Here is a 55919-nt window from a genome sequence, read left to right on the forward strand (position 1 = left end):
GGCGCGCAGACGGTGCAGCACGTCGGGGTTGCGCAGCATGGTCAGCATGCCGTTGGTGATGAGGTTGACGGTGGTCTCGTGGCCGGCGATGAGCAGCAGGTTCGCGGTGCTGACGATTTCCTCGTCGGTCATGCGCCCGTCGGGCCCGTCGTCGTTGGCCAGCCGTGTCAGCAGATCCCCGCCCGGCCGGCCGTGGCGCTGCTCCAGAAGCCCGCCAAGGTACTGGCGCAGGTCCTTGGTGGCCCGCAGTCCGTTGTCCAGTTTCTCCTTCGGGTCGGTCTCCGGGTCGTAGTTGATCGAGCCGATGATGGCGTCCACCCATACGTGGAAGCGCGGTTCGTCCTCACGCGGTACGCCGAGCAGGTGGCAGATCACGGTGACGGGGAACGGGTAGGCGAAGTCGTCGACGATGTCGATCCGCTCTTTGTCCGAGAAGTCGTCGATCAGGCCGGTGACGGTGGCGGTCAGGTCGCCTTCCATGCCGGTGACCAGTCCCGGAGTGTGCGGTGGGCCGAAGTGACGCATGGCCAGGCGCCGCAGGCGGTCGTGTTCGGGCGGATCGAGGTTGAGGAACGCCGGCGCGGCGCGTTCCTCGGCGCCGGGCATCGGCCGTGACAGATTGCGGGTGTCGGAACTCAGGTGTGGATTGTGCAGTATGCCGGCCAGCTCGCGATAGGTGCTGATGACGTAACTGCCGTCCGCCTGCGGGGCCACCGGTGTCTTGCGCAGCTCCGCGTACAGCGGATACGGGTCGGCCCGGGAGGCGTAGTCGAGGATCCGGGGCAGGATGTCGGACGTCTCGGTCGCGGTCATCTCGCTTTCCTTCCTGCTTCCTCTCCTACCGGTGCTGCCGCATCGCCGTGACGCGCCGTTCGCCCGGGTCGTGGCCGGTGACGACCACCGTGGCGCCCTGCGCGAGCAGAGTGGGGCCGGGGAAGTCGACGGGGACCGGTTCGGCGTCGACGGGCTGGTCGGGCGTGGGGCAGGGGGGCGGGAAGGGCGCGGCGGTCTCGATCAACTGCCGGTAGTGGTCCAGCCACTTCGCGTTGTCGAAGCTGACCGCCGCGGTCACACGGCCCTGGTACCCGTAGGCGGCGACGAAGCGCCGGTCGGCCACGGACCCCTGGGTCACGACGACTTGGTCGGCATAGGTCGGTACGCCGACGGACTTGATGTTGACACCGAACTGGATCGACCAGAACGCCGGGATGGACAGGTGCGGCCAGCGGTCCGCCTGGGCGCTGACCATGTTGTGCGCCGCGATCCCGGCCTGTTCCACCGCGTTGGCCCAGTGCTCCAGCGAGATGAACCGGTACTCGTAGACGGGGTTCGGGCAGCGTGCCACGTCACCGGCGACGAAGATGTCGTCGGTCACCAGGCCGTTGAGGTCGAAGGCACGGCACCCCGAGTCGCAGGCGACTCCCCACACGCCCACCGCCAGCCCCGAGTCGCGTAGCCACTCGGTGTTGCGGATGCCTCCGAGCGCCACCACCACGACGTCCGCGTCGACGGTGCTGCCGTCCTCGAAGTGGGCACGGCGGAACCGTCCCTGCGCGTCGCCCTCCAGCCGGGTGACTTTGACACCGCAGCGCAGGTCCACACCGTGGGCGCGCTGCATGTCCGCCGCGATGTCGCCGATCATGGCACCGAGCCCCCCGACCAGCGGGGCCGGCGCGAGTTCGGCGACGGTCACCGGAAGGTCGCGCTCCCGGCAGATGGAGGCGATCTCGGAGCCGGTGAAGCCCGCGCCGATGACCAGGACGCGGGAGGGGCCGGCGGCGAGCGCTCGCTGCAGGCCGTCGGCGTCCTCGCGGGTGCGGACCACGAACACGCCGTCCAGGGCCGCCTCGGCCTCGACGAACCAGGGCCGCGCTCGTACGCCGGTGGAGATCAGCATGCGGTCGAAGGGTATGCGGCGACCGTCGGCGAGATGCACGTGGTTGGTCGCCAGATCCAGTCCGTCGGCGGGCACGCCCAGCAGCCACTCCGCATCGATGTCACGGCGTCGCGGCAGCGCGGTGCCCCCGGCGGGCACCCATCCGGTGAGCACCTGCTTGGACAGCGGGGGACGGTCGTAGGGCTCGGCCGCCTCGTCACCGATCATGGTCAGCGTCCCGGTGAACCCTTCGTCGCGCAGGGCCTCCGCGGCCCGCAGTCCCGCCAGCGACGCTCCGACGATCACGACGCGGCCGTCGCGCTTGAACCTCTGCAGGGTGTCGGCACTGCTCATGACCGCGGCACCCCCGCCGACACGTCCGGCTCCTCCAACCGGTCCACCAGAATGGCCTGGAGCGGGCAGGCAGCCGCGGCGCGCAGCACCCGCTCCCGCTGGACGTCGTCGGGCTGCGGGTCGTACATCAGGGCTTCCTCGCCGTGCAGCCGGAAAGCGTCCGGAGCCAGGAACGCGCATTGCGCATATCCTTCGCAACGGGAAAGATCCACGACAACTCTCATCCTGACCGACCTCCGCCTGAACACTGGAGAACCGCAGGTTCCGCGGGCAGCACCGTCCGGCGCGCCACACCCGAGGGGCGAACAGGCGAATGCGGGAAGAAAACGGCGGAGCGTCGTCACCTCGCTCGCGGACAGAAGACAACCGCGCTCGTCAAAGGTCTCCGCAGGTGTTTCCGCTCTCCGGATGCAAGGGATCTGCTTTTGTCGCTCCGCGCCTGAGAACCTGACTTGACCCTCACCAGCCTAGGTCGTGTGAAGGTCCCCCGCACCCGGGGAACGGCACCGAGGACACACCCATCGGCGCCGGATGCATGACCCTGTCACGCCTGCTCACGGTCGAGGGCGTCGTCGAGAGTGGTGGCCGCCATAATGAGGGAAAGGTGGGTGAACGCCTGCGGGAAGTTCCCGAGTTGTTCGCCGCTCGGGCCGATTTCTTCGGCGAACAAGCCCACATGGTTGGCGTACGTCTGCATCTTCTCGAACGCGTAGCGCGCCTGCCGGACCCGGCCGGCCCGGGCGAGTGCGTCGACGTAGAGAAAGGTGCAGAGGCTGAAGGTGCCCTCGGAGCCGCGCAGGCCGTCCGGGGACGCCGTCGGGTCGTAGCGGTAGACGAGACTGTCCGAGACGAGGGTGCGGTCCATCGCATCGAGCGTCGAGAGCCAGCCGGGACTCCTGGGGGCCAGAAAGCCGACACGGGGAATGAGCAGCAGGGACGCGTCGAGGACATGGCCGCCGTACTGCTGGACCAGGGCCTGCTCCCGGTCGCTCCATCCGCGTTCCATCACCTGTTCCAGGATGGCGTCGCGCGCGGCGGTCCAGCCGGAGATGTCGGCAGGGCGGCTGAACTCCTGCGCCAGGCGCAGCCCTCGGTCGAAGGCGACCCAGCACATCACCCGGCTGTACGTGAAGTCCTTGCGGCCGCCGCGGGTCTCCCAGATACCCTCGTCCGGCCGGTCCCAGGTGACGGCGAGCCAGTCCAGGATCGCAGCGAGCCCCTTCCAGCCGTGATACCCGGTCTGCACTCCTACTCCCCGGCTCTCGGACAGGGCATAGAGCGCCTCGCCGTAGATGTCGAGCTGCAGTTGGTCCATCGCCGCGTTCCCGGCCCGCACCGGCGCGGAACCGCGGTACCCCTCGAAGTGGTCGAGGGTCTCCTCCGGGATGTCGGGGTCTCCGTCGACCCGGTACATGATCTGCAGGCGTTCGCCCGGTACGCCGGCGCGATCACGCATACGGTCGCCCAGCCAGCGGGTGAACCGGGCCGCTTCGTCGACGAATCCCAGATCCAGCAGCGCCCTTACGGACAGGGCTCCGTCGCGCACCCACGTGTACCGGTAGTCCCAGTTGCGCTCGCCGCCGACCTGTTCGGGAAGTCCCATCGTGGCCGCGGCGACCGGTGCGCCCGTCGGGGCGTAGGTGAGGAGCTTCAAGGTGATGGCCGAGCGGTTCACCACGGCCGACCACCGACCGCGATAGCGGGAGGTGCGAAGCCAGTTCTGCCAGAACTCGCCGATGACGACGAACTGATCGGTCAGCTCTTCCAGGGTGACGGGGGCCGGCGTCGGCCCGCCGGTGTCGCAGACGGTGAAGACGGCTGCGGCCGTCTGCCCGGCCGTGAGCGTGATCTCGCTCCGGACGTCCCGCCCGTCGCGCTGCACGGGGAACGTGGTCTGGAGGTGACCGGTCTGCGCCGGCGCCCGGAACACCGCGGTGTCATGGGTCAGATCGAGGTCGTGGACGGCCCGGCCGTAGTCGAACCGGGGCCGGCATTCCAAGGAGAAGCGCACGGTGCCGCGTACGGCGCGTACGAGACGCACCACGGCGTGCCGGTCCGTCGGGACGAGGGCCTCGTCCGGTGGCATGCAGTCGACGACCTCGCCGACGCCGGCCGGTGACATGAACCGCGTGACCAGCACGGCTGTGTCCGGATAGTAGAGCTGTTTGCAGACGGCCTCGGGGTCCTGCGGGGCGAACATGAAGTATCCGCCCCGGTCGTAATCGAGCAGGGAGGCGAAGACGCTCGGCGAGTCGAACCGGGGAGCGGCGAACCAGTCGATCACGCCACGGGAGGAGACCAGAGCAGCGGTCTGCAGGTCACCGATCAGACCATGGTCGGCGATGGGCGGATAGCGGTCCATGGCGGCTCCCGTACGTTCATCCGGTTCGTCGGGCCGGCTCCTCGGAGAGAAGCGTGAGAACGACGCCACCTCCGGACAAGCGCCCTGCCGGGCTCGGCGGCAGTTCCTCGCTGCCCGACGGAACCCGTCACCGGCTGGCCGCTACGCGCCATGCTGCGAGCCCTCACGGCGAAGGGCGCCCACATGATCCCTGGCGGTCCGAGGGCGAGCACAAGGGCCGTTGACGTCGCGCATCCGCCGCGGGGCTGGAGGATCACCCAGGCATCCGGCGGTTCTCACACCGCCGAGTCCATTGCATCACCCCGGCAGACCAGACGCACCTCGTGCCCGGCGTGCGCTCGGTGACCCGCCGGGGTCAGGGGTGACGGCTCATCTCCAGCGCAGCCCCGTCGTCAGGGGCTGCGCCGGCGACCTGCCGCGGCCGGTCGGGGTGCTGCCCTCAGTTCTTCGGCGGGACGATGAACGCCCGCCGCGGCTGCGGCTCGGGGTCACGCGACTGCGGCTGCTGCGCGCGCTTCCATGCAGCCACCAGGTCCGCGTACCGCGGGTCGATCCACTCGGACATGCGACCTCCTCTCCCTTCTCGGGAGGCTAGACCACGCCTTTCGGCTTTGGTTTGGGAATGGTCACGATCGGTCCCGAGTCGTCCGAGTGCCGGCACTTCGCCGCGACCGACACCAGCGACTCGTCGGACGGCTCGGCCCACAGCTCCGCATCCGTGGCCCAGCCGAGGGCGTTGATGGCCTCGGTGGTCCGTTCCAGGACCACCGGGTCGTCATGCGTCGGGGCGTAGCCCGGGGTGTGGTGGACGAATCGGCCGCCGAGCCGGTGACACAGGTCGGCGTACATCGCGGTGTGCACGATGAGTGCGTGCCAGCCCTCGTCCACGATCCGCGACGGGACCAGTCCAGCGCCCGGGCTCGTCGCGCAGGCGGCCACGAACTTGAGGCCCTCCTCCACGATCCGGCCGGCCATCTTCGCGTCCATGCTGGGGTTGGCGTCCATCACCGTGCGGCGGCAGCTCTCGGACTGCTCGTCGGTGATGAGCATGCGGGCCAGTGGCGGCGGCTTGGGACCGGGAGGACCACCGTCCGGCGTAGGTCCGGGAGACATGGTCACGAGTGATCTCCTTCTCTGGATGACAGCCAGCGGCTGCGGCGGGGCCGCTTTCTTGCCGTTCCAGTACGTAAGGGGGCGGAGGGGGCTGGTCATCGGCTGCCCGGCCTTTCGGTCAGGCACCGGACGTGGGCGTAGCCGAGGCGGGGTGCGAAGGTCGTCGGGCTGTGCCAGAGCAGCGGCGCGACCCTCTCCACTGGAAGCAGCGGGCCCCGGCAGGGGGAGCACTTCGGCTGCGGTTTGTCGGCCGGCCCGGCGGTCTGTTCGTGCAGGATGCGGCGGCCGTGGCCGACGTGGCAGGTCCGTTGCTGTTGGCAGGGGATGCAGCTTTCGTGGTGGTCGTGCCAGTCGTACCAGGTGACGTGCCAGGCAAGCCGGGCCGAGTAGCAGGGCAGGCAGCCCCACCAGGGAAGAGCAGCCGACAGCTCTACGGCGGTGGCGTCGGCCGGGCTTGTGCACCAGACGCACGCTTCGCCGGCCAGGGCCGCCGGGGACAGGGTCTGCGGGAACTCGTGTACGGCGATGAGCTGGTGCAGGCGTAACAGCTCACCGGCGTCCTGCACGGTCACCGGCCCAGCTCCAGCAGAAGGTCGTGCAGGGCACGGCGGGTCGGGCACAGGACGCTTTTGCAGTCCGGGCAGTCGCCCGGGTGCCGGCCGCGGGCGGCGTGTACGGCGCTGCGCAGGCAGCGTCGGCAAGCACGCGGGAACCAGTGCGCCCCGCTCTCGGTGACACGCTCGTTCAAGTCGATGGCCGTATCGGTGGTCAGCACCTCCCCGCCCCACACGCACTCCGCGCCGCGGGTCCGGGCGTCGGACAGCAGGTCCAGATGGGGCAACGGGACGTGCGGCACGAAGCCGACCGGGAGGACCAGCACAGGGGGCGTGATGCGGGCAGGCCTCATGCCAGTACCTCCGCCGCATCACGGCCCCGCCGGATGAGGTCGGCGACGTCCGGCAGCGCGCAGAGATGGCCACGGCCGTACGGCTGCACCACCCAGTAAGCACCGGGCGGAGCGGTGATGCCGAGGTCCGGTACGCCGAGGTAGGTCCCGGGACCGAGCAGCGGCGTATCCGTGCCCCCGTCCCAGTCGGCGTCTGGGCGGTAGGACACCAAAGCCCAGTAGGTCGGCCCCAGAGCGGTGCGCACGTCCTGGATCACCGGACCGCACAACTGGTCCCGCACAACCTCGGCGACCGCACGGGGCTCATCGGTACCGACAGCCGCGTGCACGATGCCACCCGGCATCCGCACGGCACCGAGCCCGATGCGGAGCGGCAGCACCGCCAGACGCTGCATCGACCACTCCAGACGCACCTGACCGGTCGTCCCGTGCGCACCGGCCAGCCAGGCCCGGACCGTCTCGGGTGGGTCGGACCGCATGCCACGCGGCGGGAGGGGATCTGTCGTAGGCGGCCGGGCGGTTGTACCTTGCTCCATGTCGGCGCTCCTCGGGCGTCGGCCATGCCCCGGGAGATGACCGTCTCGCCGGGGCTTCTCTAACGTCCAGGATCTTGTGAAGGCATGTGGCAGGTCGATACCGTCCCGGTAATCTCACCGTGGGATGGAATCCCATCCCTCCGTGGATAACGGGGGTCGCCACCGTGGGAACCGCACTGGAGCCGATCGACTTGCCCAGGTCAGCCTGGGAGCGCGCAGAGATGCGTCAGGCCCTGCGCAGCAGGAGCATCGGTGCAGTGTTCCGGTGCGTACAGAAGTCCGCCGGGGCGAGCCAGTCGCGCATTGCCACGGCAGTCGGAATGACCCAGGCCCGGGTCAACGAGATCATCAACGGGCGCCGCGAGGTGTCGAAGCTCGACGTGTACGAGCGCATCGCGGACGGCCTGGGTATGCCCGATGACGCCCGGCACCTGCTCGGTCTGGCCTCGAGCCGGGAGAAGCGGAGCGGCGGCGTCGCCTTCGATCTGGCCGCGTTCCCCGAAGTCGTCCGCGTCTATTCCGCCCAACGGTCGGCGGCGCAGGAGATCAAGCAGCAGGCCCGCGACGCGCAGGAACTGGACGTCTTGGCCGTGCGCGGGCTCGGCTTGATCGGGCTCAACGACAGCCTGCTGCGGGCCTGCCTGCCCAGGGACCAAGGCGGCAGGGGCCTCCGCGTCCGCGTCGCACTGCTCGACCCGGACTCGCCGGCGCTCGCCCGCCGCGCGGCCGAGATCGGCGAGTCCACCGAGTCCCTGGCCAGCGGCGTGCGTCTGGCCGAAGCGCGCCTGCGGGAGTTGGCGGGGAAGTGCGACATCAGCGTGTACCGCTACCGCATGCTGCCCACTTGGCGGGTGATCCGCACGGACGCCACGATGTTCGTCGGCGCCTTTGATTCCGGCTGGGAGGGGCATGAATCGGCCACCTACAAGGTAATGGAGACGCCACACGGGCCTCTGTTCCGAGGGTTCCGCAGGATGTTCGAGGCGGTCATCGACGGGGCTGAGCGTACGGTCTGACGGGAGAGGGGAACGGGACGTGATCGAAGCGGAATTGAAGGCGCGCGTCCACACGCCGGAGGCGGTCATGCGGCAGCTCGACCAGCGTGCCCCGGCCCGAGTCGAGGTATACCGCGATACGTACTACGACCGGCCCGACGGGTCACTGGACAAGTCAGACCAGGAACTCCGAGTCCGCACCGTGCACGGCGCGGACAGCACGCGGACGGTGCTCACCTTCAAGGGAGCGGCGGTTGACGAGGCATCCGGGTCCAAGCCAGAGCACGAGACGGTAGTGGAAGACGCCGACGAGGCACACGCGATCCTGCGTGGGCTTGGCCACGCACCCGTCATCGCCTTCGAGAAGCGGTGCCGTAACTACTCGTTCGACGCCCGTGGTCGGCAGCTACTCGCCACGCTCGTGCGTGTCCCGGAGATCGACGGCACCTTCTTGGAGATCGAGACGCTCGTGCCCGAGGGGGAAGTCGCTGCGGCCCTGGCCGACATCCGCGCGGTACTCGAAGAGCTGGGCATTGGGCCGGACGACCTCACGCGAGAGACCTATACGAGCGCCGTTGCAGCTCAGCGGCGTCGCTGACACGGATACGACGAAAGGGCCCTGGCCCCGCCCGAAGGCGAGAGCGGACCCACGATCGCGGCGTATCCGTGTCCCCGTCCCAGCAGGCGTCGGCGCGGTAGGACACCAGCGCCCAGTAAGTCGGACCCAGAGCGGTGCGCACGTCCTGGATGACCGGGCCGTTCAACTGGTCCCGGACGGTCGCGGCGACCGCACGGGGCTGATCCGTACCCACTGCCGCGTGCACGATGCCACCCGGGATTCGTACGGCGCCGAGTTCGGGGCGGAGCGGCAGCACCGCCAAGCGCTGCATCGACCACTCCAGACGCACCTGACCGGTCGAGCCGTGCGCGCCGGCCAACCACGCACGGATCACCTCGGGTGGATCCGGCCGCCGATCGCGCGAGACAGGCGAGGCATGCGGCAGGCGGAGCCCGGTCACCGTACGACCTCCGGGCAGGTGGTCGGCTGCTCGGGGATGCCCGCGCGGGGCAGCCCGAGCAGGTGGGCGACGCGGTCCGCGGTGGCCGGCTCGTCTCCGTGCCGTCCGATCTCGTAGCCGTAGCCGTAGTCGGTGAGGTGGAAGTAGCGGGCAGGGCCGTCGAGCGCGCTGAGTACCTCACCGGTACGCGGGTGCAGCGGGTGGGGCGCGCTCACAGTGCCGTCGTCCAGATCCGTCACGGACAGACCGCGCGCGGTGAGTTGGTCGGCCAGAATGGGCGGGGAGATCATCGCGTCCATGGCTCTGATCTCATCGCAGCGCGTGTTCGCACGGGATCTGACAACCTATGACATGGAGTTGATCATGGCTCTGTCTGCGGCGATCACTGGCACACGGAAGACCGATCACCGGGGTTTCGGCTGGTACGGGGATCTGTTCGCGACGTACCTCGCGCCGTGGGCGAGCGATGACGCGTCGCACTTCTATGTCGGCGGCGCGCGGGGCATCGACAGCCTCGCGCTGCTGTGGCTCGCCGACTACGCGAAGAGCCGGGTCACGATCGTGGTGCCGGGCACCGTGGCGCAGCAACCGACCGAGGCGCGGCAGGCGATCGAGCGGTGCCGTGACCGGATCGCCGAGGTCGTCGAACTCGGCGCCGCCGAGCTGCGCACCCCGGCGTATCACGCGCGGAACCGGTACATGGTCGACCGGGCGCAGATGGTGCTCGGATTCCCGCTCGCGGGAGCCGAGAGCACGTCGGGGACGTGGCAGACGATCGACTATGCAGCCTCACAGGGGAAACCGCGACTGATCGTGCCCGTGTGACATACACAGCGTGCATCATGGAGGCATGAGCGCGGACGACGGACTCGTCGGCGCCGCCACACTCAAACGCCTGCGGCTCGCCCGCGGATGGTCCCTCGCCGGCCTCGCCCGGGCCGTCATCGGCAAGGCCGGTGCCCTCGGGCAACCGCTCGACGCCGGCGTCTTGAGTGTGCAGCGGACCGTCGCACGGTGGGAATCCAGCAAGGCGCCGATCCTGCCCGGCGATCGATATCAACTGCTGCTCGCTCACCTGTACGCCTGCGGCGCAGACGGGCAGGTGTCGCTCGGCGCCGGCTCCGACTTCAGCGAGCTGCTCGACGCGCTCGCCCACCTCGGTGAGAGCGAACGCCACCTTGACGAACTGCGCACGCTGCTCGTGCGAACGGTGACCGACAGCGGCGGCGCGTTACTCGCACTGCTCGGCCCGTCCACACGGCACGCCCTCTCCGCTGCTCTCACCGACCCGGCGCGCTTCGACGAGGCCCTGCTCGCCGACATGCGGCACGCCGTCGGTGACGTGAACGGGCACATCGGCAGCATGCCGTTCGTGCGGGTGCAACTCCTGCTCGCGCCGATCGTGGAGTCGTGCCGCCGGCTGCTCGGCGCGGCCGTCCCCGAGCCGCTGCTGCCGGGTCTGCACGCGGTCGCCGCCCAGGCTTTCACGGTCGCCGGCCGAGCCGCCTTCGAGACGCGCGACGACGCCGCGGCGCGGGCGCTGTACGCCGAAGCGACCGCCGCAGCGGGAGGTACCGGCTCGTCATGGCGCCGGGCCGTCGTCCACATGAGTCACGCACTGGTCACCCTGTACTCGACGCCCGGGATCGAGTCGGCGCAGCAGTTGGTCGACGCCGCGGTGCGGGACGCCGGAGCGGGCGAGAGCGTGACGGTCCGGGCCCGAGCGCACGCCCTACAGGCGGAGATCGCGGCCCGCGCGGGCGCCGAGCGGAACGCGCGGTCCGCGCTCACGCTCTCCTGGTACGACCTGGACAGCGACGGCGACGGCGATCCGGCGCCGAGCAGCTTCTCATCGGCACACCTGCGTGGGTTCGAGGGTGTCACCTCGCTGTACGTCGGCGATCCCGCCGCGGCGCACGACTACTTCGCTCGGTCGGCCCGGGCGTTGCAGGGTCCGCGTGAGCAGGTGCAGCGGGCGATCGTGACCATCGATCAGGCGCTTGCCCGCATCCGGCTGGGCGAGCCCGAGTCGGCGGCCGAGCTGCTGCACGGCTGCATCCACACCGCCTCGGCGACCGGCGGCCGGGTCGCGGCGATCCGGCTGCGCCGCGCCCGCAGTGACCTGCGCCCGTGGCGCCGGGAACCATGGTTCGCCGACCTCGACGACCATCTGATCGAGTCACTCGGTGCGTAGCACCAGGACGCACGTAAGCGTCCCTGCCGTCGTACGCGATCCGCCTCGCCGAGGCGCGAAAGGGGACACCTGTGGGTGATCAGGATCTGGCGGACGTCGCCCACTTCCTGTGGGAGGCGGGCACGTTGAAGGCGGCCCGCCGAACGGGCTGGTGGCTGGCAGGCGTTCGCGACCCGGAGAGCGTCGCCGAGCACACATGGCGTACGTCCGTCATCGCCTCGGTCATCGCCACACTGGAGGGCGCCGACGCCGCGCGGGCCGCGCACCTGGCGGTCTGGCACGACTCGCAGGAGACGCGCACGGGCGACGTGAACCACCTGGGAAAGAAGTACGCCGCTCCCGGCGACCCCGAGGCCGTCACGGCGGACCAGACGGCCGGCATGCCCGAGGTGCTGCGCACCGCCGTCCGCGCGGTCGTCGCCGAGTACGAGGCGCGTGAGACGCCCGAGGCCATCTGCGCGCGGGACGCGGACAAGCTGGAGTGCATGGTGCAGGGGCTGGAGTACAAGGCTCAGGGGTACGAGGCCGCTCAGCGCTGGGTCGACAACAGCCGGGCCCGGATCGTCACCGCGTCCGGGCAGCGGCTGGCCGACCAGTTGCTGGCCCAAGCCCCTCTCGACTGGCTTCGCGCGGCCATGGGCGAGCACAGCTGATCCCGGACGTTACGAGAGCGGCCCCGTCCTTCCGCAGGAAGACGGGCCGCTGTCCAGCTCTTTATGCGTTCCCTGTCCACAGCCGTGCAGGCTACGCGGCAGTTCCAGCCGCAGCAGCTCGATTTCCGGTATCAGTGACAGGCCTGCCGCCGGTTCGGCGCCGAGCAGAACCCGCGGAACGAGAAGTCCTTGGACGTCCGGGTGCAGTGGGCCGCGTCCGAGAGATCAGGCGCGGTGAGATGCGGCGTGGCTCGCGGCGATCACATGGCTTGAAATCCGGGTGATCAAAGTCAATGATCACTAGTCAGCTGATCTGAGGCCGTAATATCGGGTCGTCCAGGGCAGGGCCGTTGACGGCCCGAGTCCCTGGCTCTTACCCCCACCAGAAGGAGTGTGCTCATGAAGCGCCGAACGATGACCGCTCTGGGAGCGGTTGGATTAACCGCGGCCATTCTGATATCAACCCCCGCAAGCGCCGAGGAATCGACTCAGCCGCGGAGTGCCAAGCTTGCTGTTGCTGGTGGCGCGAGTTGTACCGCGACACCAGAGAACCCCCACCCGGTCCAAAGGGGAGCCCGACGGGCGGATTCTGTTCAAGACCCGGGTTACCTGCCACAGCACCTACCCATCGGTTACCGTGCACATCAACGGCAGGCTGGAATTGGGGCCCCGTATGGGGCCGAGGGCGGTCATGGCCACATCCAGTCAAACCCAGGTGATCAAGAATGGGAAGACTGCAACGTTTTACACGCCCCTGGAAGACGGAACGCAGGTGCGCAAGGCCGGTTCATACACCGGCGTCATCAACGGCCAGATCACAGCCCCGCAGCCCGGGAACATCGACACCGGCCTCAGCCAGACAGTCAACGTGAAGTAGCCCCCCGAGAGGGCGCGTCATCGTCGCCCAGGTCCTAGACGGTGTCCCGTAATTGTTCTCGGGTATGCAGGTTGACCTGCCCGTTTGCTCGTCATCCGGTCAGAGTGAGGTTGTAGAGGCGGGCGATGCCCAGCACGGCGTCGTGGACGCCGTCGCCTCTGAGGCGGCAGTCGCGCAGGATCTTCCAGCTCTTCATGCGGGCGAAGGTGTGCTCGACGCGGGCGCGGACGCGGCGGTGGGAGGCGTTGTGCTCCTCCTTCCAGGCCAGCAGTTCCTCGTTCTTGTGACGGCGGTAGTGCGGGATGGCCAGGCCCGTGCCCCGGTAGCCGCCGTCGGCGATCACCGTGGGGGTTTTGCCGACTGCGGCCTTGGCGCCGGAGTCCTGCCAGGCCCGGCAGTCGTTGCGGTTGCCGGGCAGCGGCTTGCCGACGGTGACGACGAGGCGGGTGTCGGCGTCGATGACGACCTGGTGGTTGGTGGAGTAGCGGTAGTTCTTGGCTGAGGCGGCCACAGCTCGGTCGCGGGTGCGAACCAGCGTGCCGTCCACGATGAGCACGGTGTCCTTGCGGAACCGCCGCCGGGGCTGGAGCGCGAGAGCCGACCCGAGATGGTCGACGACTCGGTCGGCCGCCGACTTCGAGACGCCGAACAGCGGGGCGAGCTGGCGCAGGGTGAGGTTGGTACGCCAGTACGCGGCCACCAGCAGCACCCGGTCCTCCAACGGCAGCGACCACGGCCGGCCCTTGCGGACCGGATCGGCCCCCTCACGCCGCAGCGCGGCGATCAGCTTGTTGAACTGCCGCGGGCTCAGCCCGGTAAACGGACCTATCCACGAGGGCTCCGACGCCGTGATCACACCAGCCACGGCAAGATCATCTCACCCCTCACCAGCAGTTACGGGACAACCTCTAGGATGAAGCCATGCACATTTGTCCAGTAGACCCTAGGGACATCACCTGGGAGCAGGACCGTGCCGTGTATCGCGTTTATTTCTGGGACACGGCTAGTAATCAGTCGCACGAATACCAGGTGTCAGAAGCTGATATCGACGAAGTGCTGACCTGGACGCAGTGTAAAGCGGAGTCACATGGATGGTCTTACACCGTCTATGTGAAGGTCAGTGACGAGGGGCAGCCAGGGCTCGTGCGGCTCTGTGGTGTGATAGGCGACCCCTTTGCCGTATGACGCAAGCAAGAGATGCCGCACGGGAGCTTCCAGTATTGGCCGCTCGTCTCCAGCGCAGCCGCGTCGTCAGGAGCTGCGCTGGATACCTACCGCGGCCGGTCGGGCTGCTGCTGTCGGTTCTTCGGCGGGACGATGAACGCCCGCCGCGGCTGCGGCTCCGGGTCACGCGACTGCGGCTGCTGCGCGCGCTTCCACGTAGCCACCAGATCCGCGTACCGCGGGTCGATCCACTCGGACATGCGACCTCCTCTCCCTTCTCGGGGATGCTGGACCACGCCTTTCGGCTTTGGTTGGGGAATGGTCACGATCGGTCCCGAGTCGTCCGAGTGCCGGCACTCCGCCGCGACCGACACGAGCGACTCGCTCGCCGAGCCCTACTTGCTGGTGGACCGGATCGAGTTCTTCGACCTGCGTGAGGCAAAGCGCACCCGGCACCGCGATGGGCATGGACCGGGTGCGCGAGGTACGGCGGGCGTTGGCGCCGCACCAACACGAGCGCTGTCTCCGGAACTTGGACGACCGGCTGTACGGGTGGTCTACGACAGTCAGCGCTGTGACACGTTGAAGGATCTGATCAGGCCGGACAGTTCGAGGAGGCTCTCCACGCGGAACGTAGGGAACTTCTTCGCTTCCTCGCTGTTCCACTGGATGGTGGCCCACGGCCCGCGGCGGACGAGTGCGGTGTGCATGCCGGCCATGGCCGCGGGGCGGATGTCGTTGTCGACGCGGTCGCCGACGTAGAGCATCTCGTCGGGTCCGGCCGGGACGACCACGGCGACGCGGTCGAAGAAGGCCCGGTCCGGCTTCGACGTGCCCCAGTCGTCGCTGGTGCCGACAAGGTCGACGTCCGGGGCGAACATCGCTGCGAAGGTGTGCCGGGGGACGCCGAGCCAGTCCGCCCAGGTGCCGTACTCGGTGGTCTCGTCCACCAGACACTCGCCCACGTCGAAGATCACAGCGCGATTCATGGGGCAGGGTACCGGGCGTCAAGGGCAGGCCCTCCCCCGTCCGAAGGCGAGAGAGCGGCCGAGGTCGCCTGGGGCCATCAGTATTCCCACCGAGGATATGGCGGCCCGGAGCGAGGGTGTTCGGCCGCTGCGGGCGGTGGCGGGGGAAAAGTCCACGGGCGTCCGCTCGGAGCTCACCACGCTCCTCACCAAGCCCTACCAAACCCCACCGACATCGATTTGCCCAGGTCACGCCCTTGTTATCATGGGCTGCCCGAGCCTGGCGTGCCCTCGCTGAGTATCCTGATCGATTTACGTTCTCGCCTCGCGCGGGGGTGGTGGGTTCGCGTCCTGCCGGGGGCATGGGGCACCGTGGACGACCGCTCTGTCCCGGGTTCCGGGTCCGGGGAAGGGTCCTCAGGCCTCGGACTTCTCGTCCGGGGCCTTTCGCTGTGCAGTGTCCGAGGAGAACCAGTGCCGGAGATCCGGAAGCGTCCGATTGAGCGGTATCTCGACGTGGCGTCGATCTCCGAGGAGGGCACGTCCGAGAGGTACCAGCGCGCCTCTTCGCCGCACACGGTCTTCACCTGGTGGGCCCGCCGTCCGTTCTCCACGGCGAGGGAGCTGATCTCCGCGTCCCTCGACCCCGCCCGGCCGGCGGCGGAGTCACGGGTCCTCGACCCCTTCGTCGGGGGCGCCACCTTCCCGCTCGCGGGTGCCCGGCTGGGTGTCCGGATGTACGGGATGGAGAACAACGAGCTGGCCTACTTCAGCGCCAAGGCCCTCCTCGACCTCGGCAGGCCGGCCGGCCGCGAGCTGCCGCGCCTGCTCACGCTGGAGGGACGCGGCGTCCTGGACCAGTTGAAGTCCGAGACCGGCGCACTGTTCCCGGCCCGCGACGCGGACAACGTCATCTGCTACTTCTGGAGCCGGTCCGCCACCTGCACCGGCTGCGGCGGCGAGATGCCCCTGCAGAAACGGCCCTGGCTGTCCAAGAAGGCGGGGCGGCAGCGCGCGGTCGTCCAGCGGCCGAACGCCCGCACCCGGTCCTTCGACGCCGAGGTCGTCGACGCGCCCTCCACCGCGGCCGTCACGGACACCTCCGCGTGGAACGGGCGCAACGCGCTGCGGTGCTTCTTCTGCGGCCAGGAGTACGACCGGCAGGAGACGGTCGAGCTGATCCGGAAGACCGCGGCCGACAAACTCACGGCGGTGGCCGAACTCGACAAGCGCAAGCAGTTCGTCCCGGTCAGGGCGCCGCACCGCTACGCCGGCACCGCCGTCGCCGAGCGGATGATCGAGGAGGACTGCGCCGCGCTCGGGCTCCCGGTCCCCGACGCCGGCATCCCCGCCTGGTCCGGCATCACCAATCCCACCGTGTACGGCCACGACACCATCGCCTCCCTCTTCACCGAGCGGCAGCTCGCGGTCACCGTCCGGCTGTGCCGGATCATCCGTGAGCGGCAGGGGGTCTGGGAGGAGAAGTACGGCGTGCCCCAGGCGAAGGCGCTCGCCGCTTTCCTGTCGGGTCTCGTCGACCAGCTCGCCGACTGGAATTCCCGGCTGTGCATGTGGATCTCGCAGAACGAGCAGGTGGGCCGCGGCCTGTCCGGTCCCGGTATGCCCATGCTGTGGGACTTCGTCGAGATCGACCCGCTGCTGAGCGGACCGGCCAACCTCTACGGGAAACTCGAGCGCATCGCCGCCGGCGTGGGCCAGATTCCCCTGGCGGCGGACGAGGAGGAGAGGATCACCCGGGGCGACTCGCGTTCCCTGCCCTATCCGGACGCCTTCTTCGACGCCGTGGTCACGGACCCGCCGTATTACGACAACCTCTACTACAGCATTCTCGCCGACTGCATCTACGCCTTCAAAAGAATGGCGCTGCTCGGCACTTTCCCCGACATCTTCAGCGCGCCGAGAACCGATACGGCCAGGGAGCTGACCGCGGCTCCCCGGCGCCAGGGAGGTCCCGGGGAAGCCTGGGCCTATTTCAGTACCGGAATGACGCAGGTCCTGCGGGAATCACGCCGCGTCCTCAAGCAGGACGGCGTGATCACCGTGTGCTACGCGCACAGTTCCCTCAGCGGCTGGTCCTCGCTGATCGCGGCCTATGTACGGGCCGGGCTGAAGATCACCCAGTTGTGGCCGATGACCATCGAGCGGACGCACCGGCCGCGCTCGATGAAGTCGGCCGCGGTCAACACATCCCTGGTGCTGGTCGCCCGGCCCCGCGAGGCGGCGAGCGCGTCGGACCCGGCGCGGGAGACGCCCGGGACCGACGCGACGGCCAAGACGCCCGGGACCGACGGGCTGATCGACGCGCCCGGGACCGATGACCTGATCAAGGCGGCCCTGGAGCGCGCGGCCACGGCGGACTGGCCGGACGACGTGGCGGCGACCCTGGCGTTCGTCTCCGCCGCCGAGGCCCGGCTCGGTCGCTTCACGGACGAGGCGCTGAGCCGGCAGGAGACGGTGAATGCCGCCTGCCGCGAGATCGCCGAGCGGATCCGGGAGAGCGTCCCGGGATTCAGCTTCTCCGCGCGCTGATCCGGCCGGTCCCGGCTACCGTTCCCGCTCTTCCATTCCGTCGACCAGAGCCCGGGTCTTCGCGACCCGCGCCCGGATGGTGCGCATCTTGCTGTCGATCTTCAGTGCGTCTATGGCGATGGCGGCCAGTTCCTCCCGGCTCATGGCCGAGATGTCCCTCCGCACCTCGTCGAAGTAGGCCAGCTCGTCCTCCGCGTTGCGCAGCAGGCTGCCGAAGTACTGCCTGCGCGCGTGCGACCAGTCCGCCTGGTCCCACCCGAGGGCTTCCCGCAGCGCGCCGTCCAGCGCGGTCCAGTACCGCGGGGCGTTGCCCGTCGCCGCCTCGTGCCCGGCGCCGCGCCGCCAGATGCTCTCCAGCCGGTCCGGTCCCGCCCCGGAGTCGATCATCAGGGCGAGGTGCGAGTAGGACAGCAGCGTCACCTGGTACCGGTCGGCCTCGGCGTAGAGGCGGCTCTCCCCTTCCGGGTACCCGGCGATGGGGGCGACGAGGATCGCGTAATCGGCGCCCTTGCGCCACTTGCTCAGCGCCTCGATCTTGTAATCCTTGGGGTTGAGCGCCGTACGCGAAAGCCGGAACGCCTTGGCGTCCGCCACCAGCGAGTGGGCGGGAGAACCGCCGTCCGCCACCACGTCGGCCGAGTTGGCCCGCTCCTGCGTCACCTCGGCGGCATAGCCGACCCGGCGCAGGGCCTCGGCGACGATCGAGTCCATCGCCTTGGCGTACAGCTTCTCCTCGGTGGAGTCGTGGCTGTACCGCTCCGGGATACAGCCGGCCCGCACCAGCAGGGCGGCGAACTCCGCGTCGTCCGCGCTGCGGATCGTCTTGTCCAGCTCGGCCGCCGCCAGGTCGAACGTGAGTCTCTCCCCGACCAGTTGGTCGACGACTCTGTCCATGGAAAAGGTCACGGCTTCCTCGATCCCCACCCCGGCTGGATACCCCCCTGGCACCAGCATCGGGACGATGATGCCAGGCAGCGGCCAGGCCGATCGCACGGTGGTTCAGGCGGACCCGGGCGGCGGGGTGTCCAAGAGGGCCGCCAGGGCGGGTTCGTGGGCCGTCCAGAGGGTGTGGACGAGGGCCGCGGCACGGGCCGCGTAGGTGTCCGCCGGGTCGTCGTCCGGTTCCGTGCCGTCCAGCGACAGCGGGAAGTAGTCCCAGTCGGCACCCCAGTTGCCCCAGGGCGGCCTGGGGCGGCCGAGCAGGGGCTGCCGGGCCGGCGCCGGGTCCGCGAGCCATATGCCGTAGTAGGGCATGTTCTCCTGGCTCCAGTGGCTGTCGTCGCGGTGGCGGTGCTCGCGGACGGCGAAGCCGACTCCGGCCCGGGGCTCGCCCCGCCCGTCCGTCCAGCGCTCCCGGGTCAGCAGCACCACGCGGTCCTCGCGGAGCAGTCCGCCGCTGCCCTGCACCCGTTCCGTGCGCAGGACGACGCGGAGGCCGTCGTCCCCGGCGGTGGCGGGGTGCTGCCCGAGCACGTGGGCGGTGCGGTCGGGCAGTTCCCGCAGGACGGTCCAGGCAGCGGCCCGGGCGTCGTCGTAGGCGCGGGCGTCGCCGTGCCGCAGCCAGAAGCGTGCCGCGGCCCGGGCCGCGGCGTTGGTCCGGGTCAGCATCCCGAGGGTCTCCAGATAGTCGGCGGCGGTACGGCGGCCCACGGCAGCGGCGGCACCGGCCGGCTCCGGGGCCGTGGCGAGCGCGGCGCGCAGGTCGTGCGCGACGTCCCGCAGGCTCATCGGCACGAAGGCGGGGTCCACGGCGGGCGAGCCGTCGAGGGTGAGGTAGACGAAGAGCGGGATGCCGTGCGACGCGCGGAAGTGGCCCGCCAGGTCCGTGGTCTGGCCGGCGCCCTCCTGGGCGTCGATCTTCATCTCGATGACGACCGGTGTGCCGTCCAGCCGGACGACGAGGTCCGCGCGCCGGTCGCCGGGGCCGTCCACGCCCCGCAGGACGACTTCCCGCTCGACCCGGACCTCGCCCGCGTGCGGGGCCCCCGCCGGCCGCTCACGGCCCGCCCGGCGCAGGAACGCGTCCAGCAGCCGCGGGCCCAGTCCGTGCGAGCCGGCGGGGTCGAGCAGCCAGCCGACCATGCGACTGTGCGGGACCTCCCGCCGGCCCAGTCCGAGGATCTCCATGGCGGTGCCCGGCGGCGGGTTCCACAGGCCGGCGGCCGTCAGCCGCTCGACCTCCTCCGCCACGGCCGGCCAGTCCGCGCCCGCTTCCCCCATCAGCCCCTCCCCCGGCACCCGCCCGGCCTGCCCCGGCCCGTCGAGCGCTGGTCAGACCTTAAGCTACGGCGGCGCGGGCCGGGGTGCGGCGGGCGGCCGCCGTCAGGGCCAGGGTGACGCAGACCGAGGCCGCCGCCATCGCGCTCATCGCCGCCGCGGGCGAGGTGAACTGGGCCAGCGTGCCCGCCGCCGTCGCGCTCACGCCCTGGAGGGTGAGCCGGCCGGCCGAGTCCAGTCCCAGGGCCTGGCCGGTCATGCCGTCGGGGGTCAGCCGCATCAGCCGCTCCTGCTGGACCAGGCCCGCCGCGAAGCCGAAGGAGGCCACGGTCACACAGACCGCCGCCACCGCCAGCGGCGGACGCGCGGCGAACACCAGGTACGGCACCGCGAGCAGGAGCAGCAGCGGGGTAGCCAGGCGGGCGCGTACGGCGGCGGGGAGCAGCCGGCCGACCGTCACGTCCCCGGCGAACATGCCGAGCGCCCCGCACGCGAACAGGGTGCCGGCCGCGTGCGGGGCGTACGACACGTACAGCGACTCGCAGCCGACGACCATGCCGTTGGGCAGCCACAGGCCCAGGAAGGTCAGCCGGCGCGGCCGGGACGACCACAGCCGGGCGTTGGTGCGCCAGGTCGCCGCCGGTGACGGGCGGCCGCCGGCGCGGGGCGGCCGGGCGGTCAGGCCGCACCGCAGGACGAGGGCGGACGTCAGGTACAGGGCGGCCGCCAGCAGCAGGCAGGCGCGCGGGGAGAGGACGGCGAGCAGGGCGCCGCCGGTGGCGAACCCGGCGACCTGCGTCAGCCCGTTCGCCATGTTGAACAGCGAACGCCCCGGCAGATAGCCCTCCTTGGGGAGGATCTCGTTCAGCAGGCCCCAGCGCACCCCGCCGCCGAGCGAGGCGACCAGACCCAGCAGCAGGACGACGGCGAGGAGCGCGCCGGCCGGCAGACCGGGCAGCGCCTGGGCCGCCGTACCGGCCGCGAAGGCCAGGGCGATCGCGGACAGGGCCGTACGCGGCGGCAGCCGGTCGGCGCCGGAGAGCAGCACGGTGGCGCCCAGCATCTGGGCGAGCGAGGGGCCGAACATGCTCACCGACGCCAGCAGCGGGGAGCCGGTCGACCGGAACACGAGCGTGCCGAGCGCGAGGCCGCCGACGGTCTGCGCGGCGGTCTGCGCGGCCGAGCCGAGGAAGAGCGGGGTGAACTCCGGGGTACGGACGAGGGATCGGTAGCTGGGCATGGCCCGGAGTCTGGGCCGGGGCTCCGCGGACTCGTTATTGTTTCGCCGTGGCGCGAAAGGTCGTACGGGCAGGGTGGGAGGGGCCGTGGGGTGGTGGCAGCTCAACGCGGACACCCTCGCCCGCAGCCGGTTCGTCGTCTCGCCCCTCGCCGAGACCTTCGCCTGTCTGAAGCTGCTGCACGCGAACGCCGCCGCGCACCCCGGTGAACACGCGTGGCTGCGCGTCCACGGGCCCGCCTACCGGGCGTTGCTGGCGGCGGAGCCGGTGACCGCGCATCTGGTGCGGGCCGGGCTGGGCCGGGCCTGGATCGCCGACTTCCTGACGCCGGCCCCGCGCGGCGGGGAGCCGTTCGCGGCCGAGGTCGCCCGGGTCCGCGCGGTGGCGCCCGACGCGGCCCGCGACCATCTGCGCCTCTCCCTGGCGGGTCCGCTGCCCGCCGTGCTCGACCGGGACGACCTCACGGAGCGGGCCGCCTGCCTGCTGGAGTGGGTGTGGCGGGAGACGGTACGGCCGTCCTGGGAGCGGCGCCGGCGGGTGCTGGAGGCGGACGTGCTCGCGCGGACGGCGCGGATGGGCCGGGGCGGCTGGGCGGGCGTGCTGGACTCCCTGCGGCCCGGCGGCACCCGGTGGCTCGGGGGCGACCGGTTCCAGGTCAACCTGCACCCGTATCCGCCGCGGGAGATCTTCGACGCGGAGCTGGTGTTCGTGCCGGTGTCCCCGCAGCGGACGGGCTGGGTCGCCTGGGAGGGCCGGCAGCGGTACGCGGTGGTCTACCCCTGCGCCGGTGTCCTCGCCGGGGACGGCGGCCGTGCGGTGCCCGCCGCGCTGGGCGCGCTGCTCGGGGCCGGCCGGGCCGCCGTCCTGGTGCTCCTCGGCTCGCCCCTGAGCACCACCCAGCTGACCGCGGTGACCGGACAGGGCCTCGGTTCGGTCGGCCGGCACCTGAAGGTGCTGCGGGAAGCGGGGCTGGTGGAGCGGCGGCGGGCCGGGCGGTCGGTCCTGTACGTGCGGACGGCGGCCGGCGACATGCTGGCCGAGGCCGGACAGGGAGCGGGGGCGAGTGCGGCGCCCGGGACGGGGCTAGCATCCGGGCATGACGACTACTGAGCACAACGGCGCCCCGCTGGACGTGGAGATCGGCGCCCTCCAGGGCGGTTCCGCGGAGCTGCGGCGGTTCGCGGGGCAGGCCGTCCTCATCGTGAACGTGGCCTCCCGGTGCGGCCTGACCCCGCAGTACGCGGGACTTGAGGAACTCCAGAAGCGGTACGCGGAGCGCGGCTTCACCGTGCTCGGCGTGCCCTGCAACCAGTTCCTCGGGCAGGAGCCCGGCAGCGCCGAGGAGATCGCGCAGTTCTGCTCGGCCACGTACGGCGTGAGCTTCCCGCTGACCGAGAAGGTGGAGGTGAACGGAGAGGGCCGGCACCCGCTGTACGAGCGGCTGGTCGGTTTCGCCGACGCCGAGGGGCACAGCGGGGACATCCGCTGGAACTTCGAGAAGTTCCTCATCGGCCGGGACGGGACGGTGGTGGCCCGGTTCTCGCCGCAGACCGAGCCCGGGTCGGACGAGGTGGTCACCGCGATCGAGGCCCAGCTCGGCTGAGCCCCGGCTCGGGCTGAACCCCGCGTCGACTGAGCCCCGGCTCGGCTGGGCCCCGACGGACCCGGGCCCCGGCTCGGCTGGGCCCCGGGTCCGTCGGGGCCCCAGGGCCGGGTCCGCGCCCGGAGCGCGAGCCCTCTCGGCAAGGACGGCGACTGGTCGAGAGGGCCCGTTGGTGCTCGTGCGGTTGTCGCGGCCGGGGCCGGAGGGGAACCCTCAGACCTTGACCGAGGCCACGAAGGCGTTCCAGGCACCGGCGGGGAAGGCCAGGACCGGTCCCTCGGGGGTCTTGGAGTCACGGACGGCGAGTTCGGCGGCGGTGGGCGACTTGACCTCCACGCAGGCGCCGTTGCCCGCGGAATAGGAGGACTTCAACCACGTCTCCGACGCGCCCTGAATCAGTGCCATGACCACTCCTGTTGCGGTTGCGGTAGTGCGGTTCGCGCCAACCGTCTCGTCTGATTGGCGTGATCGACGCTACCGGTCAACCGCCCTTGGTGGAGCGGTCGTTCACTCGACCGGATGGCATATTCCAGGCGTGCTGGACGCCGGACCCGGCCGGCGGTGTACGATCCCGCGCCCGCTGCGCCTCCGCCTCAGCCGGCGTACCTTTTCGCCGCTTCCGCGATGAAGTGCCGGGACGCCTCCACATTGAGGGACTGTGCCCGCAAGTGCTCGTACATGACGGCGTACTTCTGCACGTCCTGCGCCTTCTCCAGGTACAGGTCGCTGGTCACGCCCTCCAGATAGACCACGCTGGAGTCGGCCGCGTCGGAGAACTCCAGGATCGCGTACTGCCCGTTGAGCCCCGGATGCGCGCCCACCTCGAAGGGCAGCACCTGCACGGTGACGTGCGGCAACTGGGACATCTCGATCAGGTGCTCCAGTTGCTCCCGCATGATCAGCCTGCTGCCCACGACCCGGCGCAGCGCGGCCTCGTCCAGCACCACCCACAGCCGCAGCGGGTTGTGGTCGGCGGTGACGCGTTCCTGGCGGCGCATCCGCACCTTGACCCGCTTGTCGATCTCCTCGGTCGACGTCTCCGGCAGCGCGCCCCGCACCAGCGCCTCGGCGTAGGAGCGGGTCTGCAACAGACCGGTCACCAACTGGGGTTCGTAGACCCGCAGCGACTCGGCGTCGGTCTCCAGGCCGATGTACACGCTGTACGGGATGTCCCCGAACGTGTGCCACCAGCCCTGCTGGCGGGAGTCCCGGGCCATCTCCATCAGCGAGTCCACGATGCGCTGGTCCTCGACCTCGTACACCCCGCACAGGTCGCGGACATCGCGCTGGCTGATGCTCCGCCGGCCGTTCTCCAGTCTGCTGATCTTCGACTGCGACACCAGCAGCCGTTCCGCCACCTCTTCGGCGGTCATGCCCTTGAGCTCGCGGAGCCTGCGCAGCTCCTGGCCCAGCCGGCGCCGCCTGACGGTGGGATTGACATTGGACGCCACGGGACGTGCACCTCCGGCAGCCTGCCTGCGACTTAACACTTTCCGTATCTGCTGTTGAGCAGACTGCCACCTAGGCGCTTTCCGCCGCTGGGAAACGGAGGATATGTGTGCCCCTTCGAACCGCCGGCCGGCCGGAACGCGGCCGAGCGGGACGGCGAGACCGCGAAGGTCTCACCGCCCCGCTCGGACCAGCGGCTCCCGGACCGGGTCTGTGCGAGCCGGGTGACGGCTCAGTGGGCCACGGCGCGCGCCATGGACCCGTGGTGCGGCTGCATCGGAACCCCGCGTGCGGGTTCCGTCGCGGGCCTGGCTCCGGGCGCGGCCGGACGGCCGGCCGCGGCGGGGCCCCGGCGCGGCTGGGCGGCCGCGCCGTTCTGCACGTCCATGACGGCGTGGGCCACGAGCCCGCCCATCGGATCGTGCCGGATCAGATCCCGCAGCCGGGACCGGGACGACCGTCCCTCGTTCCCCGGGTACAGGTGCTTGCCGAGCCCGACGGCGTGCGCCAGCGCGGCGAGCGCCGCGGTCCGCGGGTCCGGCGGTACGCCGGTGCGGATCGCGGAGTCCAGCCGGGAACGGATCTCCCGGCTGATGGCGGTGTCGGTCGCCTGGTAACGCGTCGTCGGCAGCACCCCGCACATCTGGCCGGCCACGGCGGCGACCATGCCGCACCGCTCCAGATGCGAGAGGTAGGTCTGTCTGAGCCCCAGCCGGGGCCCGCCGATCCAGTGGACGGCACGCACGGGAGCGCCACGCCTTCGCAGCAACTCCAACGCGCAGTCCAGAGTCGGATCTCCTGTCGGCCGTGGCACCACCACGGCGATACGATCCCCGTCTGGGGCTATCCGTCCGGCCAGCGCCAGCTCCACTAGCTGTGCACCGGCCAGACCGAGGTCGAGCGACTGCGGCTGCGCAGTGGTACCCGTGGCCGGGTCCAGTGCCAGCAGCAGAAGCTCCTCCGGAAGTGTTCTGCGGCTCCTGCCCATCCATGCCTCCCCGCGTGGATGAATGACAGGGTGACCCCTCTCACATTGGTCTGTCGAGGGCGCGTGACCGCTTCGTGGGGGAACCGGCAGGTATGTCGTTCTCGTCTACCGCAGGGGCCAAGCCCTCACACAGGACACTGGTACATGGTTCGGACAGGGCGCACACGTGGCGTGCGACGCATGGAGGAGGCATCGGTGGCGGGCGAGTCCCCCGACAGGTCGAAGCAGCGCGAGTCGTCGGCGGAACCGACGCCGCGGAGCGCGGGTTCGGTTCCCGAGGCACGCGATCCGCGTCTCGCGGTGGCCCGCGAAAAGGATTCCTCGGCCGGGGGTACGGACACGGCGACGAAGGTCCTGACGGTACGGTCCGAGGGGCCGGCCGGCGCCGAGGAGGCCGGCACGTCCGGCGAGGACCCGGAGCTGCGCGCGGCGGTCTCGGCGTGGGTCCGCGACCCGGCGGCCGACGCGACTGCAAAGCCGGCGGAGACGGAGACGTCGGCCGGGGCCGAGGGCTCTGCCAAGGAGAAGGCCGAGTCCGGGAGTTCGTCCGGCGCGGGCGAGGGTGCCGGGGAGGCCGGGGGCGCCGACACGGGCGCGAAGGCCGCCGCCGGCCCCCACACCGCGGCGGACGCGGGTTCTGACGGCGCCGACGAGGACGACACCGACGCGGACCCGGAGGACGAGCGGGAAGCGGAGGGCGCCGCCAAGTCGGGCACGGACGCGGGCGCCGACGCGGGTACGGGCGCCAAGTCGGGCGCGGATGCGGACGCCGACGCGGGCTCGGGTGCGCGTGCAAAGAGCACCGACACGAATGCGAAGACCGGTGCCGGTGCCGGAAGCAAGTCCGGTGCCGCCGCCAAGGGGGCTTCCGGCGCTGGTGCGGCCCGCAAGGGTGTTGCCGCCGCCAAGAGGCCCGCCGGGGCCGGTGCGCGGGGCAAGTCCGGGGCCGTTGCCAAGCCCGCCGACGCCAAGAGCCCCACCAAGGCCGACGCTGACGCCAAGTCCGGTGCCGGTGTGAAGACGACGTCCGGCGCTGGTGCGGCCGCCAAGGGCGCTCCCGCCGCCGAGACTCCCGCCGACGCTGCGACCGCCAAGAGCGCCGTCGGCAAGTCCGCTCCCGCTACCGAGCCCACCGCCGCCGAGGGCAAGGCCGGTGCCAAGGCGGCTGCCGACGCCGGTACGCCCGGCAAGAGCGCTGCCGCCACCGAGGCCCCCGCCAAGGCCGGCGGCAAGGCGACCGCCGACACCGACGCCAAGTCCGATGCCGGTGCTGGCGCCGGTGCCAAGACGACTGCCGACGCCGGTACGCCCGGCAAGAGCGCTGCCGCCACCAAGGCCGGTACCGACACCGACACCGGCACCGACGCCAAGTCCGGTGCCAATGCCAAGGCGGCTGCCGACGCCGAGGCCACCGGCACCAAGGGCGCCGCCGGCAAGCCCGCTCCCGCCGCGAAGCCCGCCGCCGGCAAGACCCCCGTCGCCCCCGGTCCCAAGGACCGCCCCAAGGCCTCCTCCGAGGCGGACGGCGGCGAAGAGGGAGGCAAGTCGGGCGGGGTCGATCAGCCGACCACCGTCTTCAAGGCCGTACAGCCCGGGAAGCCCGGCGTCGACCAGCCCACCACCATGCTCAAGCTGGGCGACGCCGGGTCCAGGCCGAAGCCCCGGCCCGCCGAGTCCGACGCCGAGCGCACCAGCAAGTTCGTCGCGCTGAAGGACGACATGCGCGCGGCCTCCAAGGCCGCCCCGGCGAAGACCGCGGCCAAGCCCGCGGCCGCGGCTGCCGCTCCCGCCGACGCCACGGCCGCCGTCCCGCAGGTCGGCCCGGAGCTCACCACCCAGCAGCCGCTGCCGCCCAAGCCGCCGCTGGACCTGCTGGCGGAGCTGACGAACACGCCGCCGCCTCCGGAGACCCCGGTCCGCACGCTGGTGCGCCGCGTCAAGATCTGGACCCCGCTGGTCCTGCTGCTGGTGATCGTGTTCGCGGTCGTCCAGGCGTTCCGCCCGCTGCCCGACCCCGGTCTCACGCTGACCGCCGAGGACACCTACACCTTCGACGGCGGCCGTACGCGGCTTCCGTGGCCGGGTGAGGGCCAGGGCTGGGTGGACGCGGACGGCATCGGCACGATGGACCACTTCGGCGAGCAGAAGCCGGTGGCCATCGGCTCGGTCGCCAAGACGATGACCGCCTACATCATCCTCAAGGACCACCCGCTGAAGCCGGGGCAGGACGGCCCGAAGATCAAGGTCGACAAGAAGGCGGAGAAGGAGGGCGGCTACGACAAGGACGGCGAGTCGACGCTGAACACCGTCAAGGCCGGCGACCACCTCACCGAGAAGGAGGCCCTGTCGGCCGTCATGATCCCGTCCGCGAACAACATCGCGCGGCTGCTCGCGCGCTGGGACGCGGGCTCGGAGGCGGCGTTCGTCAAGAAGATGAACGCCACCGCCCGGCAGCTCGGGATGACCGGCACGACGTACACGGACCCCTCGGGCCTGAAGGAGACCACCGTCTCCACGGCCGGGGACCAGGTGAAGCTGGGCCGGGCGGTCGTCCGGGTCCCGGCCCTGGTCGCCATCACCAGCGCGGCCAGTTGGACGGACCCGTCCGGCCGCAACTGGCCCAACTACAACGAGCTGCCGTACCGCATGGGCGCGATCGGCATCAAGACCGGCAGCACCACCGCGGCCGGCGGCAATCTGCTCTTCGCGTCCCGCAGGAAGGCCGGCGGGCAGACGGTGACGATCGTCGGCGCGATCCTCGGCCAGAACAAGGCGCCGATCCTCACCACGGCCAACGCGGTCAGCAAGACCGCGCTGCTCGCCGCCCAGTCCGCGCTGACCTCGACGAAGGTCCTGAAGAAGGGCGACGTGGTCGGCTATGTGGACGACCGGCTCGGCGGCCACACCCCGATCGTGGTCACGAAGGACGTCACGGCGGCCGGCTGGGCGGGCCTGAAGGTGCGGCTGTCCTTCGCCTCCGGGACGGTGCCGCACAGCGCGAAGGCCGGCACCCGGGTGGGCACACTCACCGTGGGTGACGGTTCGGCCGGTGCGGTCAAGGTGCCGGTGGCCCTCCAGCGGGATCTCGCCGAGCCGGGATTCGGCGCCAAGCTGACCCGCCTGGGCTGACCGCCGCCGCCCGGGCCCGCCCCCGCACCCCGTCGACGGAACCCCGCCCGGAGGTTCCGCGGCGGGGTGCGTGCTAGCGTCACGAATCGGGCAGGTCGCCGGTCAGGGGACGAGGCCGCGAACTGGACGGGAAGCGGCCGGGAACACGACGGGAAGCGGCCGGGAACAGAAAACGGGACACGGGGAGTGCCAACAGGTGGCCACAGCGGAGCCGACACGCGCCGACGACGCCGATCCGGGCCCGGGAGCCGGCTCGCGAATACGCCTGCCCGCGGCCGGCCCGGACCAGGGCTCCCGTGCGCGTTCCGCGCTGGAGGCGCTCAGGCAGCGGATGCTGCGGCACCCCGTCGTGTCGGTGACGGTCCTCGCGGGCGTCCTGCACATCATCTGGTTCTTCACCTTCGCGAACCCCGGCGGTGATCTCGCCGCGCAGGACGCGTGGGCGGAGTTCGTCGGCCGGCATCCGGACTCGGCGTACAACCTCGCCTGGTACGGCGGTATGCACCCGGTGTCGTACAGCGTGGTGTCGCCGTACCTGATGTCGGTCCTCGGCGTGCGGACGACGATGATGATCGCCGGGACGGTGTCGGCGGGCCTGCTGACGCTGATGCTGATCCGCAGCCGGGTGGTGCGGAACCCGCTGTGGGCCTCGCTCGCCGGCGTCTTCGCGTTCCTGTGCAACGCGATCTCCGGGCGGGTGACCTTCGGTCTCGGCACGATGTTCGCGCTCGGCGCGGTCGCCGCGGTGTTCTGCTGGCCGCACCGGTGGCGGCGCAGACGCTGGGCGAAGGCCCTGGTCGCCGCGCCGCTGGCCGCGCTCGCCACGATGTCCTCGCCGGTCGCGGGACTCTTCGTGGGTCTGGTCGCGGTCGCCCTGTTCCTGCAGAAGCGCCGGCCCGGCGCCTGGGCGCTGGGACTCGCGCCGTCCGCGGTGGTCGCGGTGTCGGCCTGGCTGTTCCCGTTCTCCGGCACCCAGCCGATGGGCATCGGCTCGGTGATCATGCCGTTGCTGTACGGGCTGCTGTGCCTGTTCCTGGTGCCGAAGCGGTGGGTGACCGTCCGGCTGACGGCCGCCGTCTACAGCGTCAGCGTGGTCCTGGTCTGGTTGATCAACTCGCAGATCGGCTCCAACATCTCGCGGCTGCCGATGATGTTCGCGGGCGCCGCCCTGATCGCGGCGCTGCCGTACACCGTGCCGAAGTCCCGGACCTGGTACCTGACCGTGCTGGCCTTCCTCGGCTTCGTCGGCTGGCTCGGCTTCAAGTCGGTGGACGACATCATCCACACCGCGCCGGCCGCGTCCTGGGCGCGGGAGCTGGCCCCGCTCGTCCACGAGCTGCAGAAGGGCGGCGCCGAGAAGGGCCGCGTCGAGGTGGTCCCGGCCCGCTCCCACCGGGAGGCGTCCGCGCTCGCGCCGTACGTCAACCTGGCCCGCGGCTGGAACCGGCAGGCCGACATGGAGCGCAACCCGCTCTTCTACGACGACACGCTGAACTCGGCGAACTACCACGAGTGGCTCCAGCGGTGGGCCGTGCACTACGTGGTGCTGCCCAAGGGCGACCCGGACGGGTCCGGCGGCGAGCGCGAGCGGGCGCTGCTGCGACGCGGGATGCCGTATCTGAAGCAGGTCTGGGGCGACGCCAACTGGCAGTTGTTCAAGGTGACCGACCCGGCGCCGCTCGCCGAGCCGAACGCGGTGGTGGACCGCGCGGACCAGGTCGAGATGACGCTGCGGGTGCGCGAGCCGGGGCGGGTCCTGGTGCGCATCCCCTACTCGCCGTGGCTGAGCGTCGTCGACGAGCACGGCAAGAGCGTGAAGCCGCCGGAGGCGTCCTCCGGTACGCCGAAGACCTACCGGAACGTCAACGGGTGTCTCACCGAGACACCGGAGGACGCCAACGGGGACCGGTGGACGGTGCTGGTGGCGCCGCGGGCCGGCACGTACCGGCTGGCCGCGCCGTACCAGTTGCCGCGCGGCACCCCGTGCCCCGACGAGCTGAAGTGACACCACCGGGCCCGGACGCGCACCGCGTCCGGGCCCGCGTGCACGCCGTGCCGGCCCAGGGCGGCGGACCGGCCTGTACGCCACCCTGATCCCCCGGTACAGCACCACTTTCAGCCGTTCATAAACATGAACTCCGACCAGCACAGCGAACGATTTTACCGTGACTTGACCTGACGCTCGCTTGTCGTGTTCACGTGGGCGGACCCACGATCGGGCTCATGAACAGTCTCGACTGGGCCGTGCTCATCGGCTACTTCGGTGTGATGGTCGCGATCGGCGTCTGGTCGCACAAGCGCGTCGACAACGTCTCGGACTTCTTCACGGCCGGCGGCAAGATGCCCTGGTGGCTCTCCGGCATCTCGCACCACATGTCGGGCTACAGCGCCGTGATGTTCACCGGGTACGCGGGCATCGCCTACACCTACGGCGTCACCTCCTTCGTCACCTGGTCCTTCCCCATCGCCCTCGGCATCGCCATCGGGTCGAAGCTGTTCGCGCCGCGCATCAACCGGCTCCGCTCCCGGCTCCACGTCGCCTCCCCGCTGGAGTACCTGAAGAACCGCTACAACCTGCCGACCCAGCAGGCGCTCGCCTGGTCCGGGCTGCTGCTGAAGATCGTGGACGTGGGCGCCAAATGGGCCGCCATCGCCACCCTGCTGTCGGTCTTCACCGGCGTCTCGCTGAACCAGGGCATCCTGATCACCGGCGCGATCACCGCGGTGTACTGCACGATCGGCGGCCTGTGGGCGGACGCGCTGACCGAGCTCGGCCAGTTCGTCATCCAGTTGCTGGCCGGCGTCTCCATGTTCATCGCGGTCGTGGTGAAGCTGGGCGACAAGAACATCGGCTTCCTCGACGCCTGGGACCAGCCCGCGCTGCACGGCCACGGCAAGCCGCTGGTCGGCCCGTACAGCGCGGTGTTCCTGCTGGCGTTCCTGTTCATCAAGCTCTTCGAGTACAACGGCGGCATGCTGAACCAGGCCCAGCGCTACATGGCCACCGGCAGCGCCCGCGAGGCCGAGCGGTCGGCCCGGCTGTCGGCGGTCCTGTGGCTGGTCTGGCCGGTCGTCCTGTTCTTCCCGATGTGGATGTCCCCGCTGCTGGTGCACGCGCAGAAGCCGGACGGCTCCGACTCCTACGGCCTGATGACCGAGCAGCTGCTGCCGCACGGCCTGCTGGGCCTGGTCATCGTCGGGTTCTTCTCGCACACCATGGCCATGTGCTCCTCCGACGCGAACGCGATCGCGGCCGTGTTCACCCGGGACCTCGCGCCGGTGCTGTCGGCCCGGGCGCGGGGCTGGGGCGAGCGTTCGGGACTGATCGCGGCCCGGGTCACCACGGTCGTCTTCCTCGGTCTGTCGATGGCGGTCGCGACCCAGGTCAACTCGCCCGCGTTCAAGGACATCATCACGGTCGTCATCAAGTGGGTCGCCGGTCTGATGGGACCGATCGCGATCCCGATGATGCTCGGTCTGCTCCGCCCGTTCCGCCGCTCCGGACCGACGGCCGCGCTCACTAGCTGGGCGGTGGGCCTGCTGGCCTTCTGGCTGGTCAACTACCCCATCAGCTGGCAGGTGGCCGGCGGGGTGCCGCTCCAGTACCAGGTCTCGGTGCCGCTCGCGGTGTCCCTGGTGCTGTACATCCTGATCGGCTTCCTGAAGCCGGAGGACACCCCGGACCGGCTGGCCGTCATCGAGCAGGTCAACACGGACGGGGGCGGGAGGGCGGCGGTGCCGGTGCCGGCCGTCGCGGGGGACGACGTGGTCGGAGCGCCGTAGCCGGGCGGTGACGGGCGGGCAGCCCGCTCCCCGCCGTAGCCGGGCGGTGTCCGGCGGGCAGCCGGCTCCCGGTGCGGGCGGCGCGGGTCTCAGGCCCGCGGATAGCGGGCCAGCCACCCCGGTGACGCCCCCGTGGGGCCGTGCAACGCCGGTCCCTGGGTCATCTCCAGGGCGAAGTCGTCGGCGAGTTCGAGCATCGTCGGGCGGCCCTCCAGCTCGGCCAGCCAGGCCGGGGGCAGGGCCGTCTCGCCGTGCAGGGCGCCCAGGAGGCCGCCGGTGAGGGCGCCGGCCGCCGCCGACGGGCCGCTCTGGTTCACCGCCAGGCACAGCCCGTGCCGGACGTCCTCCCCGACCAGCGCGCAGTACACGGCGGCGGCCAGCAGCCCGTCCGCCGTGCCGTCGCCGGCCAGTTCCTCCACCCGGTCCGCGGTGGGCACGCCCTGCCGTACCACGCCGAGCGCGTGCCGCAGGGCGTCGGAGACCGGCTCGTGGCCGGGGCGGTCGGCCAGCAGCGCGAGCGCCCGCCGCACCGCGCCCTCCAGGCTGTCGCCCCGGGCCAGGGAGTGCACGATCACGGCGTACGCGCCCGCCGCGAGATACGCCAGGGGATGGCCGTGGGTCTGGGCCGCGCACTCCACGGCGAGCTGGACGACGAGCTGCGGCTCCCAGCCGACCAGCAGCCCGAACGGCGCCGACCGGGCCACCGCCTCCGGGCCCGGCTCCCGCGGGTTCTTCGGGGAGTCCGGCGTGCCCATCGTCCGGTCGCCGAAGCCGAGGAGCAGCGCGCGGGTCGGGTCGCGGCGGGCGTACAGCCACTCCTCGCGGGCCAGCCACCCGTCGTCCTCGCGGCGCTCGTCGGGCCCCCAGTCCCGCTGGGTGGCCGCCCAGCGCAGGTACGCCCGGTGCAGATCGGTCGGCGGATGCCAGGCGCCGGTGTCCCGGCGGACCTGCGCGCGTATCAGCCCGTCCATGGTGAACAGGGTCAGCTGGGTGTGGTGGGTGACGGCGCCGCGCCGGCCGTGGCCGACGGCCAGGTCCAGCAGTCCCGCACCGCCGTACGCGGCCCGGATCTCCGCCAGGGACAGCGCGTCGGCGGGCCCGCCCAGCGCGTCGCCCACCGCGACCCCGAGCAGCGTGCCGCGCACCCGGCTGCGGAAGTCCTGCTGCTCGGCGCGGCCCCAGACGGCACCGGACGTCACACCCACCAGACCTCCCACAGCACCGCCGTCCGTACGACGCCCAGCACTGTAATCGACCGGGAACGGCCCGTTCAGTGGGACAAAAGCGCCCCCTCGCGGCAATCCCGCCCAGCTCGCCCGGACCGGCGCGTGGCCGCACTCTGGCTCGATGCGCACGCCGTGCGGTGCGGGTGCGTCGGGCAGAATCCAGCCATGACCACGACCCCCGCCCGCCGCACCGGCCCCGGCCTCGCCGCCGGTGTGCTCACCGGCATACTCGCCCTCTACATCGCCCTGGTCGCCCTCGGGAACATCACCGACTTCGGGACGAACCAGCAGTTCGTCCGGCATGTGCTGGCGATGGACACGACGTTCCGGGACGACCGTCTGATGTGGCGGGCCGTCACCAGCACGGCACTGGAGGACACCGCGTACGTCCTCATCATCGTGTGGGAGAGCGTGGCGGCCCTGCTGCTGATCGCCGGCACCTGGCTGTGGGCGCGGGGCAGGACCGCGCCGGCCCGGCGCTGGTCGACCTACGGGCTGCTGATGCTGATGCTGCTCTTCGGCGCCGGGTTCATCGCCGTCGGCGGCGAGTGGTTCGCCATGTGGCAGTCCAAGTCGTGGAACGGCCTTGACGCGGCCACCCGGATCTTCCTGATCAGCGGGGTGGCGCTGATCGTCAACCACCTGCCCGGCCGGCCGGCCGACGCTAGCTGACGACGGCCACCCGCGTGCCCTGATCGCCGAAGGACCACAGCGCGGCTCCGTCCTCCTTGTGGAGGCGGATGCCGCCCAGCTTCTGGCCGTTCGCCGGCGGCGGGGACGAGCCGTCCAGCGCGTTGGAGAAGGCGACGTTCACGCCGTCCGCCTTGGTGAAGTACATGACGTGCTCGATCTCCACGCCGTCCGAGCCCTTGAGGGACTGGGTGCGCAGGGTGATCGAGTAGCGGCCGGGCTGCGGGGCCACCGTGCCCGGCCACACCGCGAAGGTGCGGACCGGCTTGCCGGTCGCGTCGACCAGCCAGACCCGCTGCGCGCCGAGCGAGTAGACGATCCGCCGGCCCTCGCCGGAGTCCTCCGGGAGGGCGGGCGCGGCCGGTGCCTCGGGGGCGGCGCTCGCGTGCGGGCTCGCCGACGCCGACGGGCCGGGCCGGGCGACGGCGGCCGTGGGATGCGGCCCGTGGTCCGCCTGCACGGCGAGGGCGACGACGGCCGCGGTCGCCCCCGCCGTCAGACCGGTGACCCAGGCCCACGAGGGCAGTCGGGCAGCCACGGGACGCATCTCCTCCGCTACGGGTCCCCGTCCAGGATCGGGGGTCGGATCATCGTACTCAGTCCCGGCAGACGGCTCAGTCCAGGACCGGCAGCAGCTCCGGCAGGTGCCCGTCGGAGGTCTCGGCCGCCCGCTGCCGTTCCTCGGGGACCTCGCCGTAGAGCGTGGTGCGCGGCTTCGCGGGGCGGCCGGCCGCCTCCGCCACCGCGACCAGGTCACGGACCGACTTGTACGAGCCGTAGGAGGAGCCCGCCATCCGGGAGATCGTCTCCTCCATCAGGGTCCCGCCGAGGTCGTTCGCCCCGGACCGGAGCATCTCCGCCGCCCCCTCCGTGCCCAGTTTGACCCAGCTCGTCTGGATGTTGGGGATCCAGGGGTGCAGCAGGAGGCGGGCCATCGCCGTCACCGCCCGGTTGTCCCGCGTGGTCGGGCCGGGCCGGGCGATGCCGGCCAGGTACACCGGGGCGTTGGTGTGGATGAAGGGCAGGGTCACGAACTCCGTGAAGCCGCCCGTCTCCTGCTGGAGTGCGGCCAGCGTGCGCAGGTGGCCGAGCCAGTGCCGGGGCTGGTCCACGTGTCCGTACATCATCGTGGAGGACGAGCGCAGGCCCAGTTCGTGCGCGGTCCTGATCACCTCGATCCAGGTGGCCGTGGGCAGCTTGCCCTTGGTCAGCACCCAGCGCACCTCGTCGTCCAGGATCTCCGCGGCCGTGCCCGGGATGGAGTCGAGCCCGGCCTCCTTGGCGGCGGTCAGCCAGTCGCGGATCGACAGGCCGGTGCGGGTCGCGCCGTTGACCACCTCCATGGGCGAGAAGGCGTGCACGTGCATGCCGGGCACCCGCTCCTTGACCGCCTTGGCGATGTCGAAGTACGCCGTCCCGGGCAGGTCGGGGTGGATGCCGCCCTGCATGCACACCTCGACCGCGCCGACCTCCCACGCCTGCTGGGCGCGGTCCGCGACCTGCTCCAGCGAGAGCGTGTAGGCGTCCGCGTCGGTGCGGCGCTGCGCGAAGGCGCAGAACCGGCAGCCGGTGTAGCAGACGTTGGTGAAGTTGATGTTGCGGGTGACGATGTAGGTCACGTCGTCGCCGACCGCCGACCTGCGCACGTCGTCGGCCACCCGGCACAGCGCGTCCAGCGCCGGGCCGTCCGCGTGCAGCAGGGCGAGGGCCTCGGCGTCCGTCAGCCGGGTCGGGTCGTCGGCGGCCGTGCGCAGCGCCTCGCGCACATCGGCGTCGATCCGCTCCGGGACCATGCCGGGGGCCGCCGCCTCGCGCAGCGCCTCCCAGTCGCCGTACACCTCGTCGAAGTCGGCGCGCCGGTCGCCGGTGCGGCCCTCGGTGTCGATGGCCGTGTGCAGGTCCGTGCGGCCGGCGGCGGTGAACGCCTCCTCCGGTTCCTGCCAGGGCCGGCCCTCCACCACCGCGTCCGGGCGGGCGAGGCCCGTCTCCGGGTCGGCGAGGGCGGTCACGTGCGGGCGCAGCCGCGGGTCCAGCCAGGGCTCGCCGCGGCGCACGAACTCCGGGTAGACGCAGAGGCGTTCGCGCAGTGCGAAGCCGGCCGCCCGGGAGCGCTCGGCCAGTTCCTCGATCTGCGGCCAGGGGCGTTCGGGGTTGACGTGGTCGATGGTGAGCGGCGAGACGCCGCCCCAGTCGTCGATGCCGGCGCCGATCAGCCGCTCGTACTCGGCGTCCACCAGGTTCGGCGGGGCCTGGAGGCAGGCGCTCGGGCCCATGAGGTGCCGGGCGACGGCCACCGTGGCGACCAGGTCGTCCAGTTCGGCGTCCGGCATGCCGCGCATCGCCGTGTCCGGCTTGGCGCGGAAGTTCTGGATGATCAGTTCCTGGATGCCGTGGTAGGAGCGGGCCACCTTGCGGAGCGCGAACAGCGACTCCGCGCGCTCCTCGTACGTCTCGCCGATGCCGATCAGCAGGCCGGAGGTGAACGGCACGGAGGAACGGCCGGCGTCCTCCAGCACCCGCAGCCGCACGGCGGGTTCCTTGTCCGGGGAGCCGAAGTGCGGGCCGCCGGGCTCGGACCAGAGCCGGGTGGCGGTGGTCTCCAGCATCATGCCCATGCTCGGCGCGACCGGCTTCAGCCGCTGGAAGTCCGTCCAGGTCATGACGCCCGGGTTGAGGTGGGGCAGCAGGCCGGTCTCCTCCAGGATGCGGATGGAGATGGCGCGGACGTAGGCGATGGTGTCGTCGTAGCCGTGCGCGTCGAGCCACTCGCGCGCCTCGGGCCAGCGGTCCTCGGGCTTGTCGCCGAGGGTGATCAGGGCTTCCTTGCAGCCGAGGGCGGCGCCCTTGCGGGCGATGTCCAGCACCTCGTCCGGGGACAGGAACATCCCGTGCCCGGCGCGGCGCAGCTTTCCGGGCACGGTGGCGAAGGTGCAGTAGTGGCACTTGTCCCGGCACAGCCGGGTGAGCGGGACGAAGACACTCTTCGAGTACGTGATGACGCCGGGCCGGCCCGCCGCCTCGAGGCCCGCGTCCCGCACCCGGGCCGCCGACGCGGCGAGGTCCGTCAGGTCCTCACCGCGCGCCTGGAGCAGCACCGCCGCCTCGGCGACGTCGAGGGTGACGCCGTCCCGGGCGCGTTTGAGGGCGCGACGCATGGAGTTCTCGGTCGGGCCGGTTCCGGAGGTCGCGGAAGCAGTCATCTCTTGAGCATACGTTCGCGGTGATCACCCCCGCGGCGTACCGGCACCGGGAGCGGAGCGCCGCCGCCGGGCGCACGGCGCCCGCGACGCGCAGGGGGTCAGTGGACGGTGACCGTGAAGGTGTGGAAGGCGGCGCCCGCGTGCGCGTGTGGGACGCCGGTCAGGGTGGGGGGGGAGAGGACGCCGGGCCGCCGGGGTGGCGCGGTCGCCGGGATCGGGTCCGGTGCAGGTGTCCAGCGGGCAGTGCAGCAGCCGTACCGTGGTCCTGCCCCGCGCCAGGGCGGTGAAGTCGAAGGACCGGGTGGCGCCGCTGGTGCCGGCGTCCTCGCCGCCGGTCCGCGATGTCACTCGCCACCCCCGTCCGGTGCCCGTCATGGCCCGCCCGCGACGGCCGGACGGCACCGGCGGCGCCGGCGACGGCGGGGCGGCCGGGATGCGAAGACCGTGTGAGGGCCTTGTGCACCGCGGCCCCCGCCCTGTGATCGGCGTCTCGCACGGCTGACGCAACCGCCCCGAACAAGGCAAACTGACGGAGTTGTTCGTGACGCCGAGGGGGACGAACGCATGGACGGTGGGCCGCGAGTACCCGAGCAGCGGCGCGCCCGCTCCGCGGTCACCGCGGAGACCGGCGCGCTGCGCTTCGGCGTGCTCGGTCCGGTGCGGGCCTGGCGCGGCGAGCAGGCGCTCGGCACGGGCTCCCCGCAGCAGCGCGCCCTGCTGGCCGCCCTGCTGCTGCGCGAGGGCCGTACGGCCACGGCGGCCGAGCTGATCGACGCGCTGTGGGGATCGGAGCCGCCGTCGCAGGCGCTGGCGGCGGTGCGCACCTACGCGTCCCGGCTGCGGAAGGTCCTGGACCCCGGGGTCCTGGTCAGCGAGTCCGGCGGCTACGCCGTCCGCGGGCTCGGCGAGGGCGCCCTGGACGTGACGGTCGCGCAGGACCTGGCGGCGGCGGCGGAGAAGGCGCGCGCGGCGGGCGACCCGGGCCGGGCCCGGACGCTGCTCAACCAGGCCCTGGCCCTGTGGGACGGCGAGCCGCTGGCCGGTGTGCCGGGACCGTACGCCGAGGGCCAGCGGGCCCGGCTGGAGGAGTGGCGCCTCGGCCTGCTGGAGAACCGGCTCGACCTGGACCTGGAGCAGGGCTGCCACGCCGAGGCGGTCTCCGAGCTGACGGCGCTGACCGCGGCGCACCCGCTGCGCGAGCGCCTGCGCGAACTGCTGATGCTCGCGCTGTACCGCAGCGGACGCCAGGCCGAGGCCCTGGCCGTGTACGCCGACACCCGCCGGCTGCTGGCCGAGGAGCTGGGCGTCGACCCGCGCCCGGGCCTCAGCGACCTCCAGCAGCGCATCCTCCAGGCGGACCCCGCCCTGGCGGAACCCTCCGCTCCGGCCAGCGAGCCGGCCGGGGCGCTCGTCCGCCCGGCCCAGTTGCCCGCCACCGTGCCCGACTTCACCGGCCGCGCCTCCGTCGTGGCGGAGCTGAGCGCGGTGCTGTCCTCCGGATCCGAGTCGGAGGGCCGGGTGATGGCGGTGTCCGCCCTGGCCGGCATCGGCGGCGTCGGCAAGACCACGCTGGCCGTGCACGTGGCCCACCGCGCCCGGTCCGCCTTCCCCGACGGCCAGTTGTACGTGGACCTCCAGGGCGCGGGCCCGCGCCCGGCCGAACCGGAGACGGTGCTCGGCTCGTTCCTGCGGGCGCTCGGCACGGCCGACACGGCGATACCGGACAGCCTGGAGGAACGGGCGGCGCTCTACCGCTCCGTCCTGGACGGCCGCCGGGTGCTCGTGCTGCTGGACAACGCCAAGGACGCGGCCCAGGTACGGCCGCTGCTGCCCGGCACGGAGGGCTGCGCGGCCCTCGTCACCTCCCGGGTGCGGATGCTGGACCTGGCCGGCGCGCATCTGGTCGACCTCGACGTGATGTCCCCGGAGGAGGCGCTCGCCCTCTTCACCAAGATCGTGGGCGAGGAGCGGGTGGCGGCGGAGCGGGAGGCCGCCCTGGACGTGGTCGCCGCCTGCGGCTTCCTGCCGCTGGCGATCCGCATCGCCGCCTCCCGCCTGGCGGCCCGCCGCACCTGGACGGTCTCGGTGCTGGCCGCCAAGCTGGCCGACGAACGCCGCCGCCTGGACGAACTCCAGGCGGGCGACCTCGCGGTGAAGGCCACGTTCGAACTCGGCTACGGCCAGCTGGAACCGCCCCAGGCGCGGGCCTTCTGCCTGCTGGGCCTGGCGGACGGCCCGGACATCTCCCTGGCGGCCGCGGCGGCCGTCCTGGACCTGCCCCCGGAGGACACGGAAGACCTGCTGGAGTCCCTGGTGGACACCTCCCTGCTGGAGTCGGCGGCCCCGGGCCGCTACCGCTTCCACGACCTGGTCCGGCTGTACGCCCGGGCCTGCGCGGAACGGGACGAGGCGCCGGCCGGCGAACGGGAGGCGGCCATGTCCCGGCTGCTGGACTTCTATCTGGCCACGACCGCGGGCGTGTACGCGATCGAGCAGCCCCGGGACCGTCTCATCGACAACCTGGAGACCACCCGCTATCCGGGACTGCGCTTCAGCGAGGGACCGGCGGCCCTGGACTGGCTGTACACGGAGGCGGCCTCGCTCCTCGCCTGCGTACGGCAGGCCGCGGGGACCGCGAGGCTGCGGCGGGCCGTCGACCTGCTGTGGGTGGCGAAGGACCTGACCGAGTCGGGAGCCAGTTCCTACCAGTACGAGATGACGGCGCGGGCCGCCTGCGAGGCCACCCGCGCCCTGGGGGACGTATGGGCGGAGGGCAGGGCGCGCACGGTGCTCAGCGACGTCCTGCTGGTCTCCGGCCGCATCCGGCAGTCCGAGGAGGAGGCCCGCGTCGCCCTGCAGCTCGCGGACAGCGTCCGGGACGCCACCGCCGTTAGCTGGGTGGCCAACAACCGGGGCCTCATCTGCCTGCACGAGGGCCGCTTCGCCGACGGCAAGGCCTTCTTCGACCAGGCCCTCGAAGGGCTGCGGGCAGCGGGGAACCGGCCCTTCGAAGCCACCGTCCTCGGCAACCTCTCCCGGGCCTACCTCGGCATGGGCGAGATCGCCAAGGCCGTCGAGATCGCGCGGCGCGGCCTCGCGGCGCACAGCGAGATCGGCCGGTCGGTGCGCCTGGCCAACAGCCACTTCGCGCTGGGCGTCGCGCTGACCCAGGCCGGCCACCACCCGGAGGCGCTCGACGAGTTCTGCCGTGCCCTGGGCATCTTCCACGACCACCGGCAACGGCTGTGGGAAGGCGTGACCAACTACCGGATCGCCCAAGTCCACTTGGCCACGCTCCGCCCCACCCAGGCCGCGCAGCACGCCGAACTGGCCCTCAACCTCGGGTGCATCGGCGGCGACCGGATGCGCGGGAACGTCCTGACGCTGCTGGGACGGGCACTGAGCGGACTGGGACAGCTGGACCGGGCCCAGGCCTGCTGGCGCGAGGCCCTGAACCTGTACGAGTCGAGCGGCGCCCCGGAGGCCGAGGACGTACGCCGGCTCGTCACGACGGCGTCCGACAGATGACCGGCGCCGCCGCGGCGGTCGTCCCGCACGCGTTCAGCGTTTGTTTATCGCCGTCCGGCATGGTCTTAGTAGGCAGACCGTCGCGTCGGGGGGCAGGCGGTCCGGCCGGGAGCCCACCAGTTAGTCTGCGGCTCCGAACGCCCGTCCGGCGGCCATCGGGGGAGCTTCCGGACGGGTGTTCCTCACTCGTCACCGAACAGAGGAACCCAGGCCCATGAGCGAGCAGAACAAGGACGCGACCGTCACGCCGCGGAACAACGCGATGCCCACGCCGCCTGCCACGGACGAGACCATCACGACTCTCAACAACGCGATGCCCGCGCCGCCGGCGGCCGACGAGACGATCACGACGCTCAACAACGCCATGCCCGCGCCGCCGGCTCTGGACCTGAACCACAAGTAAGCCACCACCCCGGCGGGGGATCGGCCGCGGCGGCGCGGAGGGGGAGCCGTCGCGGCCGAGGTGTGTCCGGGGGGACGCAACCGACCCGTCACCGGCGGCCGTCGTAGCGGGAGATCCTGACGGGTCTCCCGGTACGGCGGCCGCCGCGCGTCACGCGGTCCGCGCGGTGCCCGTGCCCTTCTCCGCGTCCAGCGCGTACACGCACCGGTCCTTGCTGCACGCGTACACCACACCGTCCTTGACCACCGGCGAGCCGGTGATCTCGCCGCCCGTGGCCAGCTTCCAGCGCAGCCGGCCGTCGTCGGCCTTCAGGGTGTAGAGGAGCCGGTCGGTGGAGCCGAAGTGGATGCGGCCCTCGGCCACGGCGGGCGCGCCCACCACGTCACCGCCCGCCTGGAAACGCCACTTGGGCGTGCCGGTCACCGCGTCCAGGGTGTACAGGCCCTTGCCGCTGCCGACGTGGACGTGCCCGGCGGCGACCAGCACCGGTTCCACCGAGGCGCGGGCCTCGGTGGCGATGCGCCAGCGGTCGCGGCCGTCGGCGGCGTCCAGGGCGTAGACCGTGCCGAGGTAGTCGGCGAGGTAGACACCGCCGCCGGTGACGGCGGGGCCCGGGGCGAAGGCCGGCGGGCACAGGAAGACCGCCGGGGCCTCGAAGTGCCAGCGGACCCGGCCGCTCACCGCCTCGACGGCCAGCACCCGGGTGCCGGCGGAGACGTAGACGCAGCCGTCGGACGCCGGGGCCGGACGGACCGGGACACCGCCGCAGGAGGCCGCGTCGCCGATCGGGTACGACCAGCGCTCCTCGCCGGTACGGGCCTCCAGGGCGCGCAGCCGGGCGTCCTGCCAGACGTACACGGTGCCGTCGTGCACGACCGGGCCCGCCTCGGGCGACTCGAAGTCGGTCTGGCAGCCGGTGATCTCCCACAGCTTCCGCCCGGTGGCCGCCTCCCACGCCTGGACGCCGCCGCCGCGGGTGCCGGTGACGACCGTGCCGCGGTCGGCCTTGAGGGAGTACACCCAGGCGTCCGTGGACAGCCGCCACAGATCGGTGCCCTCGCGGGCGTCCAGGGCGAACAGGGTCGGGCCGTCGGAGGCGTGGATACGGCCGTCCGCCACCGCCATCGACCAGGCCACGTCCCGGGTCTTGAAGCGGCGGCGGCCGGTGCCCACGTCCAGGGCGTGCACCTCGAAGGAGGTGACGTAGACCAGGTCGCCGTCGACGGCCGGGGTGCCCCACACGTCGTTCGACATCCGGAACCGCCAGGGCCGCCAGCCGCTCGCCGTCTCCGGGGGCGCCGGCGGCACGGGCGGTACGGCGGGATCGGCGCCGGCCACCCCGGGGCGCGGCCGGGACCAGCTCGCCACCAGGCCGGCCTCGGGCGGAGGTGCCTTGACGGCGGCGGCGCGGGCGTCGGCGACCCGGGGCCCGGGACCGATCGGCACTTGGGCGCCGGCCAGTTGGACCGGGCCGGTGCCGGGCGCGCCGGCCGGGACCGGGACGGGCCGGGAGGGCGGGCCGGGCGCGGAGGCGGGCACGGGCACCGGCGCGGAAGGCGGGCGCGGCGGGTCGTACGGCGGGGGCGGCGGCAGCGTCGGCCGGACGGTGCCGGCCGGGGCGGGCGGTGCGGCGGGGCGGCCGCCGCGCCGGGCCTCGATGAGCGCGACCGCCTTCTCCGGCAGCCAGGCGGAGGCGGTGCCGCTGTCGTCGGAGCCGGAGCCGAACAGGTGCGGGGCGAGCTGGGCCTGGAGGTCGGCCGGGCTGGGCCGGGCGGCGGCCTCCATCTGCATGCACCCCTCGATCAGCGGGCGCAGCTCGTCCGGGAGACCGGTGAGGTCCGGGCCCTCGCGGAGCAGCATGAAGACGGTCTCGACCGGGTTGGCGCCGTGGAAGGGCGGATGGCCGGTGGCCGCGAAGACGAGGGTGGAACCGAGCGAGAAGACGTCGCTGGCGCCGGTGACGCTGCGGGAGTCCTTGGCCTGCTCGGGAGACATGTAGGCGGGGGTGCCGACGGCCACGTTCGTCATCGTCAGCCGGGTGTTGGAGACACCGGAGGCGATACCGAAGTCGATCACCCGCGGGCCGTCCTCGACCACGAGCACGTTCGAGGGCTTCAGATCACGGTGGACCAGCCCCGCGCCGTGGATGGACTGCAGGGCCTCCGCCACGCCCGCGGCGAGCCAGCGCACGGCCGGCGCGGGCAGCGGCCCGCACTCGTTCACTATCTCTTCCAGCGAGGGCGCGGGGACGTAGGCGGTGGCCAGCCAGGGCACGGCGGCGCGCGGATCGGCGTCGACCACGGCCGCGGTGTAGAAACCGGAGACCGCGCGGGCCGCCTCCACCTCGCGGGTGAAGCGGACCCGGAAGAGCTGGTCCTCGGCCAGTTCGGTGCGCACCGTCTTGATCGCCACGCGCCGGCCGGACGCCGAGCGCGCGAGATAGACCAGCCCCATGCCACCGGCCCCCAGCCGGCCCAGCACCTCGAACGGCCCGATCCGCCGCGGATCGTGCTGCGTCAGCTGATCCACCACTTGCCTGCCACCTCCCCGTACGAGCCGCGCCAGCCGCATAGGTACGCGACCGAAGTGCAGCGTCTCACCACCGCACCGCCATGGCGGCACGCCCCCTGATTCTTCCTGGCCGGGCGGCTGGTTGCGAACCCGGCGACGAATCGGGGTGTCTCCTGCCAAAGCGGACGCGTCAGCGCTGGAGCAGCGCGAACGACGCCCCTTGATTGTCGATGACGACGGCCACCCGTCCGTACGACGCCTCGAAGGGCGGCGCCTGCACCCGGCCGCCGAGCCGGCGCACGGTGCCGACGGCGTCCTCCAGGTCCGCGACCCGGAAGTGGACGAGGAAGTGCGGGGGCATCTCGGCGGCGAACACCTCGGCAACGTCCGCGCGGCCGAAGTCGGGCGCGCGGCCGGCGCCGAACAGGGCGTCGCGGAAGAGACTGCCGTAGAAGGCGTTGGCCGCGGCCGTGTTCCGGGTGTACAGCTCGGTCCAGACGAAGGTGCCCGGTGCGTGCCGCCGTTCGAAGCCGCGGTGGGTGCCGGGCTGCCACAGCCCGAACACCGCGCCCTCGGGGTCGGCGGCCAGGGCGGCGGTGCCGAGGTCGCCGACCGGCGACGGCGCCGTGACCAGCCGCCCGCCGGCCGCCTCGATCCGCCGGCCGAGGGCCCCGGCGTCCGGGGTCGCGAAGGAGACCGTCCAGACGGTGGGCATGCGGCCGTCCGTCTTCGGGGCCAGCGAGGCGACGCGGTCCCCGCTCAGCCGGGCCCACACACAGGAGTGGTGCGCCGGCTCGAAGGTCCACCCGAAAAGCTCACCGTAGAACCGCTCGCCCGCCGCCACGTCGGGCAGCTGGGCGTCCACCCAGCACGGGACGCCCTCCCGGTATGCCTCTTCGTTCGCGGATGCCCTGTTTTCGGCCATGCCGCCAAAGTAACCGGGCCGCGCGCACCCCGCAGACCAGGCACACCCTCCCCTGTTCCCCCGCGCACCCCATTTGCAGTCGGCCGAATCGCGCTCTGATCACCCCTCGGTAAGCTGACGACATGACAGGACAAGTGCGTACCGTCGACGGCCGCGTGGCCGGCCGGCGTGGGCAGGCGACCCGGCAGAAGCTGCTCGACTGCCTCAGCGAGATGCTCGGCTCCTCCCCGTACCGGGACGTCAAGGTCATCGATGTCGCCCGGAAGGCGGGCACTTCGCCCGCGACCTTCTACCAGTACTTCCCCGACGTCGAGGGCGCCGTCCTGGAGATCGCCGAGCAGATGGCGGCCGAGGGCGCGGGCCTGGCCGGACTGCTCGAAGGACGCACCTGGACCGGGAAGTCAGGGTGGCAGACCGCACAGGAACTCGTGGACGGTTTCCTGGAGTTCTGGCGTCGCAACGACGCCATCCTGCGGGTGGTCGACCTCGGTGCGGCCGAAGGGGATAAACGGTTCTACAAGATCCGCATGAAGATCCTGAACTCGGTGACCAACTCCCTGACGGACTCCATCACCGAACTCCAGTCCAAGGGCCGCATCGACAAGGACGTGAGCCCGGCCGCGGTGGCCGGCTCCCTGGTCGCGATGCTCGCGGCGGTGGCGGCCCACCAGAAGGGCTTCTCCTCCTGGGGCGTCAAGCAGGCCGAACTCAAGCCGAACCTCGCGCTGTTGATGCACCTGGGCGTGACGGGCAAGAAGCCGTCCAGGTAGCCGGTCCGGCAGCGCGCACTCTCCTTTATCCCCTCCACGTCCTGTCTGCCAGGCGGTGGTCCGTTTCCCGGGCCACCGCCTGCCGTGTGCCGGGGGCCGGTCACGCGGGCAGCGGCCGGTCCCGCACCACGTGCTTCATCACCAGCGTCGACGTCAGCCGCTGCACCCCGGGCAGGGTCGCCAGCCGCTCGTCGTACAGGCGCTGGAAGGCGGCCAGGTCGGCCGTCGCCACCCGGAGCAGATAGTCCGGCTCGCCGAACAGCCGCTGGGCGTCGAGCACATGGCCCAGCTCACCGACCGCCCGCTCGAACTCGGCGACCGTGTCCCGGTCCTCCTGCCGCATGGACACGAAGACCAGCGCCTCGAAGTTCAGCCCGAGCGAGGACGGGTCCACCACCGCGCGATAGCCCTGGATGGCACCGGACCGCTCCAGCTCCCGCAGCCGCCGGTGGCAGGGGGAGACGCTGAGCCGCACCCGGGCGGCCAGCTCGGTCACGGTCAGCCGCCCGTCCTGCTGCAGCTCCGCAAGGATTTTCCGGTCTACGTCGTCCATGGGAAAGATCTTTGCTCACATCCCGCGATCTTGAGCAAACTTCGGAAACACTTTCGGGGTATACGCGCCTAATGTCCCCGGTATGGACTCGGGACTGCTCTTCTCCTTCCTCGCCGTGGACCTGTTGCTGGTGTGCGTGCCGGGCGCCGACTGGGCGTACGTCATCACGACGGCGCTGCGCGGCGCCCCGGTGACGCGCGCGGTGGCGGGCCTGGTCTGCGGCTACGCCCTGCACACCACCCTGGCGACGGCGGGCCTGGCCCTGCTGGTGGCCGGCTCGCCCGCCCTGCTGACGGCCCTGACCGTGGCGGGCGCGGGCTATCTGCTGTGGCTGGGCTGGGGCGTCCTGCGCCACCCGGCGATACCGGCCGCGACCGCGAACCCGACCGGGACTGGGACCGCGACCGGAACCGGGGCCGGGAGCCTGACCGGGACCCCGAGCGCGACCGGGAGCGCCAGCGCGACCGGCCCGGCGGCGGGCGGCGGCGGGCGGCTCTTCCGGCGGGGCTGCGCGATCAGCGGCCTCAACCCCAAGGGCCTGCTCCTCTATCTCTCCGTGCTCCCCCAGTTCCTCACGCTCCACGGCGCCCACCTGCCCGTCCCCGTGCAGACGGCCACGCTGGGCCTGCTGCACATGGCCTGCTGCTCGGCCGTCTACCTCACCGTCGGCGCCCTCGCCCGCGCCCTGCTCGCGGCCCGTCCGGCGGCGGCCCGCGCGGTGACCCGCACCTCCGGCGCGGCGATGCTCGGGATCGGCGCGCTGCTGCTGGTGGAACGGCTGGCGACGCTCTAGGGTTCCCGCACTCCGGGCCCGCCCCGGGGACCGTCCGAGGCTGTCACCCGGGGACCCTCCGAGGCCGTCCGAGGACCGTCCCGGGACCGGCGGTGCGGGGACGGGAGTGAGACGGGGCCCGGCGGTGATACTCGCCCCATGGCACAGAACGATCTCCACGAACTGCTCCGGTCCCTGCGGGTCTGGGACCCCCGGACGACCCGGCTGACGCCCTTCGACCCGGACACCGCGCCCCCCACTCCGCTGACCCTGTTCACGAGCTGGTTCGCGGAGGCGGTGGAGGCGGGCCAGCCGGAGCCGCACACCATGTCGCTGGCCACCGTGGACGAGGAGGGCGAGCCGGACGTACGGATCGTGATGCTGCACGGCGCCGACGCGGACGGCTGGTCCTTCGCCACGCACGCCACCAGCCGCAAGGGCCGCGCGCTGGCCGCCCGGCCGTCCGCGGCCCTCGCCTTCTACTGGCCGGTGCTGGGCCGGCAGGTGAGGATGCGCGGGCCGGTCACGGCGGCGCCGGCCGAGGAGAGCCAGGCGGATCTGCACGCGCGGTCCACGGGCGCGCTGGCCGCGGCGCTGACCGGCCGGCAGAGCGAGGAACTGGCCTCGCCGGAAGAGCTGCGCGAGGCGTCGGAGGCGGCCTGGGAGCGGGCCCGGGAGAACCCGGACGAACCGGCGCCCACCTGGACCCTGTACCGGCTGCGCCCGCAAACCGTGGAGTTCTTCCAGGGCGACCCGCAGCGGCGGCACCTGCGACTGGAGTACCGCAGCACCGGATTCGGCTGGAGCCGGGGTCTGTTGTGGCCGTGAGGGCTGCCGATCCCGTGCCGTGATCAATCCGCAATCAATTCCGGTCTTGACCGAGACCCATCAACGGGGTGGGTGATTACGCTCCCGCTCATGGCCCCCTCCCGTCCGTCCCCCGCGCACCTCCCGCCGGCCCCCGCCGACCGCCCGGTCTACGTCATCGGCGCCGGACCGGGCGGTCTCGCCGTCGCCCACGCGCTGCGGGCCCGGGGCGTACGGGCGGTGGTCCTGGAGAAGTCCGACCGGGTGGGCGCCTCCTGGCGCCGGCACTACGACCGGCTGCACCTGCACACCACCCGGCGGCTGTCCGCGCTGCCGGGCCTGGCCATGCCCCGCAGGTTCGGCCGCTGGGTGTCCCGGGACGACGTGGTGCGCTATCTGGAGAAGTACGCCGAGCACCACGAGCTGGAGATCGTCACCGGCGTGGAGGTGCACCGCGTGGAGCGGGCCCCGGACGGCACCGGGTGGCTGCTGCGCGCCTCCGGCGGACGGGAGCTGACCGGCAGCGCGGTGGTCGTCGCCACCGGCTTCAACCACACCCCGCGGCTGCCCGACTGGCCGGGCCGCGAGGAGTACGGCGGTGAGCTGCGGCACGCCTGCGACTACCGCGACGCCGAGCCGTACCGGGGCCGTGACGTGCTCGTCGTCGGGGCCGGCAACACGGGCGCCGAGATCGCCGTGGACCTGGCGGAGGGCGGGGCCGCGCGGGTACGGCTGGCGGTGCGCACCGCGCCGCACATCCTGCGCCGGTCCACCCTCGGCTGGGCCTCGCAGTACACCGGTGTGCTGGTGCGGCGGCTGCCGGTGTGGCTCGTGGACCGGCTCGCCGGGCCGGTGGGGCGGCTGAGCACCCCGGACCTGTCCGCGCACGGGCTGCCGCGGCCGGACACCGGCCTGTACAGCAGGGTGAAGCAGGGCGCGATCCCGGTCCAGGACGTCGGCCTGATCGACGCCGTGCGCACCGGCCGGGTGGAGATCGTGGCCGCCGTGGCGGGGTTCGAGGACGGTGCGGTGGTCCTCGCCGACGGCGCCCGGATCACACCGGACGCGGTGATCGCGGCGACCGGGTACGTGCGCGCGCTGGAAGGGCTCGTCGGCCATCTCGGCGTGCTGGACGGGCGCGGCAGACCGGTGGCGCACGGCGGCCGTACGCCCGCGCAGGCGCCCGGCCTGTACTTCACCGGGTTCACCAACCCCATCAGCGGCATGCTCCGGGAACTGGCGATCGACGCGGGCAAGATCGCCCGAGCGGCAGCCGGCAGCCGCCGCGGCCGGTAGGCGCACACGGCACACCCGGCGGACGGTGACGGCGCGGAGCCCTCGCGCGCGAGCCGGTGCGCGGTGGTGGCGGAGCCGGTTGGCGGTGGGCGGCGGGGCGGGCCCGTCCGCTTCCGGGGTGGTCGCGGGCGGGCAGGGGGTCAGGACAGGGCGGGCGCCGGGGCCGTCCCCGGGGTGCGGCGTATGACCAGGGACATCAGGGCCGCCGCCGCGCACAGCGTGCCGGCCGCGTACCACACCAGGTCGTAGGAGCCGAAGACGTCCCGCGTGACGCCGCCGAGGTAGGCGACGAGGGCCGCGCCGATCTGGTGGGAGGCGAGCACCCAGCCGAAGACGATGGCGCTGTCCTCGCCGAACTGCTCCCGGCACAGGGCGAGCGTGGGCGGGACGGTGGCCACCCAGTCGAGGCCGTAGAAGACGATGAAGAAGATCATCGGCGGGTGGACGGCCGGGCCGAGCAGCATCGGCAGGAAGAGCAGGGACAGTCCGCGCAGGGCGTAGTAGACCGCGAGCAGGCGGCGCGGTTCGAAGCGGTCGGTGAACCAGCCGGAGGCGATCGTGCCGACGACATCGAACACCCCGATGACCGCGAGCAGCGAGGCCGCCGTCGTCACCGGCATGCCGTGGTCGTGCTCGGCGGGCACGAAGTGGGTCTGGACCAGGCCGTTGGTGGAGGCGCCGCAGATCGCGAAGGTGCCGGCCAGCAGCCAGAAGGTGCCCGTGCGGACGGAGGCCGACAGGACGGCGAGCGTGCGCCGGGCCGCGCCGGTGACCGGGAGCGGCTTGGGCACGAACTCCCCCGTGCCGTACGGCGTCTCGCCCACGTCGGCCGGGTGGTCGCGCAGCAGCAGCCAGACCAGCGGGACCACGGCCAGCGCGGTCAGCGCCACCGTGACGGCGGCGGGCCGCCAGCCGTGGTGGGCGACGAGCCAGGACAGCAGCGGCAGGAAGACGAGCTGGCCGGAGGCGGAGGCGGCGGTGAGGATGCCGCTGACCAGGCCGCGCCGCGTGGTGAACCAGCGGTTGGTGACCGTCGCGGCGAACGCCAGCGCCATGGAACCGGTGCCCAGCCCCACCAGCAGGCCCCAGCACAGCAGCAGTTGCCAGGGCGCCGTCATGCCCACGGTCAGACCGGAGCCGAGCGCGATCACGGTGAGCGCGGCGGCGACCACCCGCCGGATGCCGAAGCGGTCCATCAGCGCGGCGGCGAACGGCGAGGTCAGGCCGTACAGCGCCAGGTTGACCGAGACGGCCGCGCCGACCGTGCCGCGCGACCAGCCGAACTCCTGGTGCAGCGGGTCGACGAGGAGTCCGGGCAGGGAACGGAAGGCAGCCGCGCCGGTGATCGTGACGAAGGTGACGGCGGCGACGAACCAGGCCCGGTGCACACGGCGGCGCCGGGTGGGCGGGGCCTGGACGGAGGCGGCGGCGGGGCTTGTCTGAGTCACCTGTGCAGCCTCCGACGCGCGCGCTCGCGCAGCGAGTGGCCCGAAGGACAGCCTTCGCTAGGATCGGGCCATGACGAACCCTGGGGAGTTCCGTCCGCACCGGGTCGCCGTCCTCGCCATGGACGGGTTGCTGCCCTTCGAACTGGGCATACCGCACCGGATCTTCGGCCGGTCCCGGGACGCGCTGCGGCGGCCCCTGTACGAGGTCGTCACCTGCTCGCTCCGGCCGCCCGGCCCGGTCGTGACGGACGCCGACTTCGCCGTCCACGTGCCGCACGGCCCCGAGACGCTGGCGACGGCCGACACGGTGATCGTCCCGACGTCGTCCGAGACCGGCCCGGTCTACGAGGAGGGCCGGCTCACCGACGAACTCGCCGTCGCCCTCTCCCGCGTCCGCCCCGGCACCCGGCTCGCCTCCATCTGCACCGGCGCCTACGTCCTCGCCGCCGCCGGCCGGCTGGACGGGCGCCCGGCCACCACGCACTGGGCGGAGGCCGGACGCTTCCAGCGGATGTTCCCGAAGGTCGAGGTCAACGCGGACGTGCTGTTCATCGACGACGGTGACGTGCTGACCTCGGCCGGTGTGGCCGCCGGCATCGACCTGTGTCTGCACATGGTCCGCCGCGACTTCGGCACGGCGGTGGCCAACGAGGTCGCCCGGGTCACGGTCGTGCCGCCCCACCGCGACGGCGGCCAGGCGCAGTACGTCCGGCGTCCGGTGCCCGATCCCCAGGTGGCGACGACCGCCACCGCCCGCGCCTGGACGCTGGCCCGGCTGCACGAGCCGGTCCAACTGCGGGACATGGCAGCGCAGGAGGCCATGTCGGTGCGCACCTTCACCCGCCGCTTCCGCGAGGAGGTCGGCATCAGCCCCGGCCAGTGGCTCACCCAGCAACGCGTGGAACGGGCACGGCAGTTGCTGGAGTCCACCGGTCTGTCGATGGACCAGGTGGCCCGGGAGTCCGGCTTCGGCACGGCCCAGTCGATGCGCCAGCACCTGCAGACGGCGCTCGGGGTCACGCCCACCGCCTACCGGCGCACCTTCCGCACCGGCGGCGGCGCCAAGCGGCACGGCGGCACCGGCACCGGCACCGGCACCGGCACGCCCTGCTGACCGGCCGGTGCGTTTCCCGCCCCGCCAGCCGGCCGCCGTCAGCAGCAGGGTCAGCGCCACGCCCGCCAGGATCGCCGTGACCGGCGTGGTGACCGGCAGCAGGGCGCCGGCGGACACCAGGGCCCGGGGCAGGACCTGCCGGGAGACGACATCGCGGTAGCTCATGTCTCGACGGTAGGGACCGGCGCCGACAACCGCCGCCCTGATCTTCCGAGCCTGTGGATAACTTCCGGCCCGGCGGGCCCGAACCGCGCATGACGGCCGCTCAGCGCGCGCACGGTCCGCGCCCCGCCACCCCTTCGCCGCTCATGGCGGTGACCATGACGGCGGCCGGGCCTGCCGGTTGCCGCTGCGCGCCCCGCGTCCGGTGGGCAGGGGGCTGCGGCGGGGCCGGAGCCGGAGGCTCGAAAAGTTGTCCACAGCCTGTGGAGAAAGCGGCGGGCATGACCGCGGCCGGCGGCGTGCCTCCCCCTCCGCCACGCGCCGCCGGCCGGCGCGACCCCCGCCCGGCGCGGGACACCGTCGCCGGGCCCCGCCGCCCCGGCGCGGCGGATCGACGCCACCAGCCTGGTCAGACGCCATCGGCACGTCAACGCCGGCCCCGGCACCGGTGGTGTCACCGTGCTCGCGGCACCCGCGCACGGTCGCACGCCCCCGGCGCACCGCGGCACGGGCCGCTACACGGCTTCGAAGGTGAGCCCCTCGTACGCGGTCAGCCCGCAGCCGAACGCCAGTGCCGCGCCCTGCCGGGGTGGTGAACAGCGGTCCAGTTCGCACCAGATGCTCTTGCCGGCCCCGTCATGGCTCCAGCCCCAGCGGTCGGCCAGGCAGTCCACGAGGGCCAGGCCCCGGCCGCCGGTGGCGTCCCGCCCGGCGCACCGCGGCTCGGGCGCCCGGGGGCAGGCGTCGGCCACCTCCACCCGCACCGTGGCCGACGTGCCGTCACCGGCCGGCGCCCCCGGCAGGCACAGCCGCAGGACGGACGGTCTGCCCGTGTGCACGACGGCGTTGGTCACCAGCTCGGAGACGAGCAGGATCAGGGTCTCGGCCAGCGGCTCGTCGGCCGTTATGCCCGACCCGGCGAGCCGCGAACGGGCCCACCTCCTCGCCCGCCCCACCTCCGCGGGATCGGGCCGGATCTCCAGCTGCACTCGAAGCACCTGCACCGCTCACACCATCCGAACCGGCGGACACATGGCCCCGCGCCGCCCCCGCGCCACGGCGTCGGCCGCGGCGACGATCACGACGAGGGCCACGATCGTAGCCATTTTCTGCATGGCCAGAACAACGGCCAGAGCGAAGGTCACGGTCTGTGACTCCCTTGCGAGACAGCATGGTTGACCCACAGTCACGCCAACAAGCGCTTCGGGCATATTCCCGCACGAAGGAGTGCCCGTGGGGCATACTGTGCGACGCGCGCGCCGGGGAGTCGAACAGACGGGGAACGACGGCTCCGACCGTCCCGCGAACAGCGGCGCGCACCGCACGGCCCGGCTTCACCCCAAGGGCGCCGCCGGCCCGGCTCGTCCGCGCAGCCTCTCGCATCTGCCACAAGGTACCGGAGCGGTGCGTGACCGCGGGCCGTGACGAGTCACGCGAAGGACACAACCGGATATCGACGCTCCGTGACGCCGCTGTGCCACGATCCGTAACATCTTTGGCCAAAGCAAGGGCGGCAGACCGGCGGGACGAGCCGCCCGGGCCCGTCCCGCCCCGCGCTCACATGCGGCTCAGGCTCGCCGTCGCGTACAGCACGTCCCGGATCGCCCGGCGGTCGCCGTCCAGGCCCGCCGCCGCGTCCTCCGGGGCGACGTGTCCCGCCGCCAGCCGGCAGAACTCCACGCCGTCCAGCGCCACATGGGCCACCTCGAACTCCGCGGAGCCCACCGCCGCCGGCGAGTCCAGCGGGATCAGCCACTCGCCGCCGGCCTCGCCCTCGATCTCCAGCCGCAGGCTGCGGCCGGGCGCGCCGGCCGGAACCAGGTGCGGGGTCTGCCGGCCCGGCTCGGACAGGCCCGCGCGGCGGCGTTCGGCGAGCGCCGTCGGCAGCATGCGGGCCGCCAGGTCGATCATCCGGTGCAGATGCCGGGGCGCGGGCGGATCGTACGGATAGTGCACCGCCTGCGCGATGTCCTCGGCGTGCACCCAGCACTCGAAGGCGCGGTCCAGCATCGCGTCGTGCAGGGAAAGCGCGAAGTCGCCGTACGACACCGGGAGTCCGCCCGCGTGGCCGCCGGTGAACGACACCGTGCGCACCAGGCCGTGGCTCTGCTCCCGCCACAGTTCGCGCACCGACCGGGCCGGCGGACGCGGCGCGGCCCGCCAGCACGCCTCCGTACGGCCCGCCGGTCCCGGGGCGCCGGCGGGCTCGGCCAGCGGGTCCGCGAGGCCCAGCGCCACGGCGACCAGCCCGTCCACCGACAGCAGGTGCGCGATCACCCCGGCCACGGTCGTACGGCGGCTCGCCGGGGTGTCGGCCTCGAACCACCGCAGCCGCACCGGCGCCTGCCACTCCTCGTCCTCGAAGTCCTGGAGCAGCGCGTCCAGTCGCGCGGTCTCGGCGTCGTACGGCGCTGCCCAGCCGGGGACGGGTATGCGCGGCGGCCGGCGCTTCAGGCAGCTCCTCAGGACCCGGGTGCGCAGACCGGGGTCCAGGTCCAGGCTCTCCGGCTGGTGCAGCAGGCCGACCGCCTCGCGCAGCCGGCGGGCCTCGTCGGCGCACGGGCCGCAGTCGCCCAGGTGCTCCTCCACGGCCGCCGACTCCGCGGCCGAGCAGGCGGTCAGCGCCCAGGCGCCGAGCAGCGACTTCAGGACGTCGTGCGACAGGTCGGGCGGCACGGGCGCGGGGTCCCCCGGGTCGGCGAGGCCGGACAGTGACACCCCACTGTCCTCCACGGCAGCCCGGGGCGTGGGTACGCGCGGGGCGGTGGCGGGCCGGGGCCGGTCACGGCGGGCGGAGCGGCCGGGATCTCCGGGCCCGCCGGGACGGCCGGGTCCGTCGGGCCCGCCGGAGCCGCCGTGCGCGTTGCCGCCGGGGCCGTCCGGTGCGCCGCGCGGCCCGTCCCGCCGGGTGCCGTCCCCGGGCCCCCGGCCTCCCTCGTCCGCACGGCCGTCGGCGTACCCGTCGCCGGGCGACTCGGAACGGTCCGGCCCGTTCACACCGCACCCCGGTATCCCGGCGGGGTGCCGGCGTCATGGGCGGTGGACAGGAGCTGGAGGCCGAGGCGGAGCCGGCGGCGGGCCTCGTCCTCGGTGACGCCGAGGGCGGCCGCGGTCCGGCGGTAGTCGCGGCGCTGGTTGTAGGCGAGGTCCAGCGCGGCGCGCAGCGGGGCCGGCATGGAGTGGACGATGAAGTCGGCGCGGGCGGTGACGGAGGCGCGGCGGACCGTGCTCTCCAGTTCCTCGCGCCGCGGCCGTTCCCGTTCCTCCCGGTCCCGCAGCCGCTGCACGGCGACCCGCTGGGTGACGGCGGCCATCCAGGAGCGCAGCGTGCCCTGTGCCGGGTCGTAGCTGTCGGGGCGCTCCCACACATGGGCGAAGACGTCCCGGGTGACGGCGTCCGCGGCCCGCTCGTCGTCGAGCACCCGGTGGGCGAGGTGGTGCACGAGGGAGGCGAACCGGTCGTACAGTTCGCCGAGGGCGGCCGCCTCGCCGCGGGCGAGCCGTTGCTGCATCGTGCGGTCCCAGCGGGGCGGTGCGTGCTTTCCGGCCATGCGGTCCCCTCCCCTCACCGTGTCCGGCCCCGCCCAGCCTGGCGGCTCCGTCCTCTCGAATGTAGTCGGCAGGTCCGACCGCGCACGCCCCTTTGTGTCAATGTGCGCCCCTGGACGCGCCGCAGGTGATACTGCCCCCTTCACACAACCTGCACACGAGGCACGCACGTCTTTGATCAAACACGATCGATAGTGACTGAAAGGCGCCCCTTGTCGATCATCTGCCGTTTACCGTCCCGCGTTTCAGGGAACGGCCGGTGGGCAGCCGCGCGGAGGGAAACGTAGGAACTGCTTCCGTTTCCGGGCGGTTCCGGGAGATCCGGCGAGCGGAAGGCGTGGCCGTGGCATTCAAGGTGACCGGCGTCGAACAGGGCGCGTGGGCCGTGCTCCAGGTGTCCGGGGAACTGGACCTGATGACCGCGCCGGTGCTGCGCCAGCGCGTGCACGACGTCGTCGCCGAGGGCCACCACAGCCTCGTCGTGGACCTCTCGGACGTGTTCTTCTGCGATTCCAGCGGGGTCGGCGTCCTGATCGCCGCCCGCCGGCTGATCCGCTCCTGCCAGGGCCGGCTGCGGCTGATCCTGCCGGACCAGGGCGCCGTCGACGGCTCGCACGTCAACCGCGTCCTCGGCGCGCTCGGCGTGCGCCGGCTCTTCGACGTCCGCCCCGACCTCGACTCCGCGACCACGGACGAGGCGGGACCGCTGTCCGCCTGAGCCGGCGCACGACAGCGCGGCCCGGTCACCCCGTTCCCGCGGAATTCCCCCGGTCTTGGCACAGTCGCCGGTTTTCCGCCATTCGCCGGCCACCTTCGTCGTACGCTCCCGCCAGGTCCCGCGGAGCCTCACCTCCGGTGGACCGCACGTACGGCCCTCATCACGTAAGGCGGCCCCCACAGACATGGTCAGCACCGAGTACGAGCGCAGGATCGCCGCCCGGTTCGCCACCTTCGACCAGGACGGCAGCGGCTCCATCGACCGCGAGGACT

52 protein-coding genes (2 of these 52 running past the window's edge) are annotated in these 55919 nt (G+C 72.4%); 22 read left to right on the top strand and 30 right to left on the bottom strand.

What is annotated here, in order from left to right; genetic code table 11:
• The 9 genes from ACZ4SV_RS23965 to ACZ4SV_RS24005 form a co-directional block, all read right to left on the bottom strand.
• Positions 1–813, bottom strand: partial view of a cytochrome P450 gene (locus tag ACZ4SV_RS23965; protein WP_468006335.1) — the 5' portion only. It extends 405 nt beyond the left edge of the window; the window shows 813 of its 1218 coding nt (coding positions 1–813); its start codon is at positions 811–813; its stop codon lies beyond the left edge, outside the window.
• A 25-nt stretch (positions 814–838) separates the two neighbouring features.
• On the bottom strand, positions 839–2230 hold the full coding sequence (locus tag ACZ4SV_RS23970) for an NAD(P)/FAD-dependent oxidoreductase (RefSeq protein ID WP_468006336.1): 1392 nt from the start codon (positions 2228–2230) through the stop codon (positions 839–841).
• Complete coding sequence (locus tag ACZ4SV_RS23975) at positions 2227–2454, bottom strand: ferredoxin (protein WP_397968546.1); 228 nt, start codon at positions 2452–2454, stop codon at positions 2227–2229. Before ACZ4SV_RS23975 ends, ACZ4SV_RS23970 begins: the two co-directional genes overlap by 4 nt.
• Positions 2455–2774: 320 nt before the next feature.
• Positions 2775–4592, bottom strand: coding sequence for a glycoside hydrolase family 15 protein (locus tag ACZ4SV_RS23980; protein ID WP_468006337.1), 1818 nt, complete (start codon positions 4590–4592; stop codon positions 2775–2777).
• A 439-nt stretch (positions 4593–5031) separates the two neighbouring features.
• Positions 5032–5157: a hypothetical protein gene (locus tag ACZ4SV_RS23985; RefSeq protein WP_468006338.1), complete on the bottom strand. Its 126-nt coding sequence runs from the start codon at positions 5155–5157 to the stop codon at positions 5032–5034.
• A 26-nt stretch (positions 5158–5183) separates the two neighbouring features.
• A complete protein-coding gene (locus ACZ4SV_RS23990; RefSeq protein WP_468006622.1) occupies positions 5184–5705 on the bottom strand; it encodes a glycine-rich domain-containing protein in 522 nt (173 codons plus the stop codon).
• A 95-nt stretch (positions 5706–5800) separates the two neighbouring features.
• Positions 5801–6277 (bottom strand): hypothetical protein, encoded by a 477-nt coding sequence (locus ACZ4SV_RS23995; protein WP_468006339.1) that lies wholly within the window; start codon positions 6275–6277, stop codon positions 5801–5803.
• Positions 6274–6612: a hypothetical protein gene (locus ACZ4SV_RS24000; protein WP_468006340.1), complete on the bottom strand. Its 339-nt coding sequence runs from the start codon at positions 6610–6612 to the stop codon at positions 6274–6276. The genes ACZ4SV_RS23995 and ACZ4SV_RS24000 overlap by 4 nt, the downstream gene beginning before the upstream one ends.
• Positions 6609–7007 (bottom strand): hypothetical protein, encoded by a 399-nt coding sequence (locus ACZ4SV_RS24005; RefSeq protein ID WP_468006341.1) that lies wholly within the window; start codon positions 7005–7007, stop codon positions 6609–6611. Before ACZ4SV_RS24005 ends, ACZ4SV_RS24000 begins: the two co-directional genes overlap by 4 nt.
• Before the next feature lie 362 nt (positions 7008–7369).
• On the opposite strand from ACZ4SV_RS24005, the gene ACZ4SV_RS24010 reads away from it, so the two are divergent.
• Both ACZ4SV_RS24010 and cyaB read left to right on the top strand, forming a co-directional pair.
• A complete protein-coding gene (locus tag ACZ4SV_RS24010) occupies positions 7370–8164 on the top strand; it encodes a helix-turn-helix domain-containing protein (protein ID WP_468006342.1) in 795 nt (264 codons plus the stop codon).
• Between the two features lie 19 nt (positions 8165–8183).
• The gene (gene cyaB, locus ACZ4SV_RS24015) at positions 8184–8741 is read left to right on the top strand and encodes a class IV adenylate cyclase (protein ID WP_468006343.1); all 558 of its coding nucleotides are present in this window, start codon (positions 8184–8186) and stop codon (positions 8739–8741) included.
• 417 nt (positions 8742–9158) lie between these two features.
• On the opposite strand, the gene ACZ4SV_RS24020 is transcribed toward cyaB, so the two are convergent.
• Positions 9159–9461, bottom strand: coding sequence for a hypothetical protein (locus ACZ4SV_RS24020; protein ID WP_468006344.1), 303 nt, complete (start codon positions 9459–9461; stop codon positions 9159–9161).
• Positions 9462–9525: 64 nt separating this feature from the next.
• Here ACZ4SV_RS24020 and ACZ4SV_RS24025 point away from each other — a divergent pair, with 64 nt between their 5' ends.
• From ACZ4SV_RS24025 to ACZ4SV_RS24040, 4 genes are all read left to right on the top strand, one after another.
• A complete protein-coding gene (locus tag ACZ4SV_RS24025; RefSeq protein WP_468006624.1) occupies positions 9526–9987 on the top strand; it encodes a DNA-processing protein DprA in 462 nt (153 codons plus the stop codon).
• Between the two features lie 25 nt (positions 9988–10012).
• Positions 10013–11356, top strand: a complete 1344-nt coding sequence (locus tag ACZ4SV_RS24030; protein ID WP_468006345.1) for a hypothetical protein — start codon at positions 10013–10015, stop codon at positions 11354–11356.
• A 71-nt stretch (positions 11357–11427) separates the two neighbouring features.
• Positions 11428–12009: an HD domain-containing protein gene (locus ACZ4SV_RS24035; RefSeq protein WP_468006346.1), complete on the top strand. Its 582-nt coding sequence runs from the start codon at positions 11428–11430 to the stop codon at positions 12007–12009.
• A gap of 691 nt (positions 12010–12700) precedes the next feature.
• Positions 12701–12886 carry a hypothetical protein gene (locus tag ACZ4SV_RS24040; protein WP_397937756.1) on the top strand — a complete coding sequence of 62 codons (186 nt, stop codon included), beginning with the start codon at positions 12701–12703 and terminating at the stop codon, positions 12884–12886.
• A gap of 91 nt (positions 12887–12977) precedes the next feature.
• On the opposite strand, the gene ACZ4SV_RS24045 is transcribed toward ACZ4SV_RS24040, so the two are convergent.
• The 3 genes from ACZ4SV_RS24045 to ACZ4SV_RS24055 all read right to left on the bottom strand — a co-directional run bounded on the left by ACZ4SV_RS24045 (position 12978) and on the right by ACZ4SV_RS24055 (position 15039).
• Positions 12978–13751, bottom strand: coding sequence for a transposase (locus ACZ4SV_RS24045; protein ID WP_468006347.1), 774 nt, complete (start codon positions 13749–13751; stop codon positions 12978–12980).
• 406 nt (positions 13752–14157) lie between these two features.
• A complete protein-coding gene (locus ACZ4SV_RS24050; protein ID WP_468006348.1) occupies positions 14158–14310 on the bottom strand; it encodes a hypothetical protein in 153 nt (50 codons plus the stop codon).
• 306 nt (positions 14311–14616) lie between these two features.
• Positions 14617–15039: an HAD family hydrolase gene (locus ACZ4SV_RS24055; RefSeq protein WP_468006349.1), complete on the bottom strand. Its 423-nt coding sequence runs from the start codon at positions 15037–15039 to the stop codon at positions 14617–14619.
• A 453-nt stretch (positions 15040–15492) separates the two neighbouring features.
• Here ACZ4SV_RS24055 and ACZ4SV_RS24060 point away from each other — a divergent pair, with 453 nt between their 5' ends.
• Positions 15493–17568, top strand: a complete 2076-nt coding sequence (locus tag ACZ4SV_RS24060; protein ID WP_468006350.1) for a DUF1156 domain-containing protein — start codon at positions 15493–15495, stop codon at positions 17566–17568.
• Positions 17569–17583: 15 nt separating this feature from the next.
• Here ACZ4SV_RS24060 and ACZ4SV_RS24065 read toward each other — a convergent pair whose 3' ends face one another.
• The 3 genes from ACZ4SV_RS24065 to ACZ4SV_RS24075 form a co-directional block, all read right to left on the bottom strand.
• The gene (locus ACZ4SV_RS24065) at positions 17584–18474 is read right to left on the bottom strand and encodes a HindIII family type II restriction endonuclease (protein WP_468006351.1); all 891 of its coding nucleotides are present in this window, start codon (positions 18472–18474) and stop codon (positions 17584–17586) included.
• Between the two features lie 93 nt (positions 18475–18567).
• Positions 18568–19788, bottom strand: coding sequence for a PD-(D/E)XK nuclease family protein (locus tag ACZ4SV_RS24070; protein ID WP_468006352.1), 1221 nt, complete (start codon positions 19786–19788; stop codon positions 18568–18570).
• Positions 19789–19846: 58 nt separating this feature from the next.
• Positions 19847–21025 (bottom strand): MFS transporter, encoded by a 1179-nt coding sequence (locus ACZ4SV_RS24075; protein ID WP_468006353.1) that lies wholly within the window; start codon positions 21023–21025, stop codon positions 19847–19849.
• Positions 21026–21110: 85 nt separating this feature from the next.
• On the opposite strand from ACZ4SV_RS24075, the gene ACZ4SV_RS24080 reads away from it, so the two are divergent.
• The gene (locus ACZ4SV_RS24080) at positions 21111–22133 is read left to right on the top strand and encodes a helix-turn-helix domain-containing protein (RefSeq protein ID WP_468006354.1); all 1023 of its coding nucleotides are present in this window, start codon (positions 21111–21113) and stop codon (positions 22131–22133) included.
• Positions 22120–22626, top strand: a complete 507-nt coding sequence (locus tag ACZ4SV_RS24085; protein ID WP_365872527.1) for a glutathione peroxidase — start codon at positions 22120–22122, stop codon at positions 22624–22626. The genes ACZ4SV_RS24080 and ACZ4SV_RS24085 overlap by 14 nt, the downstream gene beginning before the upstream one ends.
• Before the next feature lie 213 nt (positions 22627–22839).
• Here the strand turns inward: ACZ4SV_RS24085 and ACZ4SV_RS24090 are convergent, their stop codons facing one another.
• The 3 genes from ACZ4SV_RS24090 to ACZ4SV_RS24100 all read right to left on the bottom strand — a co-directional run bounded on the left by ACZ4SV_RS24090 (position 22840) and on the right by ACZ4SV_RS24100 (position 25063).
• Positions 22840–23031: a DUF397 domain-containing protein gene (locus tag ACZ4SV_RS24090; RefSeq protein WP_468006355.1), complete on the bottom strand. Its 192-nt coding sequence runs from the start codon at positions 23029–23031 to the stop codon at positions 22840–22842.
• Between the two features lie 188 nt (positions 23032–23219).
• Positions 23220–24077, bottom strand: coding sequence for a helix-turn-helix domain-containing protein (locus ACZ4SV_RS24095; RefSeq protein WP_468006356.1), 858 nt, complete (start codon positions 24075–24077; stop codon positions 23220–23222).
• A gap of 230 nt (positions 24078–24307) precedes the next feature.
• Complete coding sequence (locus ACZ4SV_RS24100) at positions 24308–25063, bottom strand: GOLPH3/VPS74 family protein (protein WP_468006357.1); 756 nt, start codon at positions 25061–25063, stop codon at positions 24308–24310.
• 180 nt (positions 25064–25243) lie between these two features.
• On the opposite strand from ACZ4SV_RS24100, the gene ACZ4SV_RS24105 reads away from it, so the two are divergent.
• The 3 genes from ACZ4SV_RS24105 (at position 25244) to ACZ4SV_RS24115 (ending at position 31975) form a co-directional block, all read left to right on the top strand.
• Positions 25244–28192 (top strand): D-alanyl-D-alanine carboxypeptidase, encoded by a 2949-nt coding sequence (locus ACZ4SV_RS24105; RefSeq protein WP_468006358.1) that lies wholly within the window; start codon positions 25244–25246, stop codon positions 28190–28192.
• A 196-nt stretch (positions 28193–28388) separates the two neighbouring features.
• Positions 28389–30197 (top strand): MFS transporter, encoded by a 1809-nt coding sequence (locus ACZ4SV_RS24110; protein ID WP_468006359.1) that lies wholly within the window; start codon positions 28389–28391, stop codon positions 30195–30197.
• A 218-nt stretch (positions 30198–30415) separates the two neighbouring features.
• Positions 30416–31975, top strand: a complete 1560-nt coding sequence (locus tag ACZ4SV_RS24115) for a sodium:solute symporter family protein (protein ID WP_468006360.1) — start codon at positions 30416–30418, stop codon at positions 31973–31975.
• A gap of 89 nt (positions 31976–32064) precedes the next feature.
• Here ACZ4SV_RS24115 and ACZ4SV_RS24120 read toward each other — a convergent pair whose 3' ends face one another.
• Positions 32065–33180: an ADP-ribosylglycohydrolase family protein gene (locus ACZ4SV_RS24120; RefSeq protein ID WP_468006361.1), complete on the bottom strand. Its 1116-nt coding sequence runs from the start codon at positions 33178–33180 to the stop codon at positions 32065–32067.
• 186 nt (positions 33181–33366) lie between these two features.
• On the opposite strand from ACZ4SV_RS24120, the gene ACZ4SV_RS24125 reads away from it, so the two are divergent.
• Entirely contained in the window at positions 33367–33873 is a 507-nt protein-coding gene (locus tag ACZ4SV_RS24125) for a DUF2165 domain-containing protein (protein ID WP_365872511.1), read from the top strand.
• Here ACZ4SV_RS24125 and ACZ4SV_RS24130 read toward each other — a convergent pair.
• Complete coding sequence (locus tag ACZ4SV_RS24130; RefSeq protein ID WP_397937732.1) at positions 33866–34429, bottom strand: hypothetical protein; 564 nt, start codon at positions 34427–34429, stop codon at positions 33866–33868. The two genes, ACZ4SV_RS24125 and ACZ4SV_RS24130, sit on opposite strands and share 8 nt — an antisense overlap.
• A gap of 76 nt (positions 34430–34505) precedes the next feature.
• Entirely contained in the window at positions 34506–37091 is a 2586-nt protein-coding gene (locus ACZ4SV_RS24135) for a bifunctional FO biosynthesis protein CofGH (protein ID WP_468006362.1), read from the bottom strand.
• A gap of 564 nt (positions 37092–37655) precedes the next feature.
• On the opposite strand from ACZ4SV_RS24135, the gene afsR reads away from it, so the two are divergent.
• Both afsR and afsS read left to right on the top strand, forming a co-directional pair.
• On the top strand, positions 37656–40619 hold the full coding sequence (gene afsR, locus ACZ4SV_RS24140; RefSeq protein ID WP_365872503.1) for an SARP-family global regulator AfsR: 2964 nt from the start codon (positions 37656–37658) through the stop codon (positions 40617–40619).
• Between the two features lie 214 nt (positions 40620–40833).
• Complete coding sequence (afsS, locus tag ACZ4SV_RS24145) at positions 40834–41022, top strand: regulatory protein AfsS (RefSeq protein WP_365872501.1); 189 nt, start codon at positions 40834–40836, stop codon at positions 41020–41022.
• A gap of 150 nt (positions 41023–41172) precedes the next feature.
• On the opposite strand, the gene afsK is transcribed toward afsS, so the two are convergent.
• Complete coding sequence (gene afsK / locus ACZ4SV_RS24150; RefSeq protein ID WP_468006363.1) at positions 41173–43554, bottom strand: protein serine/threonine kinase AfsK; 2382 nt, start codon at positions 43552–43554, stop codon at positions 41173–41175.
• A gap of 169 nt (positions 43555–43723) precedes the next feature.
• Complete coding sequence (gene kbpA, locus ACZ4SV_RS24155) at positions 43724–44458, bottom strand: AfsK-binding protein KbpA (protein ID WP_468006364.1); 735 nt, start codon at positions 44456–44458, stop codon at positions 43724–43726.
• A gap of 122 nt (positions 44459–44580) precedes the next feature.
• On the opposite strand from kbpA, the gene ACZ4SV_RS24160 reads away from it, so the two are divergent.
• Positions 44581–45228, top strand: coding sequence for a TetR family transcriptional regulator (locus tag ACZ4SV_RS24160; RefSeq protein WP_365872495.1), 648 nt, complete (start codon positions 44581–44583; stop codon positions 45226–45228).
• A 100-nt stretch (positions 45229–45328) separates the two neighbouring features.
• Here the strand turns inward: ACZ4SV_RS24160 and ACZ4SV_RS24165 are convergent, their stop codons facing one another.
• Positions 45329–45781 carry an Lrp/AsnC family transcriptional regulator gene (locus tag ACZ4SV_RS24165; RefSeq protein WP_468006365.1) on the bottom strand — a complete coding sequence of 151 codons (453 nt, stop codon included), beginning with the start codon at positions 45779–45781 and terminating at the stop codon, positions 45329–45331.
• 82 nt (positions 45782–45863) lie between these two features.
• On the opposite strand from ACZ4SV_RS24165, the gene ACZ4SV_RS24170 reads away from it, so the two are divergent.
• The 3 genes from ACZ4SV_RS24170 to ACZ4SV_RS24180 all read left to right on the top strand — a co-directional run bounded on the left by ACZ4SV_RS24170 (position 45864) and on the right by ACZ4SV_RS24180 (position 48656).
• A complete protein-coding gene (locus ACZ4SV_RS24170) occupies positions 45864–46574 on the top strand; it encodes a LysE family translocator (RefSeq protein ID WP_468006366.1) in 711 nt (236 codons plus the stop codon).
• Positions 46575–46712: 138 nt separating this feature from the next.
• Complete coding sequence (locus ACZ4SV_RS24175; protein WP_365872489.1) at positions 46713–47381, top strand: pyridoxine/pyridoxamine 5'-phosphate oxidase; 669 nt, start codon at positions 46713–46715, stop codon at positions 47379–47381.
• A 90-nt stretch (positions 47382–47471) separates the two neighbouring features.
• Positions 47472–48656, top strand: a complete 1185-nt coding sequence (locus tag ACZ4SV_RS24180) for a flavin-containing monooxygenase (protein ID WP_468006367.1) — start codon at positions 47472–47474, stop codon at positions 48654–48656.
• Positions 48657–48796: 140 nt separating this feature from the next.
• Here the strand turns inward: ACZ4SV_RS24180 and ACZ4SV_RS24185 are convergent, their stop codons facing one another.
• Positions 48797–50104: an MFS transporter gene (locus tag ACZ4SV_RS24185; RefSeq protein ID WP_397946164.1), complete on the bottom strand. Its 1308-nt coding sequence runs from the start codon at positions 50102–50104 to the stop codon at positions 48797–48799.
• A 70-nt stretch (positions 50105–50174) separates the two neighbouring features.
• Here ACZ4SV_RS24185 and ACZ4SV_RS24190 point away from each other — a divergent pair, with 70 nt between their 5' ends.
• Positions 50175–51218, top strand: coding sequence for a GlxA family transcriptional regulator (locus ACZ4SV_RS24190; protein WP_468006368.1), 1044 nt, complete (start codon positions 50175–50177; stop codon positions 51216–51218).
• A gap of 677 nt (positions 51219–51895) precedes the next feature.
• On the opposite strand, the gene ACZ4SV_RS24195 is transcribed toward ACZ4SV_RS24190, so the two are convergent.
• The 4 genes from ACZ4SV_RS24195 to ACZ4SV_RS24210 form a co-directional block, all read right to left on the bottom strand.
• Positions 51896–52369, bottom strand: coding sequence for an ATP-binding protein (locus tag ACZ4SV_RS24195; protein ID WP_468006626.1), 474 nt, complete (start codon positions 52367–52369; stop codon positions 51896–51898).
• 18 nt (positions 52370–52387) lie between these two features.
• Positions 52388–52525, bottom strand: coding sequence for a hypothetical protein (locus tag ACZ4SV_RS24200; RefSeq protein WP_365872481.1), 138 nt, complete (start codon positions 52523–52525; stop codon positions 52388–52390).
• A gap of 412 nt (positions 52526–52937) precedes the next feature.
• Positions 52938–54113: a maleylpyruvate isomerase N-terminal domain-containing protein gene (locus ACZ4SV_RS24205; RefSeq protein ID WP_468006369.1), complete on the bottom strand. Its 1176-nt coding sequence runs from the start codon at positions 54111–54113 to the stop codon at positions 52938–52940.
• Between the two features lie 260 nt (positions 54114–54373).
• Entirely contained in the window at positions 54374–54931 is a 558-nt protein-coding gene (locus ACZ4SV_RS24210; RefSeq protein ID WP_397937711.1) for an RNA polymerase sigma factor, read from the bottom strand.
• A gap of 335 nt (positions 54932–55266) precedes the next feature.
• On the opposite strand from ACZ4SV_RS24210, the gene ACZ4SV_RS24215 reads away from it, so the two are divergent.
• The gene (locus ACZ4SV_RS24215; RefSeq protein ID WP_365872474.1) at positions 55267–55647 is read left to right on the top strand and encodes an STAS domain-containing protein; all 381 of its coding nucleotides are present in this window, start codon (positions 55267–55269) and stop codon (positions 55645–55647) included.
• 184 nt (positions 55648–55831) lie between these two features.
• Positions 55832–55919 carry the 5' end (the start) of an EF-hand domain-containing protein gene (locus tag ACZ4SV_RS24220; RefSeq protein WP_468006370.1) on the top strand. The gene runs 431 nt beyond the window's last position, so 88 of the gene's 519 nt are visible here — the first part of the coding sequence; the start codon lies at positions 55832–55834; its stop codon lies beyond the right edge, outside the window.

This window comes from Streptomyces sp. NPDC027672 (assembly GCF_055566335.1).

Excerpts from the sequence above, each read along its gene's own strand:
- ACZ4SV_RS23970 (WP_468006336.1), bottom strand. The coding sequence starts at position 2,230 with ATGAGCAGTGCCGACACCCTGCAGAGGTTCAAGCGCGACGGCCGCGTC.
- ACZ4SV_RS23975 (WP_397968546.1), bottom strand. The coding sequence starts at position 2,454 with ATGAGAGTTGTCGTGGATCTTTCCCGTTGCGAAGGATATGCGCAATGC.
- ACZ4SV_RS23980 (WP_468006337.1), bottom strand. The coding sequence starts at position 4,592 with ATGGACCGCTATCCGCCCATCGCCGACCATGGTCTGATCGGTGACCTG.
- ACZ4SV_RS23985 (WP_468006338.1), bottom strand. The coding sequence starts at position 5,157 with ATGTCCGAGTGGATCGACCCGCGGTACGCGGACCTGGTGGCTGCATGG.
- ACZ4SV_RS23990 (WP_468006622.1), bottom strand. The coding sequence starts at position 5,705 with ATGTCTCCCGGACCTACGCCGGACGGTGGTCCTCCCGGTCCCAAGCCG.
- ACZ4SV_RS24000 (WP_468006340.1), bottom strand. The coding sequence starts at position 6,612 with ATGAGGCCTGCCCGCATCACGCCCCCTGTGCTGGTCCTCCCGGTCGGC.
- ACZ4SV_RS24005 (WP_468006341.1), bottom strand. The coding sequence starts at position 7,007 with ATGCAGCGTCTGGCGGTGCTGCCGCTCCGCATCGGGCTCGGTGCCGTG.
- ACZ4SV_RS24010 (WP_468006342.1), top strand. The coding sequence starts at position 7,370 with ATGCGTCAGGCCCTGCGCAGCAGGAGCATCGGTGCAGTGTTCCGGTGC.
- ACZ4SV_RS24020 (WP_468006344.1), bottom strand. The coding sequence starts at position 9,461 with ATGGACGCGATGATCTCCCCGCCCATTCTGGCCGACCAACTCACCGCG.
- ACZ4SV_RS24025 (WP_468006624.1), top strand. The coding sequence starts at position 9,526 with ATGGCTCTGTCTGCGGCGATCACTGGCACACGGAAGACCGATCACCGG.
- ACZ4SV_RS24030 (WP_468006345.1), top strand. The coding sequence starts at position 10,013 with ATGAGCGCGGACGACGGACTCGTCGGCGCCGCCACACTCAAACGCCTG.
- ACZ4SV_RS24040 (WP_397937756.1), top strand. The coding sequence starts at position 12,701 with ATGGCCACATCCAGTCAAACCCAGGTGATCAAGAATGGGAAGACTGCA.
- ACZ4SV_RS24050 (WP_468006348.1), bottom strand. The coding sequence starts at position 14,310 with ATGTCCGAGTGGATCGACCCGCGGTACGCGGATCTGGTGGCTACGTGG.
- ACZ4SV_RS24055 (WP_468006349.1), bottom strand. The coding sequence starts at position 15,039 with ATGAATCGCGCTGTGATCTTCGACGTGGGCGAGTGTCTGGTGGACGAG.
- ACZ4SV_RS24070 (WP_468006352.1), bottom strand. The coding sequence starts at position 19,788 with ATGGGGGAAGCGGGCGCGGACTGGCCGGCCGTGGCGGAGGAGGTCGAG.
- ACZ4SV_RS24075 (WP_468006353.1), bottom strand. The coding sequence starts at position 21,025 with ATGCCCAGCTACCGATCCCTCGTCCGTACCCCGGAGTTCACCCCGCTC.
- ACZ4SV_RS24085 (WP_365872527.1), top strand. The coding sequence starts at position 22,120 with ATGACGACTACTGAGCACAACGGCGCCCCGCTGGACGTGGAGATCGGC.
- ACZ4SV_RS24090 (WP_468006355.1), bottom strand. The coding sequence starts at position 23,031 with ATGGCACTGATTCAGGGCGCGTCGGAGACGTGGTTGAAGTCCTCCTAT.
- ACZ4SV_RS24100 (WP_468006357.1), bottom strand. The coding sequence starts at position 25,063 with ATGGGCAGGAGCCGCAGAACACTTCCGGAGGAGCTTCTGCTGCTGGCA.
- ACZ4SV_RS24105 (WP_468006358.1), top strand. The coding sequence starts at position 25,244 with ATGGAGGAGGCATCGGTGGCGGGCGAGTCCCCCGACAGGTCGAAGCAG.
- ACZ4SV_RS24115 (WP_468006360.1), top strand. The coding sequence starts at position 30,416 with ATGAACAGTCTCGACTGGGCCGTGCTCATCGGCTACTTCGGTGTGATG.
- ACZ4SV_RS24125 (WP_365872511.1), top strand. The coding sequence starts at position 33,367 with ATGACCACGACCCCCGCCCGCCGCACCGGCCCCGGCCTCGCCGCCGGT.
- ACZ4SV_RS24135 (WP_468006362.1), bottom strand. The coding sequence starts at position 37,091 with ATGACTGCTTCCGCGACCTCCGGAACCGGCCCGACCGAGAACTCCATG.
- afsR (WP_365872503.1), top strand. The coding sequence starts at position 37,656 with ATGGACGGTGGGCCGCGAGTACCCGAGCAGCGGCGCGCCCGCTCCGCG.
- afsS (WP_365872501.1), top strand. The coding sequence starts at position 40,834 with ATGAGCGAGCAGAACAAGGACGCGACCGTCACGCCGCGGAACAACGCG.
- kbpA (WP_468006364.1), bottom strand. The coding sequence starts at position 44,458 with ATGGCCGAAAACAGGGCATCCGCGAACGAAGAGGCATACCGGGAGGGC.
- ACZ4SV_RS24160 (WP_365872495.1), top strand. The coding sequence starts at position 44,581 with ATGACAGGACAAGTGCGTACCGTCGACGGCCGCGTGGCCGGCCGGCGT.
- ACZ4SV_RS24165 (WP_468006365.1), bottom strand. The coding sequence starts at position 45,781 with ATGGACGACGTAGACCGGAAAATCCTTGCGGAGCTGCAGCAGGACGGG.
- ACZ4SV_RS24170 (WP_468006366.1), top strand. The coding sequence starts at position 45,864 with ATGGACTCGGGACTGCTCTTCTCCTTCCTCGCCGTGGACCTGTTGCTG.
- ACZ4SV_RS24175 (WP_365872489.1), top strand. The coding sequence starts at position 46,713 with ATGGCACAGAACGATCTCCACGAACTGCTCCGGTCCCTGCGGGTCTGG.
- ACZ4SV_RS24180 (WP_468006367.1), top strand. The coding sequence starts at position 47,472 with ATGGCCCCCTCCCGTCCGTCCCCCGCGCACCTCCCGCCGGCCCCCGCC.
- ACZ4SV_RS24190 (WP_468006368.1), top strand. The coding sequence starts at position 50,175 with ATGACGAACCCTGGGGAGTTCCGTCCGCACCGGGTCGCCGTCCTCGCC.
- ACZ4SV_RS24210 (WP_397937711.1), bottom strand. The coding sequence starts at position 54,931 with ATGGCCGGAAAGCACGCACCGCCCCGCTGGGACCGCACGATGCAGCAA.